This window comes from Streptomyces sp. NPDC007945 (assembly GCF_042958885.1).
Lineage (GTDB): Bacteria > Actinomycetota > Actinomycetes > Streptomycetales > Streptomycetaceae > Streptomyces.
The window spans coordinates 1-47,199 of sequence record NZ_JBIBJV010000016.1; the positions used below are offsets into that span (position 1 = coordinate 1).

The window sequence follows — 47,199 nt, forward strand, 5'->3', positions numbered from 1 at the left end:
GGGGGGGGGGGGGGGGGGGGGGGGGGGGGGGGGGGGGGGGGGGGGGGGGGGGGGGGGGGGGGGGGGGGGGGGGGGGGCGGGGGGCCCCCCCCCCGACAGGCTCTAGGCCAGCAGGTCGTCGACCTGCGCCTCCCCTTCCCGGTAGCGGCGGGCGATCTCCGCCCCGCAGTCGTCGGCGGTCCGCTGGAGCGACTGCCGGCGCTGCGAGATCTGCTGCTCGTACCCGGCGAGCCGCCCCATCGCCGCGTGCAGCTCCTCGTCCGTACGGGCCGTCAGGTCCGACAGCTCGACCTCCGACAGCATCTCGGCGGCGAGCCGCCGGTACTCCTCCCCGCGCGGCGTCGACAGCGTCACGTGCCGGGCCGAGGACCGGTGCCGCGACGGCACGTCCGCGAGGATCTCGGACAGCCGGTCGAGCACCGGCGCCTCCGGATCGGTGCGGCGCGCCAGCTCGGCCCGCAGGATGTCGATCCGGCCCTGCAGCATGCGGCGCACGTAACTGAGGTCGGCCTCGTCGCTCTGCGCGTCCCGGCGCAGCGCCCGCAGCTCGGCGAGGCGCAGCCCGCCGAGGTCGAGCACGGGCCGGCCGGACGGCGCCGGCTCGCCGGTCCGCTGCACGGGCGGCCGCGCGACCGGCCCGCCGGGCACCGGGCCCGCGGAGCGGATCAGCGGTACGGGACCGGACGGCGTCGGCCCCGTGCTGGATGCACTCATGAGAATCGTCCCCTCGACCGGTGCGCAGCCGCACCGCCTCCTGGCATGGTGCCACTCCCGCACGCGCGCGTGCAGGCGCTCTGCACCCGTTCGGCCCCCAGAAATCCCCGATCGGTAGGTTGGGGCCCATGCGAGCTGTGGTGCAGAGGGTGGACGGCGCGAAGGTCGTCGTCGCAGGGGAGACGGTCGGCGAGATCACCGGCGAGGGACTGTGCGTCCTGGTGGGGGTCACCCACGACGACACGCCCGAGACGGCCGCCCGATTGGCGAGAAAGCTCTGGTCCGTCCGGGTGCTGGAGGACGAGAAGTCCTGCTCCGACGTGGCCGCGCCGCTCCTGGTGATCTCCCAGTTCACGCTCTACGGCGACGCCCGCAAGGGCCGCCGCCCCACCTGGAACGCCGCCGCCCCCGGCCCCGTCGCCGAACCCCTCGTCGACGAGGTCGTCGCCCAGCTGCGGAAGCTGGGCGCGCACGTGGAGACGGGCCGCTTCGGAGCCGACATGCGCGTCAGCCTCACGAACCACGGCCCGTTCACGGTCCTGCTGGAGGTCTGAGCGGCTACGGCTCGACGACGGTCTCCTGCGCGGCGGCCGTCGTCCCCGCCACCAGCGGCGCGTCCACCGGCACGTTCCGCTTCACCAGCGCCAGGGCGATGGGGCCGAGCTCGTGGTGGCGGACGGCGGACGTGACGAAGCCGATCTGACGCCCGTCGGGGCCGTCGGCGGCGAGCCGCAGCGGCGTCCCGTGCCCCGGCAGGGTCACCTCGCTGCCGTCCAGGTGCAGGAAGACCAGGCGGCGCGGCGGCTTCCCCAGGTTCTGCACCCGGGCGACCGTCTCCTGCCCCCGGTAGCAGCCCTTCTGCAGGTGCACGGCCGAGCCGATGAGCCCGACCTCGTGCGGGATCGTCCGGTGGTCGGTCTCGAAACCGAGCCGCGGCCGGTGCCCCTCCACGCGCAGCGCCTCGTACGCGAGGACACCCGCGGCCGGCCCGTGCGCCCCGGCGAAGGCCTCCAGGTCCGCGCGCGGCAGGAACAGGTCGCGCCCGTGCGCCGTCTCCCGTACGACGACGCCCTCGGGCGCCTCGGCGGTGGACCCGGCCGGCAGGTGCACGACGGCGAAGTCCGCCGTCCGGTCGGCGACCTCGACCCGGTAGAAGAACTTCATCGACTCCAGGTAGGCGATCAGCTCGCCCTGCGTCCCCGGCTCGACGTGCGCCCACACCGTCTCGCCGTCGTCGACGAGGGAGAGGGCGTGCTCGATGTGCCCGTTGGCGGAGAGGATCAGCGCCTCGGTGGCCTGACCGGCCGGAAGCGCGCTGACGTGCTGGGTGAGCAGCAGGTGCAGCCAGCTCAGCCGGTCGTCGCCGGTGACGGTGACGACCCCCCGGTGCGACAGGTCGACGAACCCCGCCCCGTCGGCGAGGGAACGCTGCTCACGGAACAGGTCGCCGTAGTGCGCGGCGACGCCTTCGTCACGGCCTTCGGCGGGAACGGCGCCGGGCAGGGACAGCAAAGGGCTCTTCGAAGGGCTCTTCATGGGAAAAGCCTACGACTCCGCCGTCAGGACTCCGCGGCGGCGGCCTTCCGCGCGCAGTCCGCGCACCGCCCGAAGATCGCGAAGTGCTTCATGTCGGTCTCGAAGCCGAAGGTCTCGCGCAGCTTCCCGGTGAACCCGGCGGCCACCTCGACGTCCGCCTCGATGACCTCCGAGCAGTCCCGGCACACGAGGTGCAGATGGTGGTGCCGGTCCGCCAGGTGGTACGTGGGTGCCCCGTGCCCGAGGTGCGCGTGGCTGACGAGCCCGAGCTCCTCCAGGAGCTCCAGGGTCCGGTACACGGTGGAGATGTTGACCCCGGAGGCGGTCTTCCGCACCTCGACGAGGATGTCGTCGGGCGTGGCGTGCTCCAGCACGTCCACCGCCTCCAGGACAAGCTGCCGCTGCGGCGTCAGCCGATAGCCGCGCTGCCGCAGATCGCTCTTCCAGTCGGTGCTCACCACGCCCCCCAGTGTAGGAGGGCGCGGCGGGCTGACGGAGGTCGCGCGGCGGCCTACTTGAAGAAGGCGATGCCGTCGTCGGGCATGTCGGGGAGGTTGCGCGCCATCTCGGCGACCTCCTCGGGAGTGACGACCTTCTTCAGGTGGGCGGACATGTAGGGGCGGAGCGGGACCTCGGGGGTCGCCTTCTCGCCGACCCACATGAGGTCGCTCTTCACGTAGCCGTAGAGGCGCTTGCCGCCGGAGTACGGGCCGGAGGCGGCGGTGCGGGCCACGGCGTCCGTCGCCAGGTCGATCTGCGGCTTCTGGTCGGCGAGCTCGCCGTACCAGACCTCGACGACGCCGTCGTCGCGGACCATCACGACCTCGACCTTGCGGTCCTTGTCGATCCGCCAGAAGCCGCTCTCGCTCTCCAGCGGGCGGACCTTGTTGCCCTCCGCGTCGAGCACCCAGGAGTGCGAGTGGTACTCCAGGAAGTCCCGGCCGTCGTGGCTGAACGTCACGGACTGGCCGAAGTTGCACTTCTCGGCGCCGGGGAAGTCGGACACTCCGGCGCCCTCCCAGGTCCCGAGGAGGAACGCGAGCGGGACGAGGTCCGGGTTGAGGTCGGACGGGATCTGGATCATGAGCGACTCAGACGATCTGTGAAGGGGGCCGGGGGGAAGGGGAGGGACCGAGGGGTCAGCGCTGACCCTGGTACAGCTTCTTCACGGCCAGGCCGGTGAAGGCGAGCACGCCGACGGCGACCAGGACCAGCAGGGTCTCGAAGAAAATGATCACGGGGTGCTCCTCGGCTGAGCGGTGAAGGCGGAACGGACCGGACTCCAGCTTAGTGGGCGGGGCCCCGGCACACTCGGTGAGGTGGGTCTCCCCCGCGATCAAGCACCGGTACGGACCCCGGCATTACAGTTCGTGCATGGCGAAGAAGCTCGTGATCAAGGTGACCGCCGGGGCCGACGCCCCGGAACGCTGCTCCCAGGCCTTCACGGTGGCGGCCGTCGCCGTCGCCAGCGGCGTCGAGGTGTCGCTGTGGCTGACCGGCGAGTCGTCGTGGTTCGCCCTGCCGGGCAAGGCGGCCGAGTTCGAGCTGCCGCACGCCGCCCCGCTGCCCGACCTCGTCGAGTCGATCCTGGCGGCCGGCCGGATCACCCTGTGCACCCAGTGCGCGGCCCGCCGCGAGATCACCGAGCAGGACGTCCTGCCCGGCGTCCGCATCGCCGGCGCCCAGGTCTTCGTCCAGGAGGCCATGGCCGACGGCGCCCAGGCCCTCGTCTACTGATCCGGCCCTACCGGTCCCGGCGCTTCCTGCCGTCGAGCTCGTCCCACCACTCGTCCGACTGCGGGTCCCCGGACGGATCGTCCCACCACCGGTCCTCCGGCCCCCGCCGGTTCGCCACCATCGCCGCGACCGGCGGAATGACCATGGCGACCACGCACATCCCGATGGCCACGGGCATGGAGAACAGGCGCACGACGGCCCAGGCGCCCACGAAAAGCACCAGGCAGGCGCCCATCATCCAGAAGTAGACACGCCGACGCCGTGCGTACACGCCTTCAGCCTACGACCGGTTCCCCCGTCGCGGACAGACCGGAGGGCCGTGCCCCGAGTCCTGGTGATGGCGTCCAACCCCCCAGGGGACACGGCCCTCCGGCCGGCTGTGGTGTGACGGGTCAGACCGCGATGGCCACGTCCGTCAGGCTGCCCGTCTCGGTGACGACGACCTTGCGGTCGGCCTGGGCACCGGGGATGAGGGCGCGCAGGGTCCACTCGCCGGTGGCCGCGTAGAAGCGGAACTGGCCGGTGGCGGAGGTGGGGACCTCGGCCGTGAACTCGCCGGAGGCGTCCAGCAGGCGGACGTAGCCGGTGACGGGCTCGCCGTCCTTGGTCACCTGGCCCTGGATGGCCGTCTCACCGGGCTTGAGGGTGCTGACGTCGGGGCCGCCGATCGGTGCTCCACACATGTTCTCTGTCCTGTCCTAGAGGGGGAAGGTCGCGCGACCCGGTCTTACTTGTTGGCGCCGAGCTCGATCGGCACGCCGACGAGGGAGCCGTACTCGGTCCAGGAGCCGTCGTAGTTCTTGACGTTCGGGACCTCGAGGAGCTCGTGCAGGACGAACCAGGTGAGGGCGGAGCGCTCGCCGATGCGGCAGTAGGCGACGGTGTCCTTCGCCAGGTCGACCTGCTCGGCCTCGTAGAGGGCCTTCAGGTCCTCGTCGGACTTGAAGGTGCCGTCGTCGTTGGCGTTCTTCGACCAGGGGATGTTGCGGGCGGACGGGACGTGGCCCGGGCGCTGCGACTGCTCCTGCGGAAGGTGGGCCGGGGCGAGCAGCTTGCCGGAGAACTCGTCGGGCGAGCGGACGTCGACCAGGTTCTGGGTGCCGATGGCGGCCACGACGTCGTCGCGGAAGGCGCGGATGGAGAGGTCCTGGGCCTGGGCCTTGTACTCGGTGGCCGGGCGGTTCGGGACCTCGGAGCCGTCGACGAGGTCGCGGGAGTCGAGCTCCCACTTCTTGCGGCCGCCGTCGAGGAGCTTGACGTCCTGGTGGCCGTACAGCTTGAAGTACCAGTAGGCGTACGAGGCGAACCAGTTGTTGTTGCCGCCGTAGAGGACGACCGTGGTGTCGTTGCCGATGCCCTTGGCCGAGAGGAGCTTCTCGAAGCCCTCCTGGTCGATGAAGTCACGGCGGACCGGGTCCTGCAGGTCCTTGGTCCAGTCGATCCGGATGGCGTTGCGGATGTGGTTCTTGTCGTAGGCGGCGGTGTCCTCGTCGACCTCGACGATCGCGACGGCCGGGTTGTCGAGGTTGGCCTCGACCCAGTCGGCGTCGACCAGTACGTCGCTGCGAGCCATGTCTGTTCTCCTCCGGGGCAGTGTGCGGCGGTGTGGTGCGGGGGTGGTGCTGCATGTGCGGGTGCGCGTCGGGGCTGCGCCCGACGGCGTCGTGCTGCGCGGTGCGGCCTCGACCTCGGGGGTCGGCGGGCCGGGGGGAATACGGGCGCGGAGCGCGTCCCGCTCAGATGGAGCGACAGAGCATGGCGGCGATGCGGCACAGGTCTACTGCCCGCCGCTTCGTGAGTTCCGCCTGTCGCTTCATGCCGTCGATCGTAGGGACGGACAGGCGACCGTGTCACCGGCGTGTCGCATCGTGAGACGCGATCATCCGAAAGGTGAGATGAGAAGGGGGTGGAAGTGACTCCGGAGGGGCGGCGGACCTGCGTCCGGTCCCGTGCTTCTGCGGATCGGACCCGTGCGTCTCAGTATGTGGAGAACGACCCCCGGAAGGGTGACGCGGAGGCCCCTTCGCGCGGCCCCCGCCCCCGACGCGCGGCCCCGTCCCTTCCGTCGGCCTTCCGGAAGTCCCGCCGGAAGTCCTTCCGGAAGTCCTGCCGGCCGCTCCCGCGCCGTCCCCGCGGTCAGCCCGCGACCGCGACGTCCTTGCCGTGCACCGTCACGGCGAGCCCCTCGGGGCGCGGTTCCACCTCGGTGACCCGCATGCCGGCGACGCGGCCGATCGGGCGCTCGAAGTCGGTGCGTTCGCGGACCAGGTCCTCCAGGAGCGGGATGCCGCCGCCGGGCACCTCGTCGGCGCGGACCTTGAGGGTGTCGCCGCCCACCAGCGTGACGGAGGAGACGACGGTACGGGTCACCTTGCGGCCCAGGACCTCGACGCTGCCCGTCACCTTCACCTTGCCGGGGCCGCCGTACTCCATGGCCGTGGCCCGCTCCGAGGCCTCGACCAGGTCCGCGTAGGAGATGAGCGCGGTGCCGGTCGCCTCGCCGGCCCGGTAGCCGCTCCAGTCGCCGGTGACGGTCACGTCCCGCAGGTCGACGGTGAGCTCGCCGATCCGGACGGGCTTGCCGCCGGCCTGGGTGCGGACGCCCCGCGCGACCACCTCGACCTCGCCGAAGCGCTTGTCGGCGGCCTGGGTGAGGAAGGGGAAGCCCTTGATGTCGACCTCGACCGACTCGGTGCCGCCGCCCGCGAGCGAGGCGCGCCCGGCAACCTCCGACTCGGCCCAGGTGGCGGCGAGCCGGTCGGCGCCCAGCAGGATTCCGCCCAGCACGACAGCCACGACCAGCAGGATCCGCAGTGCTCGCATGGCTCGTCTCTTCCCCCGTCGCCGGTTCGTCAGTGTGCCGGTGATGCGTGTCGGCCCCCCGACACGAAGATCGACGTGTCGGGGGGCCGGACGGTTCCCGGGCGCCCCGGGCGGGCCGTGCGTGGGTCAGACCAGGGCGCGGCCGAGAAGGTACACGGCGGGCGCGGCGGCCGTCAGCGGGAGGGCCACCCCGGCGGTCATGTGCACGAAGCGGGACGGGTAGTCGTAGCTGGCCACCCGCAGGCCGACGAGGGCGCAGACGCCGGCGACGAGGCCGAGGAGCGCCCCGGAGGCGCCCATGCCGTTCACGGTGCCGGCGGCGATGCCCGCACCGGCGCCGGCGAGGAGCGAGACGACGAGCGAGACCGGGCCGGGCAGCGGGAGCGCGCGGGCCAGGACGGTCGCGCCGACCGCGGCCGCGCCGACGGTGACCGCCGCCGGCTCGGCGCCGAGGTGCCCGGCGGCGAGGACGGTCAGGGCCGCCGACGTGACGGTGGCCATGAGGCCGTACATCCGCTCGTCCGGTTCGGCGTGGCTGCGCAGCTGGAGGACCAGGCAGAGCAGGACCCAGACGCCGAGGGTGCCGAGGAGGGCGGGGGCGGCGTGCTCGCGGCCGGTGGCGAGGAGGGCGGCGTCGGCGACGAGTCCGCCGAGGAAGGCGAGGGCGATGCCCTGCCGGGCCGGCCACATGCCGTTGAGCCGGAACCAGCCGGCGGCGGTCAGCGCCTGGAGCGCGACCAGCGGCAGCAGCGGTCCGTAGCCGCCGAGCGCGGCGCCGCCGGCGAGCAGCAGCCCGAGGACGGCGGTCAGAGCGGCGGGCCGCATCCCGGGCTCGATGATCGGCGACCGGCCCTCGGCGCGGGCGCGCTGCGCGTCGGTGATCCGGGTGTTCCCGGAGGTGGTGGGCGAGGAGTACGCGGGCGCCGCCGCGTCGTCGACGGGGGCGGGCACCGGGGCGGGCGCGGGCTGTGCGGGGGACTCGGGCTGCGCGTACGGCTCCGGCCGGCCGTACGGCTGCGCGTACTGCTGCGCCGCGTACCGCTGTTCCGGCTGCGCGAACGGCTCGGGCTGGGCGTACGTCTCCGGCTGCGCGTACGCCTCCGGCCGGCCGTAGGGCTCCGGGTGCGCGTACGGATCGGGCTGTACGTACGCCTCCGGCTGGGCGTACGGGGCGTACGCCGGCCCGCCGTGGCTCTCCTGCGGGTAGCCGTACGGCTGCTGTGCCTGCGCCTGCGGGGCCGGGTGGCCCTGCGCGGCGTCCTCGGGGCGGACCGCCGGCTGGTACGTGGTGTCCCAGGTCTGGCCCTCCCAGGTCTGGGTGACCGAGGGGTCGTACGCGTTCGGGTCGTGCGGCGCGCCGCCGTACGGCTGGTCGTTGCTCATGATGTGGGGTTCACCCTCCTGCGAACGGGGGGAGCACCTCGACCGTGCCGCCCTCGGCAAGCCGTACCGTCTCATGGCTCCGGGTGCCGACCGGGTCGCCGTCGACGAGGAACGAGCACCGCTGGAGGACCCGGACGAGCTCGCCCGGGTGGTCCGCGCGGGCGGCGTCCAGGGCCTCGGCGAGGGTCTCGGCGGTGTACGGCTCCTCGGCGACCCCGGCGGCGGCCTTGGCCGCGGCCCAGTAGCGGATGGTTCCCGCTGCCATAGCGGCGCTCCCTTCGTTCGTGTGCGCGCCGCTCCCCATGATGGGCTATCGGCGGACGAGCCAGGCGCCGAGCCGGTCGAGGAGCTCCTCGCCGGCCGCGTTCTCGGCGTGGCCCATGCCCGGCTCCAGCCAGAGTTCGACGGGGGCGCCCTCGGGGGCGGCCGCGGCGAGCATCCGCGGGCGGTCGAGCGGGAAGTAGGGGTCGCGGTCGCCGTGGACGAGGAGCAGCGGGACGGGCGCGATCAGGGGGACGGCCCGGTGGGGCGGGAGCGGGTCCGGGTCCCAGGGGCGGGCGTCGACGCGGGTGCGGAGCCCGTACCGGCCGACGAGCCGGCCGACCGGGCGGGTGACCATCCAGTGGAGGCGGCGCATCGGCGCCGTGCCCCGGTAGTACCAGCGGGCCGGGGAGGACACGGCGGCGACCGCGTCGGGCCCGGCCGGGGTGGAGCGGTCGAGGGCGGCCTGCCGGAGGACGACGGAGCCGCCCATGGAGAAGCCGACGGTCGCCACGCGCGCGTGCCCCAGCTCACGGGCCCAGCGGACGGCGGCGGCGAGGTCGAGGACCTCGCGGTCGCCGAGGGTGGAGAGGCCGCCGGAGCGGCCGTGGCCGCGGAAGGAGAAGGTGACGACGGCGGCCGCGTGCCGGCCGAGGGCCCGGGCGGCGCGCCGGACGGCGGGGCGGTCGACGGCGCCGGTGAAACCGTGCGCGACGACGACGGCGGTGTCGGCGACACTGGCGGGGAAGGCTTCGTGAACCGCCTCGATCCGGACATCGTCGTCCGTCCTGAGGATGGCGCGGCGGGGACCGGAAGTGAGCGAGGAAACATCCATCATGTGAAATCCGCCCTCTGCCTCGGAACGCATGTGGGCTATTCTCCTTGGCAGGGATCCGGGCGATGTCGCCACCGGGTCCTTTTGCGTTTTCCGGCCGTTGTTACGGACGGGTGAACAAAAGCTCTCAGGGCGCGAGAGCGACGGGTGAGCCGCTTACCGGAGCGGCACCGCCCACCGGAGCAGTACCGCAGTACCCCAGCAGTACCGCAGATGTCCTCGCAGGGACCGAGGAGGAACCGACGTCATGGACGAGCGTACGAAGCACGACCGACCGACGAGCCGGCCGACCCTGGCAGGGGGAGAGGCCCGATGAGTTCTCTGCTGCTCCTCACCAACGCCCTCCAGCCGTCGACCGAGGTGCTGCCCGCCCTCGGCCTGCTGCTGCACAACGTGCGGGTGGCCCCCGCGGAGGGACCGGCGCTCGTGGACACCCCCGGCGCCGACGTGATCCTCGTCGACGGGCGGCGCGATCTGCCGCAGGTCCGTTCGCTCTGCCAGCTGCTGCGTTCCACCGGCCCCGGCTGTCCGCTGGTCCTGGTGGTCACCGAGGGCGGCCTGGCGGCGGTCACGGCCGACTGGGGCATCGACGACGTCCTGCTCGACACGGCGGGACCGGCCGAGGTCGAGGCGCGGCTGCGGCTCGCGCTCGGCCGCCAGCAGATCGTCGCGGACGACTCCCCGATGGAGATCCGCAACGGCGACCTGTCGGTGGACGAGGCCACGTACAGCGCGAAGCTGAAGGGCCGGGTCCTGGACCTCACCTTCAAGGAGTTCGAGCTCCTGAAGTACCTGGCGCAGCACCCGGGCCGGGTGTTCACGCGGGCGCAGCTGCTCCAGGAGGTGTGGGGGTACGACTACTTCGGCGGCACGCGGACGGTCGACGTCCACGTGCGGCGGCTGCGGGCGAAGCTGGGCCCGGAGCACGAGTCGCTGATCGGCACGGTCCGCAATGTGGGATACCGCTTCGTGACGCCGGAGAAGGTGGAGCGGGCCGCCGAGGAGGCGCGCGCCAAGGAGGCCAAGGGGGCGCCGGGGCGGGAACCCGGCGGGACGAAGGGGGCCGAAGCGGGGCAGGACACCCGGGAGGAGCCCGGCACCGGGGGCCGTGCGGAGGCTCGCGCGGGCGCCGGAGTCAAGGGCGCCACGGCCGACACCACCCGTTAGGGGGACGGTAACGTGGCGTACGCCACAACGCGACCTGCCGGTAGGTAGGTCACCCCGCGTAGACTTCCGCGCGTGGCCAAGGTGACGCGGGATGACGTAGCGCGACTGGCGGGTACTTCGACCGCGGTCGTGAGTTACGTCATCAACAACGGACCCCGGCCGGTCGCCCCGGCCACGCGCGAGCGTGTCCTCGCCGCCATCAAGGAGCTGGGCTACCGCCCCGACCGGGTGGCCCAGGCGATGGCGTCCCGCCGCACCGACCTCATAGGCATGATCGTCCCGGACGCGCGCCAGCCCTTCTTCGCGGAGATGGCGCACGCGGTCGAGCAGGCCGCCGCCGAGCGCGGAAAGATGGTCCTGGTCGGCAACTCCGACTACCGCACCGAGCGCGAGATCCACTACCTGCGGGCCTTCCTCGGCATGCGGGTCTCCGGGCTGATCCTCGTCAGCCAGGGCATGAGCGAGCAGGCCGCGAGCGAGATCGAGGCCTGGGACGCGCGCGTGGTGCTGCTGCACGAGCGGCCCGAGGCGATCGACGACGTCGCCGTCGTCACCGACGACATCGGCGGCGCGCAGCTCGCCACCCGGCACCTCCTGGAGCACGGCCACCCGTACGTGGCGTGCCTCGGCGGCGTCCCCAACACCCCGGCCGTCGGCGACCCGGTCGCCGACCACGTCGAGGGCTGGCGGCGCGCCATGCGGGAGGCCGGCCGCGAGACCGAGGGCCGGCTCTTCGAGGCCCCGTACAACCGGTACGACGCCTACCAGGTGGCCCTGAAGCTCCTCGCGGGCCCGGACCGCCCGCCGGCGATCTTCTGCTCCACCGACGACCAGGCCTTCGGCGTGCTGCGCGCCGCCCGCGAGCTGCGCATCGACGTCCCGACCGAGCTGGCGGTGGCGGGCTTCGACGACGTGAAGGAGGCGGCGCTCACCGACCCGCCGCTGACCACCGTCTTCTCCGACCGCCCGGCCATGGCCCGGGCCGCCGTCGACCTGGTCCTCGACGACTCCGTCCGCGTCAACGGCTCCCGCCGCGAGCGCGTCAAGCAGTTCCCCTCGGCCCTGGTGGTCCGCCGCTCCTGCGGCTGCCACTGACCCCGGCGGGCGAACGCCCCCCGCCCTTTATTTCGGGCATACAGGGTTCTGTCGGGCTTCTCAGCCGGTCCTCAGACGGCTCTCATCTCCCGGGCCGAGAGTCGGTGCCATGACGGACCACACCCAGCCCCAGCAGCCGTACCACCCGCCGCGCCCGCCGTACGAGCCGACGCGGCCGATCACCACCGAGCCGGGCACCACCGTGTGGCCGTCCGGGTCGGGTTCCGGGTACGGCACCGACCACGGGTCGGCTTCCCCCTACGGGACCGGCGACGCCGGGTTCGGCGGCCACGGCGGGTACGGCGCTCCGCCGGCGGCCGAGCCCCTCCCCGCCGCGCCGGCGCCCGGCGCGCGGCGGCGCGCCCGGCGCGGGGTCGGCCTGATGGCGGCCGTGGCGATCGCCGCCGCGGCGGTCGGCGGCGGCACCGCCACCCTCGTCCAGCAGCTCACCGCGCACGACGCGCCCGTCACCGCCTCCTCCTCGGTGGTGAGCGGCACCAACGTCTCCGCGAGCGGCACCGGCACGGTCGCCGGGGTCGCCGCGGCCGTCTCCCCCTCCATCGTGGAGATCTCCGCGAACTCCGCCTCGGGCTCCTCGACCGGCTCCGGCGTGATCATCACCGCCGACGGCGAGATCGTCACCAACAACCACGTGATCTCCGGTGCCTCCGAGCTCACCGTGCGGACCAGCGACGGCAGGACGTACGGGGCCGAGGTCGTCGGCACGGACCCCGACAAGGACCTGGCGCTCATCAAGCTCAAGGGCGCCTCCGGCCTCAAGGCCGCCGCCCTCGGCGACTCCTCCCGGGTGAAGGTCGGCGACGAGGTCGTCGCCATCGGCTCCCCCGAGGGCCTCACCGGCACCGTCACCAGCGGCATCGTCTCCGCCCTCGACCGCGACGTCACCGTCGCCAAGGACGACGGCGACGGCGGCGGCCGGGACGGACAGCAGCAGCAGTGGGACCCGCGACAGGGCTGGCCGTTCGAGTTCGGCGGACAGCAGTTCAACGGCGACACCGGCTCCTCGAAGACCACCTACAAGGCGATCCAGACCGACGCCTCCCTCAACCCCGGGAATTCGGGCGGCGCGCTGATCAATATGAACGGAGAGATCATCGGGATCAATTCCGCCATGTATTCGCCCAGTTCTTCGAGCGGTTCCACCGCGGGCAGTGTCGGCCTCGGATTCGCCATCCCGGTGAACACCCTGAAGGCCGACCTCGAAGCCCTCCGTTCCGGCGGTACGAGCTGAGCACGCCGGACCCGGAGGCGTGGCACGCTGACTGCATGACCGGGCAGCCGAACGACCCTGAACGCATCCTCATCGTCGACGACGAACCCGCCGTGCGGGAGGCCCTGCGCCGCTCCCTCGCCTTCGAGGGGTACGCGACACGGGAGGCCGTCGACGGGGTCGACGCGCTCGCCGCCATGGAGTCGTACGACCCCGACCTCGTCGTCCTCGACGTGCAGATGCCCCGCATGGACGGGCTGACGGCGGCCCGCCGGATCCGGGCCGCCGGCTCGACGGTGCCGATCCTCATGCTGACCGCCCGCGACACCGTCGGCGACCGCGTCACCGGCCTCGACGCCGGCGCCGACGACTACCTCGTGAAGCCCTTCGAGCTCGACGAGCTCTTCGCCCGCATCCGCGCCCTGCTGCGCCGCAGCTCCTACGCCGTCCCGGCCGCGCCCACCGCCGACCCGGAGGACGTCCTGTCCTTCGAGGACCTGCGGATGGACCTGGCGACCCGCGAGGTCACCCGCGGCGGCCGGCCGGTCGAGCTGACCCGCACCGAGTACACCCTCCTGGAGATGTTCCTGGCCCACCCGCGCCAGGTCCTCACCCGCGAGCAGATCCTCAAGGCCGTCTGGGGCTTCGACTTCGAACCCAGCTCCAACTCCCTGGACGTGTACGTGATGTACCTGCGGCGCAAGACGGAGGCGGGCGGCGAGCCGCGCCTCGTCCACACGGTGCGCGGCGTCGGCTACGTGCTCCGCGCCGGAGGCGGCACCGAGTGACCCTCCCCGCCCCCGGCCCCTCCCCCGCCACCGGCACCGAGCCCGATTCCGCACCCCGCCCCCGGCGCCGTACCCCCCTGGCCTGGTTCCGGTCCCGGCCGCTGCGCTCGCGGCTCGCGCTGCTCACCGCCTTCGCGGTCGCCGTCGCGGTCGCCGCCGTCTCCGCCGCCTGCTGGTTCGTGACGCGGGCGCAGCTGGAGGGCGAGATGGACTCCGCGCTGCGGAACACCCGGCTCGACGCGAACGCCGTCCGCAGCCTCCTCACCCTGTGCCGACAGGGCGAGACCCCGCCGCCGGCGGCCGGCTCGTACACCGTGCAGATCATCGACTCGGCCGGCGGCGTCTGCACCTCCGGCAAGGCGGCCCTCCCGGCTGGGGCCGGCGACCTCGCGGTGGCCCGGGGCACGCTCGCGTACGTCCTGCACACGGTGAAGGACGCCGACGGGCGCGAGATGCGGGTCTACACCTACCCACAGCCGGGCCCGCCCGGCCTCGCCGTCTCCGTGGCCCGCCCGCTCGCCGAGATCGACAACTCGCTCTCCACCCTGGGCTGGGTGCTGCTCCTGGTCTCCGGCATCGGGGTCGTCGGGGCCGGCGCGGCCGGTCTGTGGGTGGCGCGGACCGGCCTGGAGCCGGTGAACCGGCTGACGGGGGCGGTGGAGCACGTGGCGGCGACGGAGGACCTGACGGTACGGATCCCGGCCGACGGCGAGGACGAGATCGCCCGCCTGTCGCGGGCCTTCAACCAGATGACGGCAGCGCTGGCCAGCTCGCGGGACCGGCAGGCCCGGCTGATCGCGGACGCCGGCCACGAGCTGCGGACCCCCCTCACCTCCCTGCGCACCAACATCGAGCTCCTCGCGCGCAGCGAGGAGACCGGCCGGGCGATCCCGCCGGAGGACCGCCGGGCCCTGATGGCCTCGGTGAAGGCCCAGATGACGGAACTGGCCGCGCTCATCGGCGACCTCCAGGAACTGGCCCGCCCGGACGCGGTCCGGCCCGGACCCCTGGAGGTGGTCCCCCTCCACACCGTGCTGCGCTCGGCGCTCGACCGGGCGCGGCTGCGCGGCCCGGAGCTGACCTTCGCGACGGACCTGGCGCCCTGGTACGTGCGCGCCGAACCGGCCGCACTGGAACGGGCCCTGGTCAACGTCCTCGACAACGCCGTGAAGTTCTCGCCGCCGCGCCGCACGGTCGAGGTGACCCTGATGCGCGGCGAACTGACCGTCCGCGACCACGGTCCCGGCATCGCCGCCGACGAACTCCCGCACGTCTTCGACCGCTTCTGGCGCTCCCCGTCCGCCCGCAGCCTCCCGGGCTCGGGCCTGGGCCTCTCGATCGTCGCCCACACGGTGAAGCGGGCGGGCGGCTCGGTGAGCCTCTCCCCCGCGGAGGGCGGCGGCACGGTGGCAACCCTCCGCCTCCCGGGCGCGCCGACGCCCCCGCCGGAGGTCACGGCGTGACCGTCCGGTGAGGCCTACTGGCCGACGCGCCCGTCGACGCGCTCGCGGAGGAGGTCGGCGTGGCCGCAGTGGCGGGCGTACTCGGTGATCTGCATGGTGAGGAGCTCGCGCAGCTGCCCGCCGTCCGGGGTCGGGGCGCCGAGGTCGGGGGCGGCGGCGAGGTAGGCGTCGGTGGCCGCCGCCTCCTCCTTCCAGCGGCGCCGGGCCTCGGCGACGACGTCCGGGTCGGCGACCGCGCCGGTCCAGTCGGCCTCGCGGTCGTCCGGGGTGCGGTAGATCCGGGGCGAGTCCTCGCCGGCGAGGCGGCGGAAGTGGCGCTCGTCCTCGGCCATGTGCCGGATCAGGCCGAGGAGGGACATGGTGGAGGGCGGCACGGAGCGGCGGGCGAGCTGCTCGGCGTCCAGGCCCTCGCACTTCAGCTTCAGGGTGAGCCGGAAGTGGCGCAGGGCGTCGAGGAGGGCCCCGCGCTCGTCGCCCACGGCCGCGCCGCCGTCCTCGCGCGGGTCCTCGCCGGGGTCGGCCCACATGTCGGTGTGGACGGTGGAGGCGGTCCACCGCCGCACGTCCGTGTCGTCGTCGCTGGTCTCCATGCGGGCATCGTCGTACGGGCGGGGGGTCGGCGCCAGCGAATTGGTCCCGGGTTCAGTTGTGCCGGAGCAGCGACTCCACCAGCCCGGCGCGCGTGGCGGGGAAGTCGAGGGGCACGATGCCGAGGCCGGTGCGGCCGGCCGCCCAGGAGCCGTCCAGCCAGCGGTGGACGCGCGGGTTGAGGTTGTCGGAGTTCCAGCGGGGCGGCAGCCCGGCGGAGGTGCTGACGAAGTTCACGTACAGCGGTCCGGGGCGCTCGACGGCGGCGCGGAAGTGGGCCTCGATCTTGGGGTACTTGGCGTCGGGCAGCGCGTTCCAGTCGTCCTGGACGGCGAAGTACCGGGAGTCGGCCCACCGCAGGCCGGGCAGGCCGGCGTTGTCGGCGAGGAGCACGACCCGCCCGCGCGCCTCCCCCAGGAGCGGCAGGCCGTCCCCGATCCGGAAGAGGGAGCGCCAGCCGCGCCGGTCGAGGTAGTCGTCGAAGACGGCCCGGAAGGTGGCGTCGGACTCCTCGGAGTACTCCTGCTTGACGCGCATGAGCACGGTCTCGGAGGGGTGGGCGGCGAGGAAGTCGCGGCAGGCGATGAGGACGTCGCCGAACATCATGTTCTGGTAGGCGGCGCCGTGGTGGATGGCGAAGGACCCGTTGGTGACCCGGCACCGCACGTCGAGGAACCGCACCCCGCTGTCGAGCTGCTGGGCGATGGTGGTGTCCTGGCACTGCGCCCACCACCCGCCGAACCGCGCCCCCGAGTCGTGCGTCCCGGGGATGGTGAGCCGCGCGAGCGCGGTCCCGTCCCCGTGCGCCGCCATCCACGCGCGCGTGTCCACGGCCGTGCCGGTCGCGGCCCGCGCCGCGGGCGCTCCGGCGAGCAGGGCGGCCCCGGCCCCGAGGGCCCCGGTGAGAAAGCGTCGTCGCTCCATGGCACCGGATGATGACAGGTCCGCGTCAATGAACACCAGGGTGCGGAAGAGGGGGCCGCCCCCCGCCGGTCGGGCGGAGCACGGCCCCCTCTTCGAGGAGTCGGCGAGTGCCGAGGACTACTTGACGATCGTGATGCGGCCCGTCGCCGGCGCCCGGAGCGGCTCGGCGGCCGAGGAGTTGGCCGTCAGGTAGGCGATGAAGACGTCCAGGTCCGACGCGCCGACCAGCTTGTTCTTACCGGTGGCCAGGACCGGGAAGCCGTCGCCGCCGCCCGTGAGGAACTCGTTCATCGCGACCCGGTAGCTCTTCGACGGGTCGATCGGCTCACCGTTCAGACGCACCGAGTCGACCACGATCCGGTCCGCGCCCGTCTTGGTCATGTCCAGGGTGTAGGTGAAGCCCTTCGACACCTGGAGGATCTTCGGGGAGGCCAGGTTGGCCCCGCTGACCTGCTGCTGGAGCGCGGTGACGAGCTGGGCGCCGGTCAGGTCGACCACCGTCATCATGTTGGTGAACGGCTGGACGGTGTACGCCTCGCCGTAGGTCACCACGCCGTCCCCCAGGGTCAGCGGCGCACGGACGCCGCCCGGGTTCATCAGCGCGAGCTGCGCGCCGCCCTTGTCGGCCGGGGCCAGGCCCGCCAGCTGCGCGTCGGCGATGAGGTTGCCCAGCGGCTTCTCGTAGACGTCGGTGGGGTTCTCGATGCTCTCGCCGATGTGGCCGACGGCACGGTTCGCGATCGGCTCGGCCAGCGCCTTCCAGCGCTTGATCAGGTCGCCGATCCTCCCGTGCTGCTCCACGTCCCGGGTGACGACGTGGTTCGCGGAGGCGACCGCGGTGCGGACGATGTCCTTCGAGCGCCGGTCGTAGGTGAGCGTCGTGTCGGTGTACAGCCGGCCGAAGGAGGCCGCCGAGGTCACCGTGCGCGGCTTGCCCGCCGGGTCCGGGATGGTGCACGCGTACGCCTGGTGGGTGTGACCGGTGACCAGGGCGTCGACCTGCGGGGTGACGTTCTTGGCGATGTCGACGATCGGGCCGGAGATGCCGGCGCCGGCGCCCGGGGTGTCGCAGTCGTAGTTGTACGCGCCCGAGGCGGGCATGCCGCCCTCGTGCAGCAGGGCGACGATCGACTTCACGCCCTTGCGCTCCAGCACCTTGGCGTACTTGTTGATCGTCTCGACCTCGTCGCCGAACTTCAGGCCCTTGATGCCCTCGGCCGAGACGATGTTCGCCGTGCCTTCGAGCGTGACGCCGATGAAGCCGATCCGGACGCCGTCCTTCTCCCAGATGAAGTACGGGTCGAGCAGGGGCTTGCCGCTCTTCTCGTCCGTCACGTTGGCCGCGAGGTAGGGGAAGTTCGCCCCCTCGAAGGTCTTGCCCTCCTCGAAACAGCCCTCGGTCGGGTGGCAGCCGCCGTTCTGTATGCGGCTCAGCTCGCGCGCGCCCTCGTCGAACTCGTGGTTGCCCACCGAGCTCACGTCGAGCTTCATCTCGTTGAGCGCCTCGATGGTCGGCTCGTCGTGGAAGAGACCCGAGACCAGCGGCGAGGCGCCGATCATGTCCCCGGCGGCGGCCGTGATGGAGTACCGGTGACCCGCGCGGGCCTGCTCCAGGTGCGTGGCCAGGTACTCGGCACCGCCGACGTTGTTGATCGTCTCGGTCGAGCCGTCCTCCTTGACCCGCGTCAGCCGGCCCGACGAACCGGTCGGCGGCTCCAGGTTGCCGTGCAGGTCGTTGAAGGACAGCAGCTGGACGTCGACCATCCGGCCCCAGCCCTTGCCGTTCGTCCCGCCCTCGCTCACGGCGTCCGACGAGGCGCCCGCCGGCATGGCGGCGACGAGCGCGCCGACCGTCGCCAGCCCCGCGCCCGCGGCCAGAATCCGCCGCCCGGCCTTGCTCTTCCTGCGGTTCACTGCCATCTCTCCTGAGGTCCCCTTTGCCCCTTGCCCCGATTCGCGGCTTTGATCGTCGACCGCGTGTGCGCTCGCAGCCTAGAGTCAACGCGCGTAGCGCAACAGGGGGTAGCGGGTTACAAGACAGTTGCCGATGCCCGAAGGGGCGGCGCCGTAGGCTCGGCACATGACTTCCGACGCGGCGCCGACCCTCGAACCGGGACGGCAGATCCAGACGTACGACGAGCTCAGCCCCGAGCAGGTCCAGGAGGTCATGGACCTGCTCGCGGCAGCGGACAGCGCCGACGGCGTGCACGCGGTGTCCGAACAGGGGCGGCTCTACCTCCGGCACGGGCGGCGCGAGGGGGTGCGGCACTTCCTCCTCACCGTCGGCCCCCGCCTCTACGGCTACGCCCAGCTGGAGGAGACCGACCCCGTGGAGGCGCCGGCCGCCGAGCTGCTCGTCCACCCCGACCAGCGCGGCCGCGGCCACGGGCGCGCCCTCGGCACCGCCCTGCTCGCCGCCACCGGCAAGCGGCTGCGGGTCTGGGCGCACGGCGGCAAGCCGTCCGCCCGCCACCTCGCCCAGGTCCTCGGGCTCACCCTCTTCCGCGAACTGCGCCAGCTGCGCCGGCCGCTGGCACCGCTGGACGTCCCCGAGCCGGTGCTGCCCGAGGGCGTCACGATCCGTACCTTCGTCCCCGGGCAGGACGACGCGGCCTGGCTCGCGGTCAACGCCGCCGCGTTCGCCCACCACCCGGAGCAGGGCTCGCTGACCCAGCGGGACCTGAACGACCGGATCGCGGAGCCGTGGTTCGACCCGAAGGGCTTCTTCCTCGCCGAGAAGGACGGGGAGCTGGTCGGCTTCCACTGGACGAAGGTCCACGCGGAGGAGCGGCTCGGCGAGGTGTACGTGGTCGGGATCCTGCCGGGGGCGCAGGGCGGCGGCCTCGGCAAGGCGCTCACCGCGACGGGCCTGCGGCACCTCGCGGGGCAGGGGCTGCCGACGGCGATGCTGTACGTGGACGCCGACAACTCCGCGGCGGTGCGGGTCTACGAGGGGCTCGGCTTCCGGACCCACGAGGTGGACCTGATGTACCGCGCGGAGTCCTGAACCGGCCGGCCGCAGGGGGCGGTTGACACCGCCCCCTCTCTTCCACCACCCTTTCACTACTTGATTAGTGAAAGGGTGGTGGAAGGGACGTGGTCGAGTACCGCATCGACCGGCGCAGCGGCGTCGCCACCTACCTCCAGATCGTCCAGCAGACGAAACAGGCCCTCCGGATGGGCCTCCTGGAGCCGGGCGACCGACTGCCCACCGCGCGCGAGGTCGTGGAGGCGACGGCCATCAACCCGAACACGGTCCTCAAGGCCTACCGCGAGCTCGAACGCGAAGGCCTCGTCGAGGCCCGCCGCGGCCTCGGCACCTTCGTCCGCACCACGCTCGGCACCGCCGCCCCCGCCGACTCCCCCCTCCGGGGCGAGCTCGACGCCTGGGCCCGCCGGGCACGCGCCGAGGGCATGGACCGCGAGGACGTGGCCGCGCTCTTCACCGCCGTACTGGCACAGCACTTCGAGGGGGACGCATGACCGACCCAGTCATCGAGGCCACCGGCCTCGGGATGCGCTACCGCAGGCGCGACGACGCCTGGGCGCTGAAGGACTGCACCTTCACCCTGCCGGTGGGCCGGATCGTCGCCGTCGTCGGACCCAACGGGGCCGGCAAGTCGACGCTCCTCATGCTCGCCGCCGGTCTGGTACGGCCCACGGAGGGCCGGATCACCGCACCGGCACGGGAGCGACTCGCCTACGTCGCCCAGGAGAAGCCCCTCTACGGGCAGCTCACCGTCTCCGAGACCCTGCGGATGGGTCGCGAGCTCAACCCCGACCGCTGGGACGGCGCCGTCGCCGACCGCGTCGTCGCGGCCGGACCGCTGCCCGCGAAGGCCAAGGTCCGCTCCCTCTCCGGCGGCCAGCGCACCCGCCTCGCCCTCGCGCTCGCCCTCGGCAAGCGGCCCGAGGTCCTGCTCCTGGACGAGCCGATGGCGGACCTCGACCCGCTGGCCCGGCACGAACTGATGGGCACCCTGATGGCCGACGCCGCCGAGCGAGGCACGACCGTCGTCATGTCGTCGCACATCCTCACCGAACTGGAGGGCGCCTGCGACCACCTGCTCCTCGTGCAGAACGGCCGGATCCGACTCGACGGCTCGATCGACGACCTGCTCGCCGCGCACTCCCTGCTCCGGGGCCCGGTCGGCGACCTGGCCCCGCACACGGTGGTCGACTCCCGCACGACGGGCCGTCAACTTACCGCGCTGATACGGCGCGAGGGGCCGGTCGACGGCGCCTGGGAGGTCACCGAACCGTCCCTCGAAGAGCTCCTCCTCGCCCACCTCCGCGGCTCCCGCTCCCCGGAAGGGGTCCCCGCATGACCGTCCTCGCCCTCAGCGGCTCCCGTTGGGTGACGATCCGCCAGCACCGGCGGGCCCTGTGGTGGGCGCTCGCCCTCGCGGCCGTCGCGCTGGCCGTCATGGTCGCCTCACGGCTGTGGTCCGACGCAGCGGTCACCGCGCTGCGCGAGGCGGGCTGCGCCGCGGACAGCACGGAACGCTCCTGCCAGCAGGCCGAGCGCGACTACTTCGACGGCCAGTGGTTGGCCAGGAACCTCCTCGGATACGCGTCGATAGGCATGCTGATCCTGCCCGGCGTGCTCGGAGCCTTCGTCGCGGGCCCCATGCTCGCCCGCGAACTGGAGTCCGGGACACATCGTCTGGCGTGGACGCAGTCCGTCAGCCCGGCGCGCTGGCTCGCCGCCAAGATCGCGGTACCCGCCGCCCTCTCGCTCGTGGTCGTCACCCTGCTGAGCCTGGTCTTCCACTGGTCCTGGTCCACGGGGCCCGCGAACGACTACCCCACCTACTGGTACGAGCCGATGATGTTCGTCTCGTACGGCACCGTGCCGATGGCCCACGCACTGCTCGGACTCGGCCTGGGTACCCTCGCCGGCCTGCTCGTGCGCCGCACCGTCATCGCGATGGGCGTCACGGCTCTCGCCGTCGGTACAGCTCTGGCGGTTCTCGCCGAGCTGCGCCCCGGCTTCTGGCCCGTCCAGACCCTCACCGGTGGAGAGGGTCCCCCGGTCAGCACCGCCTGGCGGCTCGACTGGGGCATGCTCACCGCGTCCGGGGAGCGCGTCCTCTGGGAGGACTGCCTCGCGGCCCCGTCGGTGAACGTCGAGCAGTGCATGGCCGACCGCGGCGGGGTCGTAGGCTTCACGGACTTCCACCCCGCCTCGCACTACTGGCCCCTCCAGCTCGTCGAGAGCGGCATCTGCGTCGCCCTCGCCGCCCTCGCCGTCCTCGCGGCCTTCCGGGTGCTCCGGGCCCGACACCCGTAGCCCGTACGGGTGAGCACGGGGGCGGGGCCCGGCACAGGCCCCGCCCCCGATTCCCGCACGACATGTCGTCGTCACCCGCCATTCAGACGCGCTTGCGACGCTCACGCAATGAAGCGATCCGTGATCACTCCTGGCGGGGCTCCCTCCGCGGGAAGACTCCCCAAGGGGAGACTGCCCTCCCCCACGGCCCGCTCCGACGCGCCCGAGGACCCCTTCGCGCGGAAGAATGGGGCCATGAGCCAGCAGCCCGCCGAGGTCCCGGTCCAGACCTCCGCCACCGCGTCCCCGCAGCCGTCCCTGGGTTCCATCGCGGCCCACCGCCCGCACGCCGTGAACGGCGGAGCCGTGAGCGACCTCGAACCCGACCTCGACTCCGAGATCGACGCGTACGAGGCGGACGAGGACGCCTCCGCCGAGCTGCCGCAGGGCCGCTTCCTGGACCGCGAGCGCAGCTGGCTCGCCTTCAACGAGCGGGTCCTCGAACTCGCCGAGGACCCCACGACGCCCCTCCTCGAACGGGCGAACTTCCTCGCGATCTTCGCCTCGAACCTCGACGAGTTCTTCATGGTCCGGGTCGCCGGCCTCAAGCGCCGCATCGCCACCGGCGTCGCCACCCGCTCCGCCTCCGGCCTCCAGCCGCGCGAGGTCCTCGACCTCATCTGGACCCGCTCGCGCGAGCTGATGGCCCGGCACGCCGCCTGCTACCAGCAGGACGTGGCCCCGGCCCTGGCCGACGAGGGCATCCACCTGATCCGCTGGCCCGACCTCACCGAGAAGGAGCAGGCGCGGCTCTTCACGCTCTTCCGCCAGCAGATCTTCCCGGTCCTCACCCCGCTCGCCGTGGACCCGGCGCACCCCTTCCCGTACATCTCCGGCCTGAGCCTCAACCTCGCCGTGGTCGTGCGCAATCCGGTCAGCGGCCACCGCCACTTCGCGCGCGTCAAGGTGCCGCCGCTGCTCTCCCGCTTCCTGGAGGCCTCCCCGCAGCGGTACGTGCCCCTGGAGGACGTGATCGCGGCGCACCTGGAGGAGCTGTTCCCCGGCATGGAGGTGCTGGCGCACCACATGTTCCGGGTGACCAGGAACGAGGACCTGGAGGTCGAGGAGGACGACACGGAGAACCTCCTCCAGGCCCTGGAGAAGGAGCTCATGCGGCGCCGCTTCGGCCCGCCGGTCCGCCTGGAGGTCGAGGAGTCCATCGACCCGTACGTCCTCGACCTGCTCGTGCGCGAGCTGAAGGTCTCCGACGCCGAGGTCTACCCGCTGCCCGGCCCGCTCGACCTCACCGGCCTGTTCGGGATCGCCTCGCAGGACCGGCCGGAGCTCAAGTACCCCACGTTCGTCGCCGGCACCCACCGGGACCTCGCCGAGGTCGAGACCGCGTCCGCGCCCGACGTCTTCGCGGCGATGCGCGAGCGGGACGTCCTGCTGCACCACCCGTACGACTCCTTCTCCACCTCCGTCCAGGCCTTCCTGGAGCAGGCGGCGGCCGACCCGGACGTCCTCGCGATCAAGCAGACGCTGTACCGGACCTCCGGCGACTCCCCGATAGTCGACGCCCTGATCGACGCCGCCGAGTCCGGCAAGCAGGTCCTCGTCCTCGTCGAGATCAAGGCCCGCTTCGACGAGCAGGCCAACATCAAGTGGGCGCGGAAGCTGGAGGAGGCCGGCTGCCACGTCGTCTACGGCCTCGTCGGCCTCAAGACCCACTGCAAGCTGTCCCTGGTGGTCCGCCAGGAGGGCGACCTGCTGCGCCGCTACTCGCACGTCGGCACCGGCAACTACCACCCGAAGACGGCCCGGCTCTACGAGGACCTCGGCCTGCTCACCGCCGACCCGCAGGTCGGCGCGGACCTCTCCGACCTCTTCAACCGGCTCTCCGGCTACTCGCGCCGCGAGACCTACCGCCGCCTGCTGACCGCCCCGAAGTCGCTCCGCGACGGGCTCGTCTCCCGGATCACCAAGGAGATCGCCCACCACCGGGCGGGCCGCCCGGCGTACGTGAAGATCAAGGTCAACTCGATGGTCGACGAGGCCGTCATCGACGCCTGCTACCGCGCCTCGCAGGCCGGCGTCCCGGTCGACATCTGGGTCCGCGGCATATGCGCCATCCGCCCCGGCGTCCCCGGCCTCTCGGAGAACGTCCGGGTCCGCTCCGTCCTCGGCCGCTTCCTGGAGCACTCCCGGATCTTCGCCTTCGGCAACGGCGGCGAACCCGAGGTGTGGTTCGGCAGCGCCGACATGATGCACCGCAACCTGGACCGGCGCATCGAGGCCCTGGTCCGGGTCTCCGACCCCGCCCACCGGGCGGCCCTCACCCGGCTCCTGGAGACCGGGATGTCCGACACCACCTCCTCCTGGCACCTCGGCCCGGACGGGAACTGGACGCGCCACGCGACCGATCCCGAGGGCAAGCCGCTGCGGCACGTGCAGGAGATGCTCATCGACGCGCGGAGGCGCCGGCGTGCACAACCCTGACCCCACGCAGTCCCCGCAGGCCACGAGGGACCTGACCGCGGGCGAGGTCCTGGCCCCCTACCTGCACGCCCGGGCCGCGGACTTCCTCCGCGGCCTGCGGCAGCACGGCGAGAGCGGCGCGGACACCTCCGGAGCGGACGAGGCCGCCGGTACGCTGCGGGCCGCCGCCCGGCGCATCAGCGGCAGCCTGCACACCTTCCGGCCGCTGCTCGACACCGCCTGGGCCGACCAGCTCAGGACCGAGCTGGCCTGGCTCTCCGGCACCCTCGCCCAGGAACAGGCGTGCACCTCCCGGCTCGTCCGGCTGATGGACGCGCTGAACCGGCTGGCCGGCGGCCCCGGGCCGGTGCCGGCCGCCCGCGGCTCGGAGGGCGCCGGCCTCACCGTCGGCGCCGCCCGGGCCGGCGCCCTCCTGGAACGGCAGCTCACCCTGGCCAGGACCCGCGCCCACTCGGCGGCCCTCCAGGCCCTCGGCTCGTCCCGCTTCCACGCGCTGGCCGACGCCGTCGCCCTGCTCGCCTCCGAGGTGCCCCTCGGCCCGGCGGGCGCGGCCCCCGCCCCCGAGGTGCTGGACGCCTCCGCGTCGGTCGCCCGCCGACGCCTCCTCGACGCGGTCGACGCGCTGCCGCTGACCCGGGCCGCCCACCCGTACAACGCGGAGGCGCTGGCCCTGGCGGGCGAGAACCAGGACGCGCCCTGGCACCACACCCGGCTGCTGCTCCGCCTCCACCGGTACGCCACCGAGGTGACGGCCCTCGGCTCGGAACCGGACGCCCCGCTGTACGAGGCGGCCCGGGCGCTGGACCGGCACCGCGACGCCGCCGAGGCGGCGGCCGCTGCCGCGGCGGCGGCCCGCACCCCCCGGATCGCACCGGCCACCGCGTACGCCCTCGGGGTCCTCCACGCCGACCAGCGCCACGAGGTCGAGGCGGCCCGCTTCGCCTTCCAGCGCGTCTGGCACACGGCCGCCATCCCGGTCCCATGACGGCCCAGGACCCGACCCGGGACGAGGTTCGGGACCCGGCCCGGGCCCGGGAGCCGGCCCCCGTCCAGGCCCCGGACCAGGCGGCACCCGCCCAGGTCCCGAAGCCGGAGCCGGTCCACGCCCCCGACCCGGCCCAGGACCCAGCCCGAGGCCCGGCCCAGGGCCGGGAGCCGGCACCCGGCCAGGACCGGGCGGGGCAGCCCGCCGGCCGCCCTGCGGCACCCGGCCAGGGCCCGGACCCGGCCCCCGCCTACGCCCCCGACCCCGCGCCCGTCCAGGGTCCCGACCCGCGGCCGGTGCTGGCGGCGGGGTGTGTGCTGTGGCGGCCGGCACCGACCGGGCACGGCATCGAGATCGCGCTCGTCCACCGGCCGAAATGGGACGACTGGTCCCACCCGAAGGGGAAGCGCAAGCGCGGCGAGACCGCCGAGGCCTGCGCCCTGCGGGAGGTCCTGGAGGAGACCGGGCACCACTGCGAGCTGGGCGCGGGCCTCCCCACCGTCCGCTACGTCGTCGCCGGCCGCCCCAAGGAGGTCGCCTACTGGGCGGCCCGCGCCCTCTACGGCGCCTTCGTGCCCGGCCGGGAGGTGGACCGGCTGTGCTGGCTGGCCCCGGCCGCGGCCCGCACCCGCCTGACCCGGCCGCGCGACCGCGAACTCCTCGACGCCCTCCTGGCCACGACCGCGGTCCCCGGCGGCCCGCCGCACGGCGTGACCGACACCGACTGACACGGCGCCGGTACCCACCGGCACCGCCCCGCACCGTCCGGCACGGTGTGGCACCCGGCGGCGGCACCCCGTGCCCGGCCGCACCGTGGCTTACGGCACGGTTCACCTCGCGTTCACTCTCAACGGCTGACCGCTTCACCTGATCTGCCTAATTTCGGCCTTACGCGGTGCACGGAGCCTGACGATGCACCGGACAACCCGACACGCGCCGCCCTCGAAGCGACGGACACCCGGTCCGGTCACGGCGGCTTCTGGAAGGAACCCCCGAAAGTGAAGCTTTCGCGCAAGAACGGGCTTCGCGCCTCCGCGATCGGTGCCCTCGTCGTCTCCGGCGCGCTCGTCCTGTCGGCGTGTGGCTCCGACGACAACACCGAGCCCACCAAGGGCGGCGGCGAGAAGACCTCGGCCGCGGCGTCGAACATCAAGTGCGACGGCGCCAAGGGCCAGCTGCTCGCCGCGGGCTCCAGCGCGCAGAAGGGCGCGATGGACCTGTGGGTCAAGAACTTCCAGGCCGCCTGTGACGGTGTCGAGGTCAACTACCAGGCCATCGGCTCCGGTGGCGGCATCACCAAGTTCAACCAGGGCCAGGTCGCCTTCGCGGGCTCCGACTCCGCCCTGAAGGACGAAGAGGTCGCCGAGTCGAAGAAGATCTGCAAGGGCGGCACGGGCATCAACCTGCCCATGGTCGGCGGCCCCATCGCCATCGGCTACAAGCTGGAGGGCGTGGACAACCTCGTCCTGGACGCCTCCACCCTCGCCAAGATCTTCGACAACAAGATCACCAAGTGGAACGACCCGGCGATCGCCAAGCTGAACCCGGGCGCCAAGCTTCCGGACTCCACCATCCAGGCCTTCCACCGCTCGGACGAGTCCGGCACCACCCAGAACCTGGGCAAGTACCTCTCCACCGCCGCTGCGGCAGACTGGAAGCACGACCCGAAGAGCAAGTCGTGGCCGGCCCAGGGCGGCCAGGCCGCCAACGGCTCCTCCGGTGTCGCGACCGCCGTCAAGGACGCCGAGGGCTCCATCGGCTACTTCGAGCTCTCGTACGCCACCGCCAACAAGATCTCCACGGTCAGCCTCAACACCGGCGCCTCCGCCCCGGTCGCGGCCACCTCGGAGAACGCCTCCAAGGCCATCGCCGCCGCCAAGGTCAAGGGCACCGGCAACGACGTGGCCCTCTCCCTCGACTACGCCACCAAGGCCGAGGGCGCCTACCCGCTCATCCTCGTCACCTACGAGATCGCCTGCGACAAGGGCAACAAGGCGGAGACCCTGCCGACCCTGAAGGCGTTCCTCAACTACACCGTCAGCGACGAGGGCCAGAAGGTCCTCGCCGAGGCCGGCTACGCCCCGCTCCCGGCCGAGATCGCGGCCAAGGTCCGCGCGATCGTCCCGACCCTGTCCTGACCCTCTGCCGGGGGCGGCGCCCCACCTCCCGTGGAGGTGCCGCCCCCGGCATCCGGTGCACCGCCGCCAGGATCCGTACCCGTACGGCTCCGCAGACCGGAGAAACCAATGGTTACCACCACACCACCAGCAATGGACAAGAACAGGAGCAGGCGCGCCAAGAGCGCGGCCCGCCCCGGGGACCGCATCTTCAGCGGCCTCTCCAAAGGGTCCGGCATCACCCTGCTCGTCATCATGGCCGCGATCGCCGGCTTCCTGACCTACCGCGCGATCCTCGCCATCTCGAAGGACAGCACCAACTTCTTCACCACCTTCGAGTGGAACCCGGCCGGCAACCCGCCGGTCTTCGGCATCGCCGTCCTCGCCTTCGGCACGATCGTGTCCTCGGTCATCGCCATGGTCATCGCCGTGCCGGTCGCCATCGGCATCGCGCTCTTCATCTCGCACTACGCCCCGCGCAAGCTGGCCAAGCCGCTCGCGTACGTGGTCGACCTGCTCGCCGCCGTGCCCAGCATCATCTACGGCCTCTGGGGCGCGATCTTCCTCGTCCCGTACCTGGACGGCCTCAACCAGTGGCTCGACGAGTACCTCGGCTGGACGTACATCTTCGACAAGTCCGCCGACGGCGTCGCCCGCAACCTCTTCACCGTGGGCATCCTGCTGGCGATCATGATCCTTCCGATCATCACCAACGTGACCCGCGAGGTCTTCCTCCAGGCCCCGAAGATGCACGAGGAGGCCGCGCTCGCCCTCGGCGCCACGCGCTGGGAGGTCATCCGCATGGCGGTGCTGCCCTTCGGCCGCTCCGGCATCATCTCCGCCTCGATGCTCGGCCTCGGCCGCGCGCTCGGCGAGACCATGGCCGTCGCCGTGGTCCTCTCCCCCAGCTTCCTGCTCTCCGGCCACCTGCTCGATCCGGGCGGCGGCACCTTCGCGCAGAACATCGCCGCGAAGTTCAACGAGGCCGACGAGTTCGGCCGGGACGCCCTGATCGCCTCCGGTCTCGTCCTCTTCGTCATCACCCTGCTGGTCAACGGCGCCGCGCGCATGATCATCGCCCGCCGCAAGGAGTACTCGGGGGCCAACGCATGAGCCACGCCGTCCAGGAACGCCCGGTCACGTACAGCAAGCCCCGCGGCCCCCTCGCGCACGCCCGCCTCCCCCGCTGGACCCCGGCCGCCGTCGCGGCGGGCTCCATCGCCGCGGGCATCGGCATCGGCTTCGCCGCCGGCTGGCACAGCAAGGTGCAGTGGGGCATGCTCTCCGCGCTGCTCTTCGTCCTCGGCACCTACGCGATCACCACCAAGGTGGAGGGCGCCCGCCAGGCGAAGGACCGCGTCGCCACCAGCCTCGTCTGGGTCTGCTTCGTCCTCGCCGTCATCCCGCTGGTCTCCCTCGCCTGGGTCACCATCAGCAAGGGCATGGAAGTACTCGACGTGTACTTCCTCACCCACTCGATGAACGGCGTCCTCGACGCCGAGGCCGGCGGCGGCGTCTACCACGCCCTCCTCGGCACCCTGGAGCAGGTCGGCATCGCGACCCTGATCGCCGCGCCGATCGGTCTGCTCACCGCGGTCTACCTGGTCGAGTACGGCACCGGGAAGCTCGCCAAGGCGGTCACCTTCTTCGTCGACGTCATGACGGGCATCCCGTCGATCGTCGCCGGCCTCTTCATCCTCTCGACCTGGACCCTGATGCTGGGCTTCGGCCCCTCCGGCTTCGCCGGCGCCATGGCCCTCGCCATCCTGATGATGCCGGTCGTCGTCCGCTCCACCGAGGAGATGCTCAAGCTCGTCCCGAACGAGCTCCGCGAGGCCTCCCTCGCCCTCGGAGTCCCGAAGTGGCGCACCATCCTGAAGGTGGTCCTCCCCACCGCGATCGGCGGCATCACCACGGGCGTCATGCTCGCGGTCGCCCGCATCACCGGTGAGACGGCCCCCGTCCTGCTCCTCGTGTTCGGTACGAAGCTCATCAACCCGAACCCCTTCGAAGGCGCCCAGTCCTCGCTGCCGCTCTACGTGTACGAGCAGTACGCGGTCGGCACCGACGCCGCCGTGGCCCGCGCCTGGGCCGCCGCGCTCGTCCTGATCGCCTTCGTCATGATCCTCAACCTGGTGGCCCGCGGCATCGCCCGCTGGAAGGCCCCGAAGACCGGCCGCTGAGCCGAACGGAAGTGAACTAGTTATGGCCAAGCGAATCGACGTCAGCGGCCTCTCCGCCTACTACGGCGCCCACAAGGCGATCGACGACATCTCCATGACCGTCGAGCCCCGCTCCGTGACGGCCTTCATCGGCCCCTCCGGCTGCGGAAAGTCCACCTTCCTGCGCACCCTGAACCGCATGCACGAGGTCACCCCCGGTGGCCGCGTCGAGGGCAAGGTGATGCTGGACGACGAGAACCTGTACGGCTCCGGCGTCGACCCGGTCGCCGTCCGCCGTACCGTCGGCATGGTGTTCCAGCGCCCCAACCCCTTCCCCACCATGTCGATCTTCGACAACGTGGCGGCGGGCCTGCGGCTGAACGGCTCGTACAAGAAGTCCGAGCTCGCCGACATCGTCGAGCGCTCCCTCAAGGGCGCGAACCTGTGGAACGAGGTCAAGGACCGCCTCAACAAGCCGGGCTCCGGCCTCTCCGGCGGTCAGCAGCAGCGTCTGTGCATCGCGCGGGCCATCGCGGTCGAGCCGGACGTCCTGCTCATGGACGAGCCCTGCTCGGCCCTCGACCCGATCTCGACCCTCGCGATCGAGGACCTGATCGGCGAGCTGAAGGAGCGCTTCACGATCGTCATCGTGACGCACAACATGCAGCAGGCCGCCCGCGTCTCGGACCGCACCGCCTTCTTCAACCTGGCGGCGGTCGGCCAGCCCGGCAAGCTCATCGAGCTGGACGACACCGAGCGCATCTTCTCCAACCCGAGCGTCCAGGCGACCGAGGACTACATCTCCGGCCGCTTCGGATAAAGACTCGTCTGCGGTGCTGCATGGCGGTGCCACCGCATGACGAAGGGCCCGGCTCCCCTGAGGGGAGCCGGGCCCGACCACTTTCCACGACCGTCAGCCGAAGAAGAGCCGCACTGCGGCGAAGCCGCTCGTCAGCCGAAGAAGAGCTGCACCACGTAGAAGCTCAGCGCGGCCACGATCGCCGCCGCCGGCATCGTGATGAACCAGCCCAGGATGATGTTCTTCGCGACGCCCCAGCGCACGGCGTTCACCCGCTTCGTCGCGCCCACGCCCATGATCGCGGAGGTGATGACGTGGGTCGTCGAGATCGGCGCGTGGAACAGGAACGCCGAGCCGAACATGATCGACGCACCGGTCGTCTCCGCCGCGAAGCCCTGCGGCGGGTCCAGCTCGATGATCTTGCGACCCAGGGTCCGCATGATGCGCCAGCCGCCCGCGTACGTACCGAGCGAGAGCATCACGGCGCAGGCGATCTTGACCCACACCGGGATCTCGTCGCCCTGCTGCTGCACGTCGGCGATGACCAGGGCCATCACCACGATGCCCATCGTCTTCTGGGCGTCCTGGAGACCGTGGCCGAGCGCCATGCCGGCGGCCGAGACGGTCTGGGCGATGCGGAAGCCGCGCTTGGCCTTGTGCGGGTTGGCCCGGCGGAACATCCACAGGATCGCGCACATCACCAGGTAACCGGCGAGGAGGCCGACGACCGGCGAGATGAACATCGGGATGACGACCTTGTCGAGGACGCCGCCCCAGATCACCTCGGTGCCGCCGGCCAGCGCCGCGCCCACCATGCCGCCGAACAGGGCGTGGGAGGAGGACGACGGAAGGCCGAAGTACCAGGTGACCAGGTTCCAGATGATCGCGCCGACGAGGGCGGCGAAGAGGATGCCCATCCCCTTGTCGCCGTGCGGCGTCTCGATCAGGCCCTCACTGACCGTCTTGGCGACGCCGCTGCCCATGAAGGCACCGGCGAGGTTCATGACGGCCGCCATGGCGAGCGCCGCGCGCGGCGTCAGCGCCCGCGTCGACACCGAGGTGGCGATCGCGTTGGCGGAGTCGTGGAAGCCGTTCGTATACGTGAAGCCGAGCGCGACGCCGATGGTCACGATCAGGGCGAAGGTGTCCACGAAGCCTCAGGACTCCTTGACCGCGATGGTCTCCACGGTGTTCGCCACGTGCTCGAAGGCGTCGGCCGCCTCTTCCAGCACATCCACGATCTGCTTCAGCTTGAGCACCTCGATGGCGTCGTACTTGCCGTTGAAGAGGTGGGCGAGCAGCTTGCGGTGGATCTGGTCGGCCTGGTTCTCCAGGCGGTTGACCTCGATCCAGTACTCCGTGAGGTTGGCCATGGTCCGCAGGTTCGGCATCGCCTCGGCGGTGAGCTCCGCCGCCCGGGCCAGGACCTCGATCTGCTGTTCGACGCCCTTGGGCAGTTCCTCGACGTTGTAGAGGACGACCAGGTCGACGGCCTCCTCCATGAAGTCCATGATGTCGTCGAGGGACGAGGCGAGGGAGTAGATGTCCTCACGGTCGAACGGCGTGATGAACGAGGAGTTCAGCTGGTGGAAGATCGCGTGGGTGGCGTCGTCGCCGGCGTGCTCCGCTGCCCGCATCCGCTCCGCGATCTCGGCCCGGGCGGAAGGCTCCGCTCCGAGCAGTTCCATCAGGAGCTTCGAGCCCGTGACGATGTTGTCCGCGGACGCGGCGAACATGTCGTAGAAGCTCGTCTCCCTGGGGGTCAGACGAAATCGCACGTGAGGTCCTCGGGGTGCTGGGTTTCGGTCAGGCTGATGCTAGGCGCATCATCCGGCCACGGCTAACCGGCGTCCTCTCAGTGTCGCCCATCAGGCACAGTGAACTGCACGAGACCCCCGCCCCCAAACGGCGGGGATCGGTACCATATACCCACGAGGGGTATACACCCCCTTATCTGGACAACGGGAGGACGCGATGACGACCACCGAGGCGGACCAGGTCACCCCCGACACCGTCGAATCCGTCGAGCCGGCCGACCACGCCCACGGGGTGCACGGCTACCACAAGCAGAAGGACGAGCACCTCAAGCGGCTGCGGAGGATCGAGGGTCAGATCCGCGGTCTGCAGCGGATGGTCGACGAGGACGTCTACTGCATCGACATACTCACCCAGGTCTCGGCCTCCACGAAGGCGCTGCAGTCCTTCGCCCTCCAGCTTCTGGAGGAGCACCTGCGGCACTGCGTGGCGGACGCGGCCACCAACGGCGGGGACCTCGACGCCAAGGTCGAGGAGGCCACCAAGGCGATCGGCCGGATGCTCCGCACCTGAGCCCCGGCGCCCGCGGCGCGCTCAGCCGGCCGGTTCGACCCGGAGCACCTCGTCGATCAGGTCCGCGCTGAGCCGTTCGCCGTCCGCGGCGGAGGCGGCGATCATCAGGTCGCCGCACAGCTCTATCTCGGCGAGGGCGACGCCGTCGGGATCGGCGGTCGCGATTGCGGTTGCGGTACCGAGCGGAGCCACGCGCCTTCACCCTCTTCCGGACGGAGTCGGTGTCCCAGCGTACGGATCGGGCCACGGACCGCGCATGACACGGACGGACCATTTGCCGATGGTCCGGACCCCTCAGACCTCGACCTTCCCGGCGTAGATGTCGCGCCCGTGCGGCAGCGTCACCAGGACCCGCGTCCCGAAGCCGTACAGCAGGGTCGTCGAGGAGACGGCGACCGTCCGCCCCTGATTGCTGAAGCTGAACTGGTGGCGGACCTTCCGCAGCCGGCCGTCGCCGTCGAGATACGCATCGAAGGGCACGGCGTCGGTGGAGAACCCTTTCGCCGCCGCGGTGAGCGCGCCCCGCAGCTGCGGGGCGGCGACTCTCGCCGCCGCCGCGATGTCGGCGACCCCCCGGAAGTGCCGGACCTTCACCCCGGCCAGCTCCGTCTCCCCCACGTACACGACCTGCCGGGCCCCGCGCAGCAGCTCGGCCGCCGCGCCGGGATCGGTGGCCCCGCCGGTGACGAGGTTGCCGTCGTCGAGGGCGGTGGTGTCGACCCTGACCCACTTGTCGGCGGGGACGCCCGCGCCGCGGTTCTTCATGTAGAGGGCGCCGGGGGTGAGGAGCTCGGTGATCGGCCGGTGCGCGGTGGCGCCGGACGCGTCCGTGGGGAGCACCACCCGGAGGTGGCCGGTGCGGCGGCGGAAGTCGTAGCCGCCCTCGCCCCGGATGGTGACGCGGGTGCCGCCGGAGGCCATCTCCATCGCGGTCGACGCCTTGGAGCTGCCGGCCCTGACCAGGGCGTCGGCGGCGCCCCGCACGGTGCCGGCCGGGTCCGGCGGCGCCGCCGGCTCCTCGGGGGCGACGCAGCCGGTGACCGCCGCGGCGACCAGGGACGCGGTGACGGCGAGCGCCCCGCCGCCGACGCCTCGCGGAAGCCGGTACCGCTGCACCACCATCGCCCGTCGACCCCCAGAAGCATGGATTCCCGATGCGCATAACGACGGCACGGGCGAGCCGTCACGCGCAGTACCGTGGGGGTGTGCACGAGCAGTCGGCGACCGGCCCGCATCACACGACGACCATGGAGCGCGGTTCCTTCGCGCTCGCCCGCTGCAGCTGCGGCTGGAGCGGCCCGGCCCGCCGCTCCCGCGACCGCGCCCGCACCGACGCCACCGACCACGTCGACGCGACGGCCGACGCCGACGCGGACGCCCCGACGACTTAGGGCCTGTCGTCAAACTCCCGCCTGCCCCACGACGCCATGCACGCACTCTCGCCGCACCGGGCACAAGGCCAAGTACGTCCAGTACGAGGCCTCGCGCCCGGCACGCCGAGAGCACGCACCTGACGCCGCGGGGCCGCCCTCCGGGCGACGGCGGGAGTCCGACGACAGCCCCTAGGCCGCGAGGCCCCGCTCGCCGCGGCCGTCCTCGGCCGGGCCCCCGACGCGGGGCTCGGGGATGCCGAGGGCCTCGGGGCGGCCCGCCGCGGCCGTCCCCGCGCGGCGGGAGCGGACCAGCCGGCCGGCGCGGGGCGAGCGGGCGACGGCGGACATCAGCGGGGTCAGCAGTCCGAGCGTCAGCGGGGCGAGCAGCAGGGCGACGGCGGTGCCGAGGGCGAGGCCGCCGAGGACGTCGGTGGGGTAGTGGACACCCATGTACACGCGGGCGAACGCCTCGGTGAGGGCGAGGCCGATGGCCACGAGCCCGAAGCGGCGGTGGGCGACGAAGAGGGCGACGGCGATCGCCATCGCCATGGTGGCGTGGTCGCTGACGAAGGAGTAGTCCGTCTTCCCGTCGACCAGGACCTCCAGGCCCTCGTGGTCCACGAAGGGCCGGGGGCGCTCGACGAAGCCGCGGATCGGGATGTTGACGAGGAGGGCGATGCCGGCCGCGAGCGGCGCCCAGACGATCCCGGCGACGGCCGAGACGGAGTCGGCGAGCGCCCCGCGCCGGCGGACGCTCCACCAGCACCAGAGCGTCACGAGGACCATCGCGAGCATGATCCCGTACTCGCCGGTGTACTCCATGACCCGGTCGAACCACGGAGGAGCGGCCTTCGCCAGCCCGTTGATGTCGTACAGCAGCGCGACATCGGGACTGGAACCGTCCGATGCGAGTTCAGCCATCTGCCGCGGCCCCTTGCTCTCGTGTCGTCGGAGGGGGGAACGAACCCGCTGAGGGAGTCGTTCCGCCGGACCCGGTTGATCATGATGACGTTACCGAAGAGTGATGCTCCCCCGCAGCTCAGGACCCGTGCCTGACGGAGGGTCCGCTGCGGGCGCGCCGTCAGTTCACGCCTGCTGCCCCGGCGGACGCGTCGGCAGCGCGGCGGCGCCGTCCTCGGTGACCCGGGTGGCCCCGAAGTAGTCGGGCGTGTCGATGGGGTCGAAGCGGATCACCGCCCCGGTGCGCGGCGCGTCGATCATGTACCCGCCGCCCACATAGATGCCGACATGTCGGATCGCCCGAGAGTTCGTCAGGTCGTCGGAGAAGAAGACCAGGTCACCGGGGAGCAGCTCCTCCCGGCTCGGGTGCGGTCCCGCGTTGTACTGGTCGTTGGCGACGCGCGGCAGCGTGATGCCCACCGCGTCGTACGCGGCCTGGGTCAGGCCCGAGCAGTCGAAGCGCCCGCCCTGCGCCGCCGTGCCGGTGCCGCCCCACAGGTACGGGGTGCCCAGCTTGCCCTGCGCGTAGTGGATGGCGCCGGCCGCCTGCTGGGAAGGGGCGAGCCGGCCCTGCGGCCGGGCGAAGCTCTTCTCCAGCGAGCGGATGATCCGCACGTAGTTCCGCGTCTCCTTGTACGGCGGGACGCCCCCGTACTTGATGACCGCGTAGGCGCCGGCGTTGTACGCCGCCAGCATGTTGCTCGCCGGATCGCCCGGCACCTTCTTCACGTACCCCGCCAGCGCGCAGTCGTACGAGGCGGCCGAGGGGATCGCGTCCTTCGGGTCCCAGATGTCCCGGTCGCCGTCGCCGTCCCCGTCGACGCCGTGGCTCGCCCACGTGCCGGGGATGAACTGCGCGATGCCCCGCGCGTCCGCGGGCGAGACCGCCCGCGGGTTCCAGCCGCTCTCCTGGTACAGCTGCGCCGCGAGCAGCGCCGGGTTGATGGCCGGGCAGAGGTTGCCCCACTTCTGCACCAGCCCCTGGTACATCGCCGGAACCGCGCCCTTGGCCAGCGCCACGGTGCCCGTCGCCGCCGAGCCCGCGCCGCCGAGGATGCCGGCCGCCGCCGCGTACGTACCGACCAGCAGCAGGGCCAGGAAGCCGGCGCAGAGCCCGAAGGCCCCGCCGGACAGCAGCCACGCCTTGCCCGCCCTACGCACCGTCAACCACCCCTCGGTTCCTGGCAGTACGCCCGGGGCGCCAGTCTAGGCGGGGTGCACCCGCCCGGAAACGGTGCCCGCCCGACGCGGCCCCAAGAGTGCAACAACGACAATCATTGCCCGGAGTCACCCTCCGTGATACACAGAGTGACCATACGCGTCTTTGCATGGAATCCGGCCGCACCACCGCAGGTCAAGACGGTCAGACCGGTCAAGTGTGCGGGGATCGGGTAAAGAGAGCCGCCAAGCCGTCACACGCGAGCGGTTTCATCAGCGAAGATAGTGGCGATGACCCATGCCGTCCGGCAGGGGTGACCAACGACCCGACAGGGGCGGTGAGTTCTATGTACCTGGCGGCCGAGAAGGGCGACATCACCACCATCATCGGTGGAATCGCCCCGAACTGGGGCCCTTTCGGGAGCCTCGGCGCCGAAGCGAAGATCATGATCGAGGTCGTGATGGCCGTGGCCATCCTGCTCTGCCTCGGCATCGCCATCTGGGGAGCGGCCAAACAGCGCATCGGCGCGACGGCGCTCCGCGACACCTTCAGCGCGGAACAGGGCAAGGGCCTGATCGTCGCCGGCCTCACCGGCGTCTTCATCATCGGCTCCCTGGGGACGCTCTTCACCATCGTCTACGGAATGGCCATCTGACCGCCCGTCACCAGCGGTCCCACCGACGCACGAACGAGGGGGCGTACCCGGCATGAGTCCCGGCGACGAGCACGACGGCTACGGCGGCTCGGGCCAGACCCGTACCCGCCTGCCCGAGGGCAACACCGGTGACGTCCACGGCGGCCCCCGGCGACCCGCCCGGGGCTCGCGCTCCCTGCTCATGGGCGTGGGCGTGGTGGTGCTGCTCGTCGCCGCCATCGCCTTCGCCAACCGCGGCGGCGACCCGGCGGACCCGCCCGCCTCCGCCGGCACCCCCGGCACGTCCGCCACCGCCCCCACCGGCACCCGCCCCGTCCCCCACACCAACGGCACCGTCCCCACCGGCCACGCCCACGACGAACAGGGCGCCCAGTCCGCCGCCGCCAACTACGCGGCGGCCCTGGGCTCCCCGGACATGTACCAACGGGGCCCCCGCGAGGCCCTGGTACGAGCGGTGTACGCGCCGGAGGTGGCCGACGCCCGCGTCGCGGACCTCGACAAGGCCTACGGCGACAAGACGCTCCTGGGCCGCATCGGCCTCCAGGAGGACGGCACCGCCCCGCAGGGGCTCACCTTCGTCGCCCGGACCATCCCGGTGGGCACGAAGGTGGAGACGTACACGCCGGAACGGGCGACGGTGTCCGTCTGGCACTCGTACCTCTTCGGACTCGCCGGGGAGGAGTCGAAGAACCCCGTCTCCGAGGCCTGGTACACCAAGACCTACGAGCTCCTCTGGGCCGACGGCGACTGGAAGATCGTCGACGTCCGCCAGCAGGACGGCCCGGTCCCGGTCGGCCGCGACCAGCGGGCCTCGTCGTCCCAGGACATGGCGGACGCCGTCGAACAGTTCGGAGGCTTCACCTATGCCCGGTAGGCCCGCCGCCCTCCTCGCCCGCGCCGCCGCCGTCCTGGGCACCGCCCAGGTGGCCGTCGTCCTCTTCGCGGGCCGGGCCCTCGCCGACCCCACCACCCCGCCGTCGGCACCGACCCCGACGGCCACCACCCCGGGCACCCCGACGCCCGCCCCGAGCGACAGCACCAACCCCTGCGGGCTCCTCAGCGACACCGCCCGCGACTACTGCGAAGGACAGGGCACCGGCGGCACCGGCGGCGGAGGCTCGTCCTCCGGGACGGTCAACGACCCCGCCTCCGCCCTCGACCCCCTCACCTCCCTCGCGCGGGGCTGTGCCGACGCCGCCGTGGCCGTCGTCGACTACCTCTCGAAGGCGGTGAAGGAGACCGCCGAGGTCGACTTCACGAACGCCGAGTTCCTCTCCCGCTACGCCGTCGTCTTCGCCGCCGCCACCTTCCTCACCGTCCTCCTCTGGCTGCTCGCCGTCGCCAAGCGCGCCATGCGCGGCGTGCCGCTCACCACCGCGCTCTCCGAGGCCGTCGGCTTCCTCTGGCTGACCGTCCTCGCCTCCGCCTTCACCCCGCTGATCCTCTACACCGTCGTCAACGCCACCGACGCCGTCACCGAGGTCATCGCCTCCGGCACCGGCCAGCAGACCGACGTGTTCTTCGGCGCGTTCAAGCAGGCCCTCCAGAAGGGCGACTCCATCAGCGGCGGACCGATCATGCTGATCATCGTCAGCCTGGTCACCGTCCTCGCCGCCGGCGTCCTCTACCTGGAGCTCTTCCTCCGCGCCGTGCTCCTCTACGTCGGCGCCCTCCTCGGCGTCGTCGTCTACTCCGGCCTCGTCGACAAGAACATGTGGGGCCACGTCCGCCGCTGGGCCGGCATCATGATCGCCGTCATCCTGGTCAAGCCGATCATCGTGATCGTCCTCGGCCTCGCCGGCGCCCTCTCCTCCGGCACCGGCCCCGACTCCTTCTCCGCCGTCGTCTCCGGCCTCGCGATCATCCTCCTGGCGATCTTCTCCTCCGCGATGATCTACCGCTTCGTCCCCGGCTTCGGCGACGAGATCGTCGCCTCCCGCAACAACCGCCTCCACCGCGCCGGCGAGAACGCGGCCGCCGCCGTCATCTCCTCCCCCGCCTCCCTCGTCTCCCAGGGCATCAAGACCCACAGCACCCGCGACAGCGGCGGCACCGGCGGCGGCCAGACCTCCTCCGCCACCCCCCGCCCCGCGAACCCGCTCTCCGGCGGCGTCGCCGCCCACAGCAGCCGCCCCGCCCAGGGCGGCGGCTCCACGCCCCCGCCCCGTAGCAGCAGCCCCACCACGGGCACCCCGCACAGCAACCGCAGCAACAGCAAGAACCCAGGAGCAGGAGGTGCAGGGCGTTGACGACCCAGTCCCAACCGGTCACGCCCCGCCGCACGTATCTCATCGGCCGCGCCCGGCCGAACGCGATCGTCGGCAAGAACCGCGAGACCGGCGAGATCGCCCTGATCGTCGTCGGCGCCTTCCTCGGCATGATGAGCGGACTCCTCGTCCCCGTCCTCCCCCTGCGGATCGCGCTCCTCGCCGGCCTGCCCGTCCTCGCCATCGCCGCCGTGTACCTGCCGTACAAGCAGCGCACGTTCTACAAGTGGTTCGAGATCAACCGCAGCTACAAGCGGATGCTCAAGCGCGGCACCGCCTACCGCTCCACCGCCGTCGAGGCCGGCACCCGCCTCGACGGCCGTGAGGTCGAGGTCGGCCCGCCCCCGGGCATCGGCCGCGTCAGCTGGCTCTCCGCCCCCTTCGGCCCCGACGAGATCGCCGTCCTCCTCCACGCGGACCGCCGCACCGTCACCGCCGCCATCGAGATCGAGGGCCCCGGAGTCGGCCTGCGCGACTCCGAGGACCAGGAGGCCCTGGTCGACCGCTTCGGCACCCTCCTGAAGCACGTCGCCAACGGCGACGGCTTCGTCACCCGCCTCCAGATGCTGGCCCGCACCCTCCCCGCCGACCCCGACGCCCACGCCAAGGACGTCGCCCAGCGCGGCGACCCGACCGCGCCCGGCTGGCTCCAGGAGTCGTACGACCAGCTCCAGTCCATGGTCTCCACCTCCAGCGAGCAGCACCGCGCCTACCTCGTCGCCTGCATGCACTACACGCGCGACCTCGCCGCCGAGGCCAACGCCATGGCCCACGCCACCCGGCACGCCACCGGCGCCCGCCGCCTCGACCGCGACGGCGGCCTCGCCGTCGTCATGGCCCGCGAGCTCACCGACATCTGCGCCCGCCTCACCGAGGCCGACATCCGGGTCCGCCAGCCCCTCGGCCAGTCCCGGCTCGCCTCCCTGGTCCACTCCATGTACGACCCGGACCACCCGATCGACCACATCCAGGCCATGACCAAGAGGAACGCCTGGCCCGCCGAACTCGACGCCATGGAGGCCACCTACCTCCAGGCCAAGACCCGCGAGTCCTCCACCCGCGCCCCCTGGTGCCACGCCACCGCCTGGGTCAAGGAGTGGCCGATGACCCCGGTCGGCGTGAACTTCCTCGCCCCGCTGCTCGTCCACACCCCCGACGTCATCCGCACCGTCGCCGTCACCATGGACCTGGAGCCCACCGAGGTCGCCATCGAGCGGATGCTCACCGAGAAGACCAACGACGAGGCCGAGGCCTCCCGCCAGGCCAAGATGAACCGCACCGTCGACCCCCGCGACATCGCCGCCCACGGCCGGCTCGACCAGCGGGGTGAAGATCTCGCCAGCGGTGCCGCAGGCGTCAACCTCGTCGGGTACATCACCGTATCGGCACGCTCGCCCGAGGCACTCGCCCGGGACAAGCGCACGATCAGGGCCTCCGCCGGCAAGTCCTACCTGAAGCTGGAGTGGTGCGACCGCGAGCACCACCGGGCCTTTGTGAACACCCTGCCGTTCGCGACCGGCATCCGCCGATAGGGCCGAAGGGGCACCGACCGATGCGAGATCCGCTGTCCGTCCTCACCGAAGCCTTCACCTCCTTCGTCCTCGGGAAGGTGGAGACCACCCGCCCGCCCGTCCGCACCTCCACCGGCCAGGCCCAGGCCGTCTACCTGCCGACCGCCGCCCCCGGTCTCGGCGACTCCGGCGTGATCATCGGCCGCGAGGTCTACAGCGGCAAGGGCTACGTCTACGACCCCTTCCAGCTGTACGGACAGCAGCTCCCCGCCCCCCACTGGCTCGTCCTCGGCGAATCCGGCAACGGCAAGTCGGCGCTCGAGAAGACGTACGTGCTCCGCCAGCTCCGCTTCCGCGACCGCCAGGTCGTCGTCCTCGACGCCCAGGGCGAGGACGGCGTCGGCGAGTGGAACCTCATCGCCCAGGAGCTGGGGATAACCCCCATCCGCCTGGACCCCATGGTCGCCAACGACTCCGGGATCCGCCTCAACCCGCTCGACCCCGCCATCACCACCACCGGCCAGCTCGCCCTGCTGCGCACCATCATCGAGGTGGCGATGGGCCACGGCCTCGACGAGCGCTCCGGCTTCGCCCTCAAGGTCGCGCACGCCCACGTCAACGAGCACATCACCGACCGCCAGCCGATCCTCACCGACATCGTCGAGCGGCTCCGCCACCCCGAGGCCGGGTCGGCGGAGGCGATGAACGTCGACATAGACGACGTACGGGCCTGGGGCCTCGACGTGGCCCTCGTCCTCGACCGGCTCGTCGACGGCGACCTGCGCGGCATGTTCGACGGCCCCACCACGGTCGGAATCGACCTCGACGCGCCCCTGATCGTCTTCGACCTCTCCCACATCGACCGCAACTCCATCGCCATGCCCATCCTCATGGCGATCGTCGGCGTGTGGCTGGAGCACACCTGGATCCGCCCCGACCGGAAGAAGCGCATCTTCCTCGTCGAGGAGGCCTGGCACATCATCAACAGCCCCTTCGTCGCCCAGTTGTTCCAGCGCCTGCTCAAGTTCGGCCGCCGCCTCGGCCTGAGCTTCGTCGCCGTCGTCCACCACCTCTCGGACGTCGTCGACGGAGCGGCCGCCAAGGAGGCCGCCGCGATCCTCAAGATGGCCTCCACCCGGACCGTCTACGCCCAGAAGGCCGACGAGGCCCGCAACACCGGCCGCGTCCTCGGCCTGCCCCGCTGGGCCGTCGAGATCATCCCCACCCTGACCCCCGGCATCGCCGTCTGGGACGTCAACGGCAACGTCCAGGTGGTCAAACACCTCATCACCGAGCGGGAACGCCCCCTCGTCTACACCGACCGCGCCATGACCGAGTCCTCCGGCCCCGCCGACCCGGACCTGGAGTGGGAGACCGAGCAGCGCGCGCTGATGAGGGAACGCCGGCTGGACGACACCCCCCGGTCGACGGTGGCGTGACGTGACCGAGGCACGGCAGAAGCAGGGCGGCGTCTCCGACGGCTTCCTGATCGGACTCTTCGTCCTGATCCTCGGCGCCTCCCTCCTCGTCTGGTCCGCGACCGGCCTCTCCGGCCTCCTCGCACACGGCGCCTGGCCCGACGGGGTGGAGCTCACCCGCACCCCGCCGGCCCTCCGCGCCCTGGCGACCGCCCCCACCGACCTCCCGGCCGCCTGGCCGGACACCCCGCCCGGCCAGCTCTCCGGCTACGGCCTCTTCTGGGGCCTGGTCATCGGCCAGGCGATGGTCCTCGCCGTCGTCGCCGTCTTCCTCCTCGGCACGTACGCCCGCTGGCGCGCCGTCCGCGCCCACCGCAGGGCGGGCGCGTACGCCGGTGCCACCGCCCCGGTGTCCGCCCCGGCCCCCGTACGGGAGGACCCCGCGCCCGCACCCGTACGGGAGAGGCCCGAACCCGCCCCCGTACCCCCGCAGAAGACCGCTCCGGCACCGGCGCCGGAACCGGCCCCCGTACCGCAGGAGCGGCCCCGGCCCGCCGGCGGCACGGTCTACGGCCCGCCCGGCACCCGCCGCCCCCTCGCCGTCCAGGCGGTCCACGACGCCGAGGGCCCCGCCCTCGTCGTCACCTCCGACCCCACCGTCTGGTCCGACACCAAGGACGTCCGCGGCAAGCTCGGCCCGGTCCTCGTCTACGACCCCGGCCACCTCTGCGACACCCCGGCCCGCCTCCACTGGTCACCCACCGAGGGCTGCGGGGACCCCGACACCGCACGGGCCCGCGCCGCCGCCCTCCTCGCCCCGGTCCGCCCGCACGCGCGGCTCGACGCGGCCACCGCCACCACCGCCGAAACGCTCCTGCGCTGCTGGCTGCACGCCGCCGCCGTCGACGGCCGCCCCTTCCGCCAGGTCCACCGCTGGGCCCAGGGCACCGACGCCCACGAGCCCGTCCGCATCCTCCGCGGCCACCCCAAGGCCGCCTCCGGCCTCGCCGGCCTCCTCGAAGCGGCCCTCACCGCCCACCCCGACACCCGGCGCACGGCCCAGGAACTGACGGCCCGTGCCTTCTCCGCCTTCTCCTCGGTCCACATCCGCGAGGCCTGCACCCCGAATCGAACGGATTCGCTGGCCCTGGCATCTTTCCTCGCCGAAGGGGGCACCCTCTACGTGGTGGGCGAAGCGATCGAGGATCCGCGCACCCACCCGGGCGCGATGCCCCTCCTCACCGCGCTCGCGTCGCACGTGGTCGAGCACGGCCGCCGCATGGCCGCACGGTCATCCGACGGTCGGCTCGACCCACCACTCACCCTGGTCCTCGACGACGTCGCCGCCGTCGCCCCGCTCCCGGAGCTCCCGGCCCTCGTCGCCGACGGCCCCCGCCAGGGCCTTCCCACCCTCGCCCTGATGCGCTCCCCGGAACAGTCCCGCACCCGCTGGCCCGAGCACGCGCTCCCCTGACCGCGAGCGCCGTCACCGTGCCCGCGCGGCATCCCCGCCGGGCCGGGCCGCCGTCGGCGGCAGCAGCTCGTACTCGACCTCGTACGAGCCCGTGCCGCCCGGCACCGGGGCCCGCTCGCCCGAGGGCACGAAACCGAAGCGCCGGTAGAAGGCGGCGGCGCGGGCGTTCTCCTCGTGCACGTACAGCCGGACGCGCCGGATCCCCCGCACCGTCCACGACCACTCCACGGCCGCCCGGAACAACGCGTCGACCACCCCCGCGCCCCGCGCCTCGGGCCGGACGTAGACGCCCACGAGGTGCGTCTGGTCGACCTTCGCCGGCTCCCCGAACCGCACCTCGTCCGCGGGCCGTTCGACGAGCACCGTCACGGAACCGAGCCAGCGCCCGTCGGGCGCCTCGGCGACGAACTGCCGTACGCCCCCGGCACCGGCCGCCGAGGCGTTCGCCGTCCGCTCCTTCCAGAAGTCGTCCGGACGCGCCACCGCGTCCTCGTGGGCCTCCAGGAAGGCGAGGTGCGCGACGGGGTCGAGGAGCGCGGCGAGCCGCAGCTCGCGCGCCTTCTCCCACTCGTCGGCCAGGACCGTGCGGATCGTGAGGTTCATGCGGCATCCTCACCCGCCACCGCCCCGGCCCACAAGGGAGATTCGCAGCTCAGGACGGTGCGTGGTACCCCGGTACGACGCCGACCGGCCCCCTGCCGACCACGGTCGGACGCCCGTGGCCCGCCCGCTCCGTAGCGTCGACGGCATGATCCGAGCAGAGCGGCTCACCAAGCGGCACGGCGACCGCACCGTCGTCCGGGACCTCTCGTCCACCGTCCGCCCCGGCACCGTCACCGGCTTCCTCGGCCCCGACGGCGCCGGCACGTCCACCACCCTGCGCCTGGTCCTCGGCCTCGACGGCCGCGCGTCCGCCGCCCACCGGGCGCCGCTCACCCGGGTCGACGCCCCGTCGACCGGCGCCGCCCTGCTCGCCCTCGCCCTGTGGGCCGGGGCCGCGCTCACGGCCCCCGCGCTGCTGCTCCGCCGCCGGGACGTCCGCGGACGACGGCGGGGATGATGGCGGGGTGACGACGGAGACGACGGCACCCAGCCGGTGGACGCAGCAGCTGATCACCCGAGTCCGGGCGACCGACGCGGCCCGACCCTGGCTCTGGGACACGGCGTTGACCCTCGGCTGGACGATCGCCGCCCTGGTGGACGCGGCGGGCGGCTGGCGGAACATCGCCCGCGACCCGACCCTTCCCACCGCCTTGGTGGTGGGTCTCAGTCTGGCCTTCGCCCTCCCCCTGTACGCCCGCAGGCGCCGGCCGACGACGGTCCTCGCGGTGACGACGGCGGCGGCCTTCGTGAGCGAGGTGTCCGGCGCCTTCCTCCAGGGCGCCTTCCTCCAGGCCCTGCCGCTCTTCCACATCGCCCTGACCCGGCCGCCCGCCCGCCTCCCGTGGGCCTTCGCGCTGCTCGCGGCCCCGCTCCTGACGGGAGCGCTGCGCCACGACGGCGACGCGTGGGACCTGCACGTCGTCCCGGCCATGTGGGGGTATCTGATCGTGGCCCTGATCGGCATCACGGTCCGCTCCCGCCGCGACCACACGGCGGGGCTCGTCGACCGGGCCCGCCGCCTGGAGGTCGAGCGCGACCAGGAGGTGCGCCTCGCGGCCGCCGCCGAACGGGCCAGGATCGCCCGGGAGATGCACGACATCATCGGCCACAACCTCTCCGTCATCACGGGCCTCGCGGACGGCGGCCGGTACGCGGCGGCCAAGAGCCCGGAGCGGGCCGCCCAGGCCCTGGACGCCATCGGCACGACGAGTCGCCAGGCCCTGGACGAACTCCGCCGGCTGCTGGGCGTCCTGTCCGCCCCCGACGACACCCCGTCCGCCGCCCGTGCCCCGCAGCCGACCCTGGAGGACCTGCCCTCCCTCCTGGAGGGCGTACGCAAGGCGGGCCTGCCGGTCGCGTCGGAACTCCCCGCCCTTCTCCCGTCCTTGCCGCCGGGCGCCCAACTGACGGTCTACCGCGTGGTCCAGGAGTCCCTGACGAACACCCTGAAGCACGCGGGCCCCGGGGCCACGGCCGCCGTCCGTCTCCGCACCGCTCCGGACGGGCTCCTGGTCACCGTCACCGACGCGGGCACCCCGTCCCCCACGCCGGGTCAGGGCCAGGGCCTCGCCGGAATGCGCGAGCGCGCGGCCCTGTACGACGGCACACTCGACAGCGGCCCCCTGCCGGACGGCACCGGCTGGCAGGTGCGGCTCCGCATCCCCACGACTCCGGAGGAGCACCGCCCGTGACGACGGTCCTGATCGCCGACGACCAGCCGATGCAGCGCTTCGGCTTCCGCATGCTCCTGGAGAGCCAGGACGACATGACGGTGGTCGGCGAGGCCGCGAACGGCACCGAGGCCGTCCGCCGGGTCGCCGCCCACCACCCGGACGTGGTCCTGATGGACATCCGGATGCCGGGCCTGGACGGCATCGAGGCCACTCGCCGGATCGTCGCCGCGGGCTCCCGCACCCGCGTCCTCATCATCACCACCTTCGACCTGGACGAGTACGCCTACGACGGCCTCCGCGCCGGCGCGAGCGGCTTCCTGGTGAAGGACGCCCAGCCCGAGGAGCTCCTCGCGGGCGTCCGCGCGGTGGCCGCCGGCGACGCGGTCGTCGCCCCCAGCCTCACCCGCCGCCTCCTGGACACCTACATCCACCACCTGCCCCCGACACCGCACGCAGCCCCGGACCCCGCACGGGAGGATCCGCGCCTGACCGCCCTGACGGACCGCGAACGCGAGATCCTCACCGTGGTCGGCCAGGGCTGGACCAACACGGAGATCGCCGAGCGCCTCCACCTCGCCGAGTCCACGGTGAAGACCCACGTGGGCCGCGTCCTGGCGAAGACGGGCGCGCGGGACCGCATCCAGGCGGTGATCCTCGCCTACGACACCGGCCTGGTGAAGCCGGCCTGAGGACGGTCCCGGACGCCGGCCCGGCAATCCGGTCGACGGCGGCCGCCGGGGTGTTCGATCATGCGTGCATGCCCATCGGAGAGACCCTCGCCCGAATCGACGCTGACCTGGCCGCCGGCCGGGTTCCGCTGGCCCGCCAGCGGCTGCGTGGCCTCGTCTCGTCCTTCCCGCACGACCTGACGCTCCGCCGGCGCCTGGCCGAGGTGTACCGGCTGTACGGGGACACCGCCGAGGCCGGGCGCTGGATGTACCTCGAAGAGGACCGCGACGCCGACGAGACCGCGGCCTTCGAGGAGCGGTACGGGGCTCCCGCGTGGCGGATGAAGGCCCTCGCCTGGCGCGGCCCCGAGGCGCTGGCCGCCACCGCCTTCGCTCAGGGGTGTCTTGCCACTCTGCGGGCCGCCTGCGCCGAGGAGCTGGGGCACCCCGTCGACTGGGACGACCCGGCTTCCTACCAGGACGGCCTGGAGGAGAAGTACCGGGAGGTGCCCTCGGAACCGTGGACGCTCAAGGGTGTGCTGGCGGGCGTCGGCTGTTCGGTGGCGGCGCTCGCGTTCGTCGCGGTCTGGGTGAACGGGGTCGTCGCCCTCTTCGACTGAGCAGGCCGGCCTAGGGCCGGCCCTGAAACGCAGAAAAGCCCCGCACCATAAGGTGCGGGGCTTTCCCACAATGATTGTTCGGCGGCGTCCTACTCTCCCACAGGGTCCCCC

Annotated in this window: 50 protein-coding genes and 1 pseudogene; 30 read left to right on the forward strand and 21 right to left on the reverse strand. The window is 72.6% G+C overall.

The features are described 5' to 3' along the window. Window positions 1-102: 102 nt before the first annotated feature. Window positions 103-714 carry an ABC transporter substrate-binding protein gene (locus ACFZCF_RS31150; protein ID WP_391290435.1) on the reverse strand — a complete coding sequence of 204 codons (612 nt, stop codon included), beginning with the start codon at window positions 712-714 and terminating at the stop codon, window positions 103-105. Between the two features lie 128 nt (window positions 715-842). Here ACFZCF_RS31150 and dtd point away from each other — a divergent pair, with 128 nt between their 5' ends. Beyond that, window positions 843-1,268, forward strand: coding sequence for a D-aminoacyl-tRNA deacylase (dtd, locus tag ACFZCF_RS31155; protein WP_388438698.1), 426 nt, complete (start codon window positions 843-845; stop codon window positions 1,266-1,268). 4 nt (window positions 1,269-1,272) lie between these two features. Here the strand turns inward: dtd and ACFZCF_RS31160 are convergent, their stop codons facing one another. Genes ACFZCF_RS31160 through ACFZCF_RS31170 form a run of 3 tightly spaced genes read right to left on the reverse strand, consistent with a single transcriptional unit; the run spans window position 1,273 to window position 3,334 of the window. Then, a complete protein-coding gene (locus ACFZCF_RS31160; protein WP_391290437.1) occupies window positions 1,273-2,250 on the reverse strand; it encodes a glycine cleavage T C-terminal barrel domain-containing protein in 978 nt (325 codons plus the stop codon). A gap of 23 nt (window positions 2,251-2,273) precedes the next feature. Beyond that, entirely contained in the window at window positions 2,274-2,711 is a 438-nt protein-coding gene (locus tag ACFZCF_RS31165; RefSeq protein WP_189950941.1) for a Fur family transcriptional regulator, read from the reverse strand. Window positions 2,712-2,761: 50 nt separating this feature from the next. After that, a complete protein-coding gene (locus ACFZCF_RS31170) occupies window positions 2,762-3,334 on the reverse strand; it encodes an FABP family protein (protein ID WP_189950939.1) in 573 nt (190 codons plus the stop codon). Between the two features lie 290 nt (window positions 3,335-3,624). Between ACFZCF_RS31170 and ACFZCF_RS31175 the strand changes: the two genes are divergently transcribed. After that, on the forward strand, window positions 3,625-3,987 hold the full coding sequence (locus ACFZCF_RS31175) for a DsrE family protein (RefSeq protein WP_391290440.1): 363 nt from the start codon (window positions 3,625-3,627) through the stop codon (window positions 3,985-3,987). Window positions 3,988-3,994: 7 nt separating this feature from the next. Here the strand turns inward: ACFZCF_RS31175 and ACFZCF_RS31180 are convergent, their stop codons facing one another. The 7 genes from ACFZCF_RS31180 to ACFZCF_RS31210 all read right to left on the reverse strand — a co-directional run bounded on the left by ACFZCF_RS31180 (window position 3,995) and on the right by ACFZCF_RS31210 (window position 9,289). Next, complete coding sequence (locus ACFZCF_RS31180) at window positions 3,995-4,258, reverse strand: DUF3099 domain-containing protein (RefSeq protein WP_388438709.1); 264 nt, start codon at window positions 4,256-4,258, stop codon at window positions 3,995-3,997. Window positions 4,259-4,379: 121 nt separating this feature from the next. Continuing rightward, window positions 4,380-4,670: a DUF1416 domain-containing protein gene (locus ACFZCF_RS31185; protein ID WP_391290443.1), complete on the reverse strand. Its 291-nt coding sequence runs from the start codon at window positions 4,668-4,670 to the stop codon at window positions 4,380-4,382. Between the two features lie 44 nt (window positions 4,671-4,714). Continuing rightward, window positions 4,715-5,560 carry a sulfurtransferase gene (locus ACFZCF_RS31190; protein WP_382837575.1) on the reverse strand — a complete coding sequence of 282 codons (846 nt, stop codon included), beginning with the start codon at window positions 5,558-5,560 and terminating at the stop codon, window positions 4,715-4,717. Between the two features lie 563 nt (window positions 5,561-6,123). Further along, window positions 6,124-6,810, reverse strand: a complete 687-nt coding sequence (locus ACFZCF_RS31195) for a DUF2993 domain-containing protein (RefSeq protein ID WP_388438714.1) — start codon at window positions 6,808-6,810, stop codon at window positions 6,124-6,126. 126 nt (window positions 6,811-6,936) lie between these two features. After that, window positions 6,937-8,193 carry a hypothetical protein gene (locus ACFZCF_RS31200; RefSeq protein ID WP_391290446.1) on the reverse strand — a complete coding sequence of 419 codons (1,257 nt, stop codon included), beginning with the start codon at window positions 8,191-8,193 and terminating at the stop codon, window positions 6,937-6,939. Between the two features lie 10 nt (window positions 8,194-8,203). Further along, window positions 8,204-8,458 (reverse strand): MoaD/ThiS family protein, encoded by a 255-nt coding sequence (locus ACFZCF_RS31205; protein WP_169087723.1) that lies wholly within the window; start codon window positions 8,456-8,458, stop codon window positions 8,204-8,206. A gap of 45 nt (window positions 8,459-8,503) precedes the next feature. Beyond that, the gene (locus ACFZCF_RS31210; RefSeq protein WP_391290489.1) at window positions 8,504-9,289 is read right to left on the reverse strand and encodes an alpha/beta fold hydrolase; all 786 of its coding nucleotides are present in this window, start codon (window positions 9,287-9,289) and stop codon (window positions 8,504-8,506) included. Window positions 9,290-9,601: 312 nt separating this feature from the next. Here ACFZCF_RS31210 and ACFZCF_RS31215 point away from each other — a divergent pair, with 312 nt between their 5' ends. The 5 genes from ACFZCF_RS31215 (at window position 9,602) to ACFZCF_RS31235 (ending at window position 15,033) form a co-directional block, all read left to right on the forward strand. After that, window positions 9,602-10,456: a winged helix-turn-helix domain-containing protein gene (locus tag ACFZCF_RS31215; RefSeq protein WP_391290448.1), complete on the forward strand. Its 855-nt coding sequence runs from the start codon at window positions 9,602-9,604 to the stop codon at window positions 10,454-10,456. Window positions 10,457-10,528: 72 nt separating this feature from the next. Next, window positions 10,529-11,551, forward strand: a complete 1,023-nt coding sequence (locus ACFZCF_RS31220; RefSeq protein WP_388438727.1) for a LacI family DNA-binding transcriptional regulator — start codon at window positions 10,529-10,531, stop codon at window positions 11,549-11,551. A gap of 109 nt (window positions 11,552-11,660) precedes the next feature. Then, window positions 11,661-12,803, forward strand: a complete 1,143-nt coding sequence (locus tag ACFZCF_RS31225; protein WP_391290451.1) for a trypsin-like peptidase domain-containing protein — start codon at window positions 11,661-11,663, stop codon at window positions 12,801-12,803. A 35-nt stretch (window positions 12,804-12,838) separates the two neighbouring features. Beyond that, complete coding sequence (locus ACFZCF_RS31230) at window positions 12,839-13,570, forward strand: response regulator (RefSeq protein ID WP_391290453.1); 732 nt, start codon at window positions 12,839-12,841, stop codon at window positions 13,568-13,570. A 77-nt stretch (window positions 13,571-13,647) separates the two neighbouring features. Further along, a complete protein-coding gene (locus tag ACFZCF_RS31235; RefSeq protein WP_391290491.1) occupies window positions 13,648-15,033 on the forward strand; it encodes an ATP-binding protein in 1,386 nt (461 codons plus the stop codon). A gap of 14 nt (window positions 15,034-15,047) precedes the next feature. Here ACFZCF_RS31235 and ACFZCF_RS31240 read toward each other — a convergent pair whose 3' ends face one another. From ACFZCF_RS31240 to ACFZCF_RS31250, 3 genes are all read right to left on the reverse strand, one after another. After that, window positions 15,048-15,623: a DUF664 domain-containing protein gene (locus ACFZCF_RS31240; RefSeq protein WP_391290455.1), complete on the reverse strand. Its 576-nt coding sequence runs from the start codon at window positions 15,621-15,623 to the stop codon at window positions 15,048-15,050. Window positions 15,624-15,675: 52 nt separating this feature from the next. After that, window positions 15,676-16,545 (reverse strand): phosphatidylinositol-specific phospholipase C, encoded by an 870-nt coding sequence (locus ACFZCF_RS31245; protein WP_388438739.1) that lies wholly within the window; start codon window positions 16,543-16,545, stop codon window positions 15,676-15,678. A 117-nt stretch (window positions 16,546-16,662) separates the two neighbouring features. Further along, on the reverse strand, window positions 16,663-18,465 hold the full coding sequence (locus ACFZCF_RS31250; protein ID WP_388438742.1) for a bifunctional metallophosphatase/5'-nucleotidase: 1,803 nt from the start codon (window positions 18,463-18,465) through the stop codon (window positions 16,663-16,665). Window positions 18,466-18,625: 160 nt separating this feature from the next. Here ACFZCF_RS31250 and mshD point away from each other — a divergent pair, with 160 nt between their 5' ends. The 11 genes from mshD (at window position 18,626) to pstB (ending at window position 30,400) form a co-directional block, all read left to right on the forward strand. Next, the gene (gene mshD / locus ACFZCF_RS31255; protein WP_388438745.1) at window positions 18,626-19,552 is read left to right on the forward strand and encodes a mycothiol synthase; all 927 of its coding nucleotides are present in this window, start codon (window positions 18,626-18,628) and stop codon (window positions 19,550-19,552) included. 89 nt (window positions 19,553-19,641) lie between these two features. Next, a complete protein-coding gene (locus ACFZCF_RS31260) occupies window positions 19,642-20,028 on the forward strand; it encodes a GntR family transcriptional regulator (RefSeq protein WP_391290458.1) in 387 nt (128 codons plus the stop codon). Beyond that, window positions 20,025-20,873 carry an ATP-binding cassette domain-containing protein gene (locus ACFZCF_RS31265; RefSeq protein ID WP_391290460.1) on the forward strand — a complete coding sequence of 283 codons (849 nt, stop codon included), beginning with the start codon at window positions 20,025-20,027 and terminating at the stop codon, window positions 20,871-20,873. The genes ACFZCF_RS31260 and ACFZCF_RS31265 overlap by 4 nt, the downstream gene beginning before the upstream one ends. Next, on the forward strand, window positions 20,870-21,838 hold the full coding sequence (locus tag ACFZCF_RS31270) for an ABC transporter permease (protein ID WP_388438754.1): 969 nt from the start codon (window positions 20,870-20,872) through the stop codon (window positions 21,836-21,838). Before ACFZCF_RS31265 ends, ACFZCF_RS31270 begins: the two co-directional genes overlap by 4 nt. A gap of 234 nt (window positions 21,839-22,072) precedes the next feature. Next, window positions 22,073-24,316, forward strand: coding sequence for an RNA degradosome polyphosphate kinase (locus ACFZCF_RS31275; protein WP_391290463.1), 2,244 nt, complete (start codon window positions 22,073-22,075; stop codon window positions 24,314-24,316). Beyond that, window positions 24,303-25,301 carry a CHAD domain-containing protein gene (locus tag ACFZCF_RS31280; protein ID WP_391290465.1) on the forward strand — a complete coding sequence of 333 codons (999 nt, stop codon included), beginning with the start codon at window positions 24,303-24,305 and terminating at the stop codon, window positions 25,299-25,301. The genes ACFZCF_RS31275 and ACFZCF_RS31280 overlap by 14 nt, the downstream gene beginning before the upstream one ends. 296 nt (window positions 25,302-25,597) lie before the next feature. Then, window positions 25,598-26,029, forward strand: coding sequence for an NUDIX domain-containing protein (locus tag ACFZCF_RS31285; RefSeq protein ID WP_391290492.1), 432 nt, complete (start codon window positions 25,598-25,600; stop codon window positions 26,027-26,029). A gap of 270 nt (window positions 26,030-26,299) precedes the next feature. Beyond that, window positions 26,300-27,439, forward strand: coding sequence for a phosphate ABC transporter substrate-binding protein PstS (gene pstS / locus ACFZCF_RS31290; protein WP_388438763.1), 1,140 nt, complete (start codon window positions 26,300-26,302; stop codon window positions 27,437-27,439). 132 nt (window positions 27,440-27,571) lie between these two features. Next, window positions 27,572-28,531 (forward strand): phosphate ABC transporter permease subunit PstC, encoded by a 960-nt coding sequence (pstC, locus tag ACFZCF_RS31295; RefSeq protein ID WP_391290467.1) that lies wholly within the window; start codon window positions 27,572-27,574, stop codon window positions 28,529-28,531. Continuing rightward, on the forward strand, window positions 28,528-29,601 hold the full coding sequence (gene pstA, locus ACFZCF_RS31300) for a phosphate ABC transporter permease PstA (protein WP_391290469.1): 1,074 nt from the start codon (window positions 28,528-28,530) through the stop codon (window positions 29,599-29,601). The genes pstC and pstA overlap by 4 nt, the downstream gene beginning before the upstream one ends. A gap of 22 nt (window positions 29,602-29,623) precedes the next feature. Continuing rightward, on the forward strand, window positions 29,624-30,400 hold the full coding sequence (pstB, locus tag ACFZCF_RS31305; RefSeq protein WP_360607851.1) for a phosphate ABC transporter ATP-binding protein PstB: 777 nt from the start codon (window positions 29,624-29,626) through the stop codon (window positions 30,398-30,400). Window positions 30,401-30,531: 131 nt separating this feature from the next. Here the strand turns inward: pstB and ACFZCF_RS31310 are convergent, their stop codons facing one another. Both ACFZCF_RS31310 and ACFZCF_RS31315 read right to left on the reverse strand, forming a co-directional pair. Then, complete coding sequence (locus ACFZCF_RS31310; RefSeq protein WP_388438773.1) at window positions 30,532-31,530, reverse strand: anion permease; 999 nt, start codon at window positions 31,528-31,530, stop codon at window positions 30,532-30,534. A 6-nt stretch (window positions 31,531-31,536) separates the two neighbouring features. After that, on the reverse strand, window positions 31,537-32,157 hold the full coding sequence (locus ACFZCF_RS31315; protein ID WP_043229755.1) for a DUF47 domain-containing protein: 621 nt from the start codon (window positions 32,155-32,157) through the stop codon (window positions 31,537-31,539). A gap of 196 nt (window positions 32,158-32,353) precedes the next feature. Between ACFZCF_RS31315 and ACFZCF_RS31320 the strand changes: the two genes are divergently transcribed. Continuing rightward, window positions 32,354-32,707, forward strand: coding sequence for a metal-sensitive transcriptional regulator (locus ACFZCF_RS31320; RefSeq protein ID WP_382943333.1), 354 nt, complete (start codon window positions 32,354-32,356; stop codon window positions 32,705-32,707). A gap of 21 nt (window positions 32,708-32,728) precedes the next feature. Here the strand turns inward: ACFZCF_RS31320 and ACFZCF_RS31325 are convergent, their stop codons facing one another. Beyond that, window positions 32,729-32,899: a hypothetical protein gene (locus ACFZCF_RS31325; RefSeq protein WP_391290472.1), complete on the reverse strand. Its 171-nt coding sequence runs from the start codon at window positions 32,897-32,899 to the stop codon at window positions 32,729-32,731. A 102-nt stretch (window positions 32,900-33,001) separates the two neighbouring features. Then, window positions 33,002-33,829, reverse strand: a complete 828-nt coding sequence (locus ACFZCF_RS31330) for a hypothetical protein (protein ID WP_391290474.1) — start codon at window positions 33,827-33,829, stop codon at window positions 33,002-33,004. 83 nt (window positions 33,830-33,912) lie between these two features. On the opposite strand from ACFZCF_RS31330, the gene ACFZCF_RS31335 reads away from it, so the two are divergent. Then, the gene (locus ACFZCF_RS31335) at window positions 33,913-34,098 is read left to right on the forward strand and encodes a hypothetical protein (protein ID WP_388438977.1); all 186 of its coding nucleotides are present in this window, start codon (window positions 33,913-33,915) and stop codon (window positions 34,096-34,098) included. 171 nt (window positions 34,099-34,269) lie between these two features. Here ACFZCF_RS31335 and ACFZCF_RS31340 read toward each other — a convergent pair whose 3' ends face one another. Next, window positions 34,270-35,001 carry a phosphatase PAP2 family protein gene (locus ACFZCF_RS31340; protein ID WP_388438780.1) on the reverse strand — a complete coding sequence of 244 codons (732 nt, stop codon included), beginning with the start codon at window positions 34,999-35,001 and terminating at the stop codon, window positions 34,270-34,272. Window positions 35,002-35,166: 165 nt separating this feature from the next. Beyond that, complete coding sequence (locus tag ACFZCF_RS31345; RefSeq protein WP_388438783.1) at window positions 35,167-36,207, reverse strand: NlpC/P60 family protein; 1,041 nt, start codon at window positions 36,205-36,207, stop codon at window positions 35,167-35,169. A gap of 338 nt (window positions 36,208-36,545) precedes the next feature. Between ACFZCF_RS31345 and ACFZCF_RS31350 the strand changes: the two genes are divergently transcribed. The 6 genes from ACFZCF_RS31350 to ACFZCF_RS31375 are packed head-to-tail and all read left to right on the forward strand — an operon-like array spanning window position 36,546 to window position 43,524. Further along, window positions 36,546-36,854, forward strand: a complete 309-nt coding sequence (locus tag ACFZCF_RS31350; RefSeq protein ID WP_030495498.1) for a hypothetical protein — start codon at window positions 36,546-36,548, stop codon at window positions 36,852-36,854. Window positions 36,855-36,906: 52 nt separating this feature from the next. Further along, window positions 36,907-37,728 (forward strand): hypothetical protein, encoded by an 822-nt coding sequence (locus ACFZCF_RS31355; protein WP_391290477.1) that lies wholly within the window; start codon window positions 36,907-36,909, stop codon window positions 37,726-37,728. Continuing rightward, a complete protein-coding gene (locus tag ACFZCF_RS31360) occupies window positions 37,718-39,103 on the forward strand; it encodes a hypothetical protein (RefSeq protein WP_391290478.1) in 1,386 nt (461 codons plus the stop codon). Before ACFZCF_RS31355 ends, ACFZCF_RS31360 begins: the two co-directional genes overlap by 11 nt. After that, window positions 39,100-40,653, forward strand: a complete 1,554-nt coding sequence (locus ACFZCF_RS31365; RefSeq protein WP_388438792.1) for an SCO6880 family protein — start codon at window positions 39,100-39,102, stop codon at window positions 40,651-40,653. Before ACFZCF_RS31360 ends, ACFZCF_RS31365 begins: the two co-directional genes overlap by 4 nt. 20 nt (window positions 40,654-40,673) lie before the next feature. Continuing rightward, the gene (locus ACFZCF_RS31370; RefSeq protein ID WP_388438795.1) at window positions 40,674-42,071 is read left to right on the forward strand and encodes an ATP-binding protein; all 1,398 of its coding nucleotides are present in this window, start codon (window positions 40,674-40,676) and stop codon (window positions 42,069-42,071) included. Between the two features lies 1 nt (window position 42,072). Further along, entirely contained in the window at window positions 42,073-43,524 is a 1,452-nt protein-coding gene (locus tag ACFZCF_RS31375; RefSeq protein ID WP_391290481.1) for a type VI secretion protein, read from the forward strand. A gap of 12 nt (window positions 43,525-43,536) precedes the next feature. Here the strand turns inward: ACFZCF_RS31375 and ACFZCF_RS31380 are convergent, their stop codons facing one another. Further along, window positions 43,537-44,127, reverse strand: coding sequence for a GNAT family N-acetyltransferase (locus tag ACFZCF_RS31380; protein WP_391290483.1), 591 nt, complete (start codon window positions 44,125-44,127; stop codon window positions 43,537-43,539). Between the two features lie 145 nt (window positions 44,128-44,272). Here ACFZCF_RS31380 and ACFZCF_RS31385 point away from each other — a divergent pair. From ACFZCF_RS31385 to ACFZCF_RS31400, 4 genes and pseudogenes are all read left to right on the forward strand, one after another. Then, window positions 44,273-44,473, forward strand: a pseudogene (locus tag ACFZCF_RS31385) (ABC transporter ATP-binding protein); the annotation flags it as partial. A gap of 118 nt (window positions 44,474-44,591) precedes the next feature. Next, complete coding sequence (locus ACFZCF_RS31390) at window positions 44,592-45,818, forward strand: histidine kinase (protein WP_391290485.1); 1,227 nt, start codon at window positions 44,592-44,594, stop codon at window positions 45,816-45,818. Next, window positions 45,815-46,489, forward strand: coding sequence for a response regulator (locus ACFZCF_RS31395; protein ID WP_388438808.1), 675 nt, complete (start codon window positions 45,815-45,817; stop codon window positions 46,487-46,489). The genes ACFZCF_RS31390 and ACFZCF_RS31395 overlap by 4 nt, the downstream gene beginning before the upstream one ends. A gap of 68 nt (window positions 46,490-46,557) precedes the next feature. After that, window positions 46,558-47,088 carry a DUF6584 family protein gene (locus ACFZCF_RS31400; protein ID WP_391290487.1) on the forward strand — a complete coding sequence of 177 codons (531 nt, stop codon included), beginning with the start codon at window positions 46,558-46,560 and terminating at the stop codon, window positions 47,086-47,088. Window positions 47,089-47,199 lie beyond the last annotated feature (111 nt).

Excerpts from the sequence above, each read along its gene's own strand:
- ACFZCF_RS31355 (WP_391290477.1), top strand. The coding sequence starts at position 36,907 with ATGAGTCCCGGCGACGAGCACGACGGCTACGGCGGCTCGGGCCAGACC.
- ACFZCF_RS31350 (WP_030495498.1), top strand. The coding sequence starts at position 36,546 with ATGTACCTGGCGGCCGAGAAGGGCGACATCACCACCATCATCGGTGGA.
- ACFZCF_RS31210 (WP_391290489.1), bottom strand. The coding sequence starts at position 9,289 with ATGGATGTTTCCTCGCTCACTTCCGGTCCCCGCCGCGCCATCCTCAGG.
- mshD (WP_388438745.1), top strand. The coding sequence starts at position 18,626 with ATGACTTCCGACGCGGCGCCGACCCTCGAACCGGGACGGCAGATCCAG.
- pstC (WP_391290467.1), top strand. The coding sequence starts at position 27,572 with ATGGACAAGAACAGGAGCAGGCGCGCCAAGAGCGCGGCCCGCCCCGGG.
- ACFZCF_RS31205 (WP_169087723.1), bottom strand. The coding sequence starts at position 8,458 with ATGGCAGCGGGAACCATCCGCTACTGGGCCGCGGCCAAGGCCGCCGCC.
- ACFZCF_RS31225 (WP_391290451.1), top strand. The coding sequence starts at position 11,661 with ATGACGGACCACACCCAGCCCCAGCAGCCGTACCACCCGCCGCGCCCG.
- ACFZCF_RS31160 (WP_391290437.1), bottom strand. The coding sequence starts at position 2,250 with ATGAAGAGCCCTTCGAAGAGCCCTTTGCTGTCCCTGCCCGGCGCCGTT.
- ACFZCF_RS31360 (WP_391290478.1), top strand. The coding sequence starts at position 37,718 with ATGCCCGGTAGGCCCGCCGCCCTCCTCGCCCGCGCCGCCGCCGTCCTG.
- ACFZCF_RS31245 (WP_388438739.1), bottom strand. The coding sequence starts at position 16,545 with ATGGAGCGACGACGCTTTCTCACCGGGGCCCTCGGGGCCGGGGCCGCC.
- ACFZCF_RS31190 (WP_382837575.1), bottom strand. The coding sequence starts at position 5,560 with ATGGCTCGCAGCGACGTACTGGTCGACGCCGACTGGGTCGAGGCCAAC.
- ACFZCF_RS31175 (WP_391290440.1), top strand. The coding sequence starts at position 3,625 with ATGGCGAAGAAGCTCGTGATCAAGGTGACCGCCGGGGCCGACGCCCCG.
- ACFZCF_RS31200 (WP_391290446.1), bottom strand. The coding sequence starts at position 8,193 with ATGAGCAACGACCAGCCGTACGGCGGCGCGCCGCACGACCCGAACGCG.
- ACFZCF_RS31265 (WP_391290460.1), top strand. The coding sequence starts at position 20,025 with ATGACCGACCCAGTCATCGAGGCCACCGGCCTCGGGATGCGCTACCGC.
- ACFZCF_RS31230 (WP_391290453.1), top strand. The coding sequence starts at position 12,839 with ATGACCGGGCAGCCGAACGACCCTGAACGCATCCTCATCGTCGACGAC.
- ACFZCF_RS31150 (WP_391290435.1), bottom strand. The coding sequence starts at position 714 with ATGAGTGCATCCAGCACGGGGCCGACGCCGTCCGGTCCCGTACCGCTG.
- ACFZCF_RS31275 (WP_391290463.1), top strand. The coding sequence starts at position 22,073 with ATGAGCCAGCAGCCCGCCGAGGTCCCGGTCCAGACCTCCGCCACCGCG.
- ACFZCF_RS31185 (WP_391290443.1), bottom strand. The coding sequence starts at position 4,670 with ATGTGTGGAGCACCGATCGGCGGCCCCGACGTCAGCACCCTCAAGCCC.
- dtd (WP_388438698.1), top strand. The coding sequence starts at position 843 with ATGCGAGCTGTGGTGCAGAGGGTGGACGGCGCGAAGGTCGTCGTCGCA.
- ACFZCF_RS31400 (WP_391290487.1), top strand. The coding sequence starts at position 46,558 with ATGCCCATCGGAGAGACCCTCGCCCGAATCGACGCTGACCTGGCCGCC.
- ACFZCF_RS31370 (WP_388438795.1), top strand. The coding sequence starts at position 40,674 with ATGCGAGATCCGCTGTCCGTCCTCACCGAAGCCTTCACCTCCTTCGTC.
- ACFZCF_RS31330 (WP_391290474.1), bottom strand. The coding sequence starts at position 33,829 with ATGGTGGTGCAGCGGTACCGGCTTCCGCGAGGCGTCGGCGGCGGGGCG.
- ACFZCF_RS31195 (WP_388438714.1), bottom strand. The coding sequence starts at position 6,810 with ATGCGAGCACTGCGGATCCTGCTGGTCGTGGCTGTCGTGCTGGGCGGA.
- ACFZCF_RS31340 (WP_388438780.1), bottom strand. The coding sequence starts at position 35,001 with ATGGCTGAACTCGCATCGGACGGTTCCAGTCCCGATGTCGCGCTGCTG.
- ACFZCF_RS31270 (WP_388438754.1), top strand. The coding sequence starts at position 20,870 with ATGACCGTCCTCGCCCTCAGCGGCTCCCGTTGGGTGACGATCCGCCAG.
- pstB (WP_360607851.1), top strand. The coding sequence starts at position 29,624 with ATGGCCAAGCGAATCGACGTCAGCGGCCTCTCCGCCTACTACGGCGCC.
- ACFZCF_RS31170 (WP_189950939.1), bottom strand. The coding sequence starts at position 3,334 with ATGATCCAGATCCCGTCCGACCTCAACCCGGACCTCGTCCCGCTCGCG.
- ACFZCF_RS31215 (WP_391290448.1), top strand. The coding sequence starts at position 9,602 with ATGAGTTCTCTGCTGCTCCTCACCAACGCCCTCCAGCCGTCGACCGAG.
- pstA (WP_391290469.1), top strand. The coding sequence starts at position 28,528 with ATGAGCCACGCCGTCCAGGAACGCCCGGTCACGTACAGCAAGCCCCGC.
- ACFZCF_RS31380 (WP_391290483.1), bottom strand. The coding sequence starts at position 44,127 with ATGAACCTCACGATCCGCACGGTCCTGGCCGACGAGTGGGAGAAGGCG.
- ACFZCF_RS31320 (WP_382943333.1), top strand. The coding sequence starts at position 32,354 with ATGACGACCACCGAGGCGGACCAGGTCACCCCCGACACCGTCGAATCC.
- ACFZCF_RS31250 (WP_388438742.1), bottom strand. The coding sequence starts at position 18,465 with ATGGCAGTGAACCGCAGGAAGAGCAAGGCCGGGCGGCGGATTCTGGCC.
- ACFZCF_RS31240 (WP_391290455.1), bottom strand. The coding sequence starts at position 15,623 with ATGGAGACCAGCGACGACGACACGGACGTGCGGCGGTGGACCGCCTCC.